Annotated in this window: 38 protein-coding genes, 1 tRNA gene and 1 pseudogene (1 of these 40 cut by a window edge); 26 read left to right on the forward strand and 14 right to left on the reverse strand. The window is 73.8% G+C overall.

The features are described 5' to 3' along the window. The 7 genes from typA to ACYVJ0_RS08970 form a co-directional block, all read left to right on the forward strand. A protein-coding gene (typA, locus tag ACYVJ0_RS08940) for a translational GTPase TypA (RefSeq protein WP_460817355.1) crosses the window boundary here: on the forward strand, positions 1-1,306 show its 3' portion. Its footprint begins 608 nt before the window's first position; only the last 1,306 of its 1,914 coding nucleotides appear in the window; its start codon lies beyond the left edge, outside the window; the stop codon is at positions 1,304-1,306. A gap of 36 nt (positions 1,307-1,342) precedes the next feature. Then, positions 1,343-2,065 carry an AzlC family ABC transporter permease gene (locus ACYVJ0_RS08945; RefSeq protein WP_460817357.1) on the forward strand — a complete coding sequence of 241 codons (723 nt, stop codon included), beginning with the start codon at positions 1,343-1,345 and terminating at the stop codon, positions 2,063-2,065. Further along, complete coding sequence (locus tag ACYVJ0_RS08950) at positions 2,062-2,376, forward strand: AzlD domain-containing protein (protein WP_460817358.1); 315 nt, start codon at positions 2,062-2,064, stop codon at positions 2,374-2,376. The genes ACYVJ0_RS08945 and ACYVJ0_RS08950 overlap by 4 nt, the downstream gene beginning before the upstream one ends. 26 nt (positions 2,377-2,402) lie before the next feature. Then, entirely contained in the window at positions 2,403-2,834 is a 432-nt protein-coding gene (locus ACYVJ0_RS08955; RefSeq protein WP_460817360.1) for a histidinol dehydrogenase, read from the forward strand. Between the two features lie 9 nt (positions 2,835-2,843). Beyond that, entirely contained in the window at positions 2,844-3,170 is a 327-nt protein-coding gene (gene fdxA / locus ACYVJ0_RS08960; RefSeq protein WP_449853386.1) for a ferredoxin, read from the forward strand. A gap of 13 nt (positions 3,171-3,183) precedes the next feature. Next, on the forward strand, positions 3,184-4,296 hold the full coding sequence (gene dapC, locus ACYVJ0_RS08965; RefSeq protein ID WP_460817362.1) for a succinyldiaminopimelate transaminase: 1,113 nt from the start codon (positions 3,184-3,186) through the stop codon (positions 4,294-4,296). An 87-nt stretch (positions 4,297-4,383) separates the two neighbouring features. After that, entirely contained in the window at positions 4,384-5,682 is a 1,299-nt protein-coding gene (locus ACYVJ0_RS08970) for a citrate synthase (RefSeq protein WP_449853384.1), read from the forward strand. 61 nt (positions 5,683-5,743) lie between these two features. Here ACYVJ0_RS08970 and dapD read toward each other — a convergent pair whose 3' ends face one another. Then, the gene (gene dapD / locus ACYVJ0_RS08975) at positions 5,744-6,667 is read right to left on the reverse strand and encodes a 2,3,4,5-tetrahydropyridine-2,6-dicarboxylate N-succinyltransferase (RefSeq protein ID WP_460817364.1); all 924 of its coding nucleotides are present in this window, start codon (positions 6,665-6,667) and stop codon (positions 5,744-5,746) included. A 57-nt stretch (positions 6,668-6,724) separates the two neighbouring features. Here dapD and dapE point away from each other — a divergent pair, with 57 nt between their 5' ends. The 3 genes from dapE (at position 6,725) to ACYVJ0_RS08990 (ending at position 9,289) form a co-directional block, all read left to right on the forward strand. Beyond that, positions 6,725-7,801 carry a succinyl-diaminopimelate desuccinylase gene (gene dapE / locus ACYVJ0_RS08980; RefSeq protein WP_460817365.1) on the forward strand — a complete coding sequence of 359 codons (1,077 nt, stop codon included), beginning with the start codon at positions 6,725-6,727 and terminating at the stop codon, positions 7,799-7,801. Positions 7,802-7,826: 25 nt separating this feature from the next. Next, positions 7,827-9,020, forward strand: a complete 1,194-nt coding sequence (locus tag ACYVJ0_RS08985) for a mannosyltransferase family protein (RefSeq protein WP_460817367.1) — start codon at positions 7,827-7,829, stop codon at positions 9,018-9,020. 95 nt (positions 9,021-9,115) lie between these two features. Next, complete coding sequence (locus tag ACYVJ0_RS08990; RefSeq protein ID WP_261164427.1) at positions 9,116-9,289, forward strand: DUF3117 domain-containing protein; 174 nt, start codon at positions 9,116-9,118, stop codon at positions 9,287-9,289. A 57-nt stretch (positions 9,290-9,346) separates the two neighbouring features. On the opposite strand, the gene ACYVJ0_RS08995 is transcribed toward ACYVJ0_RS08990, so the two are convergent. Further along, positions 9,347-9,982 (reverse strand): O-methyltransferase, encoded by a 636-nt coding sequence (locus ACYVJ0_RS08995; protein WP_449853380.1) that lies wholly within the window; start codon positions 9,980-9,982, stop codon positions 9,347-9,349. Positions 9,983-10,073: 91 nt separating this feature from the next. Between ACYVJ0_RS08995 and ACYVJ0_RS09000 the strand changes: the two genes are divergently transcribed. Beyond that, positions 10,074-10,484, forward strand: a complete 411-nt coding sequence (locus ACYVJ0_RS09000) for a twin-arginine translocase TatA/TatE family subunit (RefSeq protein ID WP_460817407.1) — start codon at positions 10,074-10,076, stop codon at positions 10,482-10,484. A 36-nt stretch (positions 10,485-10,520) separates the two neighbouring features. On the opposite strand, the gene ACYVJ0_RS09005 is transcribed toward ACYVJ0_RS09000, so the two are convergent. The 3 genes from ACYVJ0_RS09005 to ACYVJ0_RS09015 are packed head-to-tail and all read right to left on the reverse strand — an operon-like array spanning position 10,521 to position 13,500. Beyond that, positions 10,521-11,666 carry an Mrp/NBP35 family ATP-binding protein gene (locus tag ACYVJ0_RS09005; protein ID WP_460817370.1) on the reverse strand — a complete coding sequence of 382 codons (1,146 nt, stop codon included), beginning with the start codon at positions 11,664-11,666 and terminating at the stop codon, positions 10,521-10,523. Next, a complete protein-coding gene (locus tag ACYVJ0_RS09010; RefSeq protein WP_460817372.1) occupies positions 11,663-12,199 on the reverse strand; it encodes a DUF1003 domain-containing protein in 537 nt (178 codons plus the stop codon). The genes ACYVJ0_RS09005 and ACYVJ0_RS09010 overlap by 4 nt, the downstream gene beginning before the upstream one ends. After that, positions 12,199-13,500: a magnesium transporter MgtE N-terminal domain-containing protein gene (locus tag ACYVJ0_RS09015; protein WP_460817374.1), complete on the reverse strand. Its 1,302-nt coding sequence runs from the start codon at positions 13,498-13,500 to the stop codon at positions 12,199-12,201. Before ACYVJ0_RS09015 ends, ACYVJ0_RS09010 begins: the two co-directional genes overlap by 1 nt. A 119-nt stretch (positions 13,501-13,619) precedes the next feature. Between ACYVJ0_RS09015 and ACYVJ0_RS09020 the strand changes: the two genes are divergently transcribed. From ACYVJ0_RS09020 to ACYVJ0_RS09035, 4 genes are all read left to right on the forward strand, one after another. After that, positions 13,620-14,399, forward strand: a complete 780-nt coding sequence (locus ACYVJ0_RS09020; protein WP_460817375.1) for a YflT domain-containing protein — start codon at positions 13,620-13,622, stop codon at positions 14,397-14,399. Continuing rightward, complete coding sequence (locus ACYVJ0_RS09025) at positions 14,396-15,064, forward strand: alpha/beta hydrolase family protein (RefSeq protein WP_460817377.1); 669 nt, start codon at positions 14,396-14,398, stop codon at positions 15,062-15,064. Before ACYVJ0_RS09020 ends, ACYVJ0_RS09025 begins: the two co-directional genes overlap by 4 nt. Positions 15,065-15,228: 164 nt before the next feature. Beyond that, positions 15,229-16,230, forward strand: a complete 1,002-nt coding sequence (locus ACYVJ0_RS09030; RefSeq protein WP_449853373.1) for a pyridoxal-phosphate dependent enzyme — start codon at positions 15,229-15,231, stop codon at positions 16,228-16,230. Continuing rightward, positions 16,227-17,387 carry a cystathionine gamma-synthase gene (locus ACYVJ0_RS09035; RefSeq protein ID WP_449853372.1) on the forward strand — a complete coding sequence of 387 codons (1,161 nt, stop codon included), beginning with the start codon at positions 16,227-16,229 and terminating at the stop codon, positions 17,385-17,387. Before ACYVJ0_RS09030 ends, ACYVJ0_RS09035 begins: the two co-directional genes overlap by 4 nt. 88 nt (positions 17,388-17,475) lie before the next feature. On the opposite strand, the gene ACYVJ0_RS09040 is transcribed toward ACYVJ0_RS09035, so the two are convergent. The 3 genes from ACYVJ0_RS09040 to ACYVJ0_RS09050 are packed head-to-tail and all read right to left on the reverse strand — an operon-like array spanning position 17,476 to position 20,887. Continuing rightward, a complete protein-coding gene (locus tag ACYVJ0_RS09040) occupies positions 17,476-18,876 on the reverse strand; it encodes an aminopeptidase P family protein (protein WP_460817380.1) in 1,401 nt (466 codons plus the stop codon). After that, positions 18,873-19,805, reverse strand: coding sequence for a hypothetical protein (locus ACYVJ0_RS09045; RefSeq protein ID WP_460817382.1), 933 nt, complete (start codon positions 19,803-19,805; stop codon positions 18,873-18,875). Before ACYVJ0_RS09045 ends, ACYVJ0_RS09040 begins: the two co-directional genes overlap by 4 nt. A gap of 56 nt (positions 19,806-19,861) precedes the next feature. Then, positions 19,862-20,887: an endonuclease/exonuclease/phosphatase family protein gene (locus ACYVJ0_RS09050; RefSeq protein WP_460817383.1), complete on the reverse strand. Its 1,026-nt coding sequence runs from the start codon at positions 20,885-20,887 to the stop codon at positions 19,862-19,864. Between the two features lie 110 nt (positions 20,888-20,997). On the opposite strand from ACYVJ0_RS09050, the gene ACYVJ0_RS09055 reads away from it, so the two are divergent. After that, positions 20,998-21,855, forward strand: a complete 858-nt coding sequence (locus ACYVJ0_RS09055; RefSeq protein ID WP_460817385.1) for a PHP domain-containing protein — start codon at positions 20,998-21,000, stop codon at positions 21,853-21,855. Here ACYVJ0_RS09055 and ACYVJ0_RS09060 read toward each other — a convergent pair. Next, entirely contained in the window at positions 21,852-22,346 is a 495-nt protein-coding gene (locus ACYVJ0_RS09060; RefSeq protein ID WP_460817386.1) for a DUF2087 domain-containing protein, read from the reverse strand. The genes ACYVJ0_RS09055 and ACYVJ0_RS09060 overlap by 4 nt on opposite strands. Positions 22,347-22,366: 20 nt before the next feature. Then, positions 22,367-23,815, reverse strand: coding sequence for a DEAD/DEAH box helicase (locus ACYVJ0_RS09065; RefSeq protein ID WP_460817388.1), 1,449 nt, complete (start codon positions 23,813-23,815; stop codon positions 22,367-22,369). A 194-nt stretch (positions 23,816-24,009) separates the two neighbouring features. Here ACYVJ0_RS09065 and ACYVJ0_RS09070 point away from each other — a divergent pair, with 194 nt between their 5' ends. Then, positions 24,010-24,723 carry a ferritin-like fold-containing protein gene (locus ACYVJ0_RS09070; protein WP_449853365.1) on the forward strand — a complete coding sequence of 238 codons (714 nt, stop codon included), beginning with the start codon at positions 24,010-24,012 and terminating at the stop codon, positions 24,721-24,723. A gap of 101 nt (positions 24,724-24,824) precedes the next feature. Here the strand turns inward: ACYVJ0_RS09070 and ACYVJ0_RS09075 are convergent, their stop codons facing one another. Further along, positions 24,825-25,115 carry a hypothetical protein gene (locus ACYVJ0_RS09075; RefSeq protein ID WP_460817390.1) on the reverse strand — a complete coding sequence of 97 codons (291 nt, stop codon included), beginning with the start codon at positions 25,113-25,115 and terminating at the stop codon, positions 24,825-24,827. Position 25,116: 1 nt separating this feature from the next. Next, the gene (locus ACYVJ0_RS09080; protein ID WP_449853363.1) at positions 25,117-25,341 is read right to left on the reverse strand and encodes a DUF3107 domain-containing protein; all 225 of its coding nucleotides are present in this window, start codon (positions 25,339-25,341) and stop codon (positions 25,117-25,119) included. A 160-nt stretch (positions 25,342-25,501) separates the two neighbouring features. Here ACYVJ0_RS09080 and ACYVJ0_RS09085 point away from each other — a divergent pair, with 160 nt between their 5' ends. Next, positions 25,502-28,747, forward strand: a complete 3,246-nt coding sequence (locus tag ACYVJ0_RS09085) for a PD-(D/E)XK nuclease family protein (RefSeq protein ID WP_460817392.1) — start codon at positions 25,502-25,504, stop codon at positions 28,745-28,747. Next, on the forward strand, positions 28,744-32,208 hold the full coding sequence (locus ACYVJ0_RS09090) for a UvrD-helicase domain-containing protein (protein WP_460817394.1): 3,465 nt from the start codon (positions 28,744-28,746) through the stop codon (positions 32,206-32,208). The genes ACYVJ0_RS09085 and ACYVJ0_RS09090 overlap by 4 nt, the downstream gene beginning before the upstream one ends. 386 nt (positions 32,209-32,594) lie before the next feature. On the opposite strand, the pseudogene ACYVJ0_RS09095 reads toward ACYVJ0_RS09090, so the two are convergent. Further along, positions 32,595-33,539, reverse strand: a pseudogene (locus ACYVJ0_RS09095) (phosphotransferase); the annotation flags it as partial. Between ACYVJ0_RS09095 and nudC the strand changes: the two are divergent. Then, complete coding sequence (gene nudC / locus ACYVJ0_RS09100; RefSeq protein ID WP_460817395.1) at positions 33,511-34,407, forward strand: NAD(+) diphosphatase; 897 nt, start codon at positions 33,511-33,513, stop codon at positions 34,405-34,407. The pseudogene ACYVJ0_RS09095 and the gene nudC overlap by 29 nt on opposite strands. Positions 34,408-34,451: 44 nt before the next feature. Beyond that, positions 34,452-36,140 (forward strand): ATP-dependent helicase, encoded by a 1,689-nt coding sequence (locus tag ACYVJ0_RS09105; RefSeq protein WP_460817408.1) that lies wholly within the window; start codon positions 34,452-34,454, stop codon positions 36,138-36,140. Positions 36,141-37,000: 860 nt separating this feature from the next. Here the strand turns inward: ACYVJ0_RS09105 and ACYVJ0_RS09110 are convergent. Beyond that, a complete protein-coding gene (locus ACYVJ0_RS09110) occupies positions 37,001-38,506 on the reverse strand; it encodes a zinc-dependent metalloprotease (protein ID WP_460817410.1) in 1,506 nt (501 codons plus the stop codon). 201 nt (positions 38,507-38,707) lie between these two features. On the opposite strand from ACYVJ0_RS09110, the gene ACYVJ0_RS09115 reads away from it, so the two are divergent. The 5 genes from ACYVJ0_RS09115 (at position 38,708) to ACYVJ0_RS09135 (ending at position 44,444) form a co-directional block, all read left to right on the forward strand. Further along, positions 38,708-39,844: a YlbL family protein gene (locus ACYVJ0_RS09115; RefSeq protein ID WP_460817397.1), complete on the forward strand. Its 1,137-nt coding sequence runs from the start codon at positions 38,708-38,710 to the stop codon at positions 39,842-39,844. 83 nt (positions 39,845-39,927) lie between these two features. Beyond that, positions 39,928-42,828 (forward strand): UPF0182 family membrane protein, encoded by a 2,901-nt coding sequence (locus ACYVJ0_RS09120; protein ID WP_460817399.1) that lies wholly within the window; start codon positions 39,928-39,930, stop codon positions 42,826-42,828. 149 nt (positions 42,829-42,977) lie between these two features. Beyond that, a tRNA-Met gene (locus ACYVJ0_RS09125) sits at positions 42,978-43,051 on the forward strand. A 98-nt stretch (positions 43,052-43,149) separates the two neighbouring features. Further along, the gene (locus tag ACYVJ0_RS09130) at positions 43,150-43,647 is read left to right on the forward strand and encodes a DUF6328 family protein (RefSeq protein ID WP_449853356.1); all 498 of its coding nucleotides are present in this window, start codon (positions 43,150-43,152) and stop codon (positions 43,645-43,647) included. Beyond that, complete coding sequence (locus ACYVJ0_RS09135) at positions 43,644-44,444, forward strand: carbon-nitrogen hydrolase family protein (RefSeq protein WP_460817401.1); 801 nt, start codon at positions 43,644-43,646, stop codon at positions 44,442-44,444. Before ACYVJ0_RS09130 ends, ACYVJ0_RS09135 begins: the two co-directional genes overlap by 4 nt. Positions 44,445-44,558: the final 114 nt, after the last annotated feature.

Consider the following 44,558-nt stretch of genomic DNA (forward strand, 5'->3'; position numbering starts at 1 on the left):
CGACAACGACGACCTCGAGCCGCTGTTCGAGGCGATCCTCAAGCACGTGCCCGCGCCGGAATACGACGACGAGGCCCCGCTGCAGGCGTGGGTCACCAACCTCGACTCGAGCGCGTTCCTCGGCCGCCTCGCGCTGCTGCGCATCTTCAACGGCGAGCTGAAGAAGGGCCAGACCGTGGCGTGGGTGCGTCAGGACGGCACGATGCAGAGCGCCCGGATCACCGAGCTGCTCATGACGAAGGCGCTCGACCGCTACCCGGCCGAGAAGGCCGGCCCCGGCGACATCGCCGTGATCGCGGGCTTCGAGGACATCATGATCGGCGAGACGATCGCCGACCCGGAGGACATCCGCCCGCTCCCGCAGATCACGGTCGACGAGCCGTCGATCTCGATGACGATCGGCACGAACACCTCGCCGCTGGTGGGCAAGGTCAAGGGCCACAAGCTCACGGCGCGCATGGTCAAGGACCGCCTTGACCGCGAGCTCATCGGCAACGTCTCCATCCGCGTGAAGGACATCGGCCGCCCCGACGCGTGGGAGGTGCAGGGCCGCGGCGAGCTGCAGCTCGCGATCCTCGTCGAGAACATGCGCCGCGAGGGCTTCGAGCTCACCGTCGGCAAGCCGCAGGTCGTCACCCGCAAGGGCCCCGACGGCAAGGTCCAGGAGCCGTACGAGCACCTCACGATCGACGTGCCCGAGGAGCACCTCGGCGCCGTGACGCAACTCATGGCGGCGCGCAAGGGCCGCATGGACAACATGATCAACAACGGCACGGGCTGGATCCGCATGGAGTTCATCGTGCCGTCGCGCGGTCTCATCGGCTTCCGCACGCAGTTCCTCTCGATCACGCGCGGCACCGGCATCGCCAACGCCATCTCGCACGGTTACGACGACTGGGCCGGTCAGATCGTCTCGCGCCAGAACGGATCGATCGTCGCCGACCGCGCGGGCGTCGCCACCCCGTTCGCGATGATCGCGCTGCAGGAGCGCATGTCGTTCTTCGTGAACCCGACCGACGAGGTCTACGAGGGCATGGTCGTGGGCGAGAACTCGCGCGCCGACGACATGGACGTGAACATCACCAAGGAGAAGAAGCTCACCAACATGCGCTCCTCCACGGCCGACACGTTCGAGTCGATGACGCCGCCGCGCATCCTCTCGCTCGAGGAGTCGCTCGAGTTCGCCGCCGAGGACGAGTGCGTCGAGGTCACGCCGGAGGCCGTGCGCATCCGCAAGGTGATCCTCGACGCCACGACCCGCGGCCGCGAGGCCTCGCGCCGCAAGCGCCAGGACGCGAACGCCTGACTCCTTGCCGGAACGGGCTCCACTAAGCTCGATCCGGTGAGCACCAGCCCGTCCGCCGAGCGCCGCGGCGCGTGGCGGCAGGGCCTCGCCGTCGCGCTGCCGACGAGCGCGTACGGCGTCTCGTTCGGCGCGCTGGCCACGGCGTCGGGCCTGGACGTGTGGCAGACATGCGTGCTGAGCCTGCTCATGTTCTCGGGCGGATCGCAGTTCGCCTTCATCGGCGTGCTCGGATCGGGCGGCGGGGGACCGGCGGCGATCGCGTCGGCCGCGCTGCTCGGCGTGCGCAACGCCGTGTACGCCGCGCGGATGAACCCGATCGTCGGCCGCACGTGGCCGCGGCGCCTCGCGGCCGCGCAGTTCACGATCGACGAGTCCACGGCCGTCGCGCTCGCGCACGAGGATCCCGCCGCGCGCCGCATCGGGTTCTGGGTGACGGGCGTCGGCATCTTCATCGGCTGGAACCTCACCACGCTCGCCGGCGCGCTGCTGGGCGACGTGCTGGGCGACGTGCGCGCCTACGGCCTCGACGCCGCCGCCGCGGCGGCGTTCCTCGCCCTGCTGTGGCCCCGGCTGCGCTCGCGCCAGGCCGTGGCCGTAGGCGCCGCGGCTGCCGTCGTCGCCGCCGTCGCCACGCCGTGGCTCGCGCCGGGCGTGCCCGTGCTGCTCGCCGCGGTCGTGGCGGTCGTGGTCGGCTGGACGAACTGGCTGGGCCGGCGGGCGGCGGCGCCGGCGGGCAACGGATCGGGGGCCGCGCGATGAGCGCGTGGACCGCGATCCTGCTGGCGGGCATCGCCGTGGTCGGCCTCAAGCTCGTCGGCTACCTCGTGCCGGAGGAGTGGCTGGAGCGCCCGCGCCCGGCGCGCATCACCGATCTGCTCACCGTCGCGCTGCTGTCGGCGCTCGTCGCCGTCCAGGCGCTCGGCGACGGCATGGCGATCGGCGTGGACGCCCGCCTGCCCGCCATCGCGGTGGCGGCGCTGCTGCTGTGGCGCGGCGCGTCGTTCCTCGTCGTCGTCGTGGCCGCCGCCGCGACCGCCGCGCTGCTGCGGCTGGTGGGCTGGGCGGCCTGACAGCCGCCGCCGCGTACGCTGATCGCATGCGCTCCGTGTGGCCCATCCGCCTGTTCACGTGGGCCGGCGCCTTCGTCGCCGGCGCGGTCTACGGCATCGTCGGCACCGTCATGCACTCCGCCGCCGTCGTCCCCACGGGCCTGGCGGGGCTCGTCGTGCCGTTCGGGACCATCCTGGCCGCGGTGGGGCTGCTGGCCCTGCTGATCGCCGTGCGATGCCTCTCCGAGGACCGCGTCACGGTGCTCGCCGCCGGGCTCGGCGCGCTCGCCATGGTCATGCTGTTCTCCGGCGAGGGACCGGGCGGATCGATCGTCGTCCCGCAGTCCGCGCCGGGCGAGGCGCCCCTCGGCGTGATCTGGTCGTGGGTCGTCGCGGCGGTCGTGATCGTCGTCGTCGCCTGGCCCGATCTGCGGGGCATCCGCACCGGTTCGGGGAAGGGTCAGCAAGGCGGCGCGTAGAATCGTCACGTGACTTACGTGATCGCCCTTCCGTGCGTGGACGTCAAGGACCGCGCCTGCATCGATGAGTGCCCGGTCGACTGCATCTACGAGGGTGAGCGCAGCCTCTACATCCACCCCGACGAGTGCGTGGACTGCGGTGCCTGCGAGCCCGTGTGCCCCGTGGAGGCGATCTACTACGAGGACGACCTGCCCGAGGAGTGGTCCGACTACTACAAGGCGAACGTCGAGTTCTTCGACGAGATCGGCTCGCCCGGCGGCGCCGCCAAGGTGGGCGTGATCCCGAAGGACCACCCGGTCATCGCCGCGCTGCCTCCGCAGGCCGGCGCGCACTGATCCGGCCGCTCCGATGGGCATCCGCGACCTCGACGACTACCCCTGGGACGCCGTCGCCCCGCTCGCCGAGCGCGCCGCGGCGCACCCGGACGGGCTGTGCGACCTGTCGATCGGCTCTCCCGTCGACCCCACGCCGCAGGTCGTGCGCGACGCCCTCGTCGCCGCGACCGACGCGCACGCGTACCCGCAGACGGTGGGCACGCCCGCGCTGCGCGAGGCCATCGTCGCCTGGTACGCGCGCCGGCGCGGCGTGACCGATCTCGCGCCGCGCAACGTGCTGCCGACGATCGGATCGAAGGAGCTCGTCGCGCTCCTGCCCACGCTGCTGGGCCTGAGCGCGGGAGACATCGTCGTGCATCCGCGCGCGGCGTACCCCACCTACGCGGTGGGCGCGGCCGTCGCCGACGCCACCGCCGTCGCGGCGGACGATCCGGACGAGTGGCCGGAGGGCGCGAAGCTCATCTGGATCAACTCCCCGGGCAACCCCGACGGCCGCGTGTGGGGCGTCGACGAGCTGCGCCGCGCCGTGGCGCGCGCCCGCGAGCTCGGCGCCGTGCTGGCGAGCGACGAGTGCTACGCCGAGCTCGGCTGGGAGGGCGAGTGGGCGGCCGGCCCCGTGCCGAGCGTGCTCGATCCCCGCGTCACCGGCGGCAGCCGCGCGGGCCTGCTGAGCGTGTACTCCCTCAGCAAGCAGTCCAACCTCGCCGGCTACCGGGCGGCGTTCGTGGCCGGCTGCGCCGAGGTCGTCGGCGAGCTGCTGAAGAACCGCAAGCACCTGGGGCTCATGCTGCCGGCGCCCGTGCAGCACGCCATGGCGGCGGCCCTCGGCGACGACGTCCACGTGGCCGCGCAGCGCGAGCGCTACCGCGCGCGCCGCGACGTGCTGAAGCCGGCGCTCGAGGCCGCGGGGTTCCGGATCGACCGCAGCGAGGCGGGCCTGTACCTGTGGGCCACCGAGGGGCGCGACGCGTGGGAGACGATGGGCCGGCTCGCCGGGCTCGGCATCCTCGCCGGCCCCGGCGTCTTCTACGGCCCGTACCACCCGCAGCACGTGCGCTTCTCGCTCACCGCGAGCGACGAGCGCATCAGGATGGCCGCCGATCGCCTGCGGTCATCGGCACTCTGATCAGCGGCTAGGGTGGATGACGGCCGCGCGCGGATCCGCTCGGCCCATTCGAGCGAGTATCAGCATCCCGATTCGCAAGGAGGCGCCGTGAGCGACGCAGGAAGCCTGCCCGAGAAGGCCGTACTGACGGTCGGCGACAAGACCGCGGAGTTCCCCGTCCTGCCCGCCACCGACGGTAAGTCCGCCATCGACGTCTCGACGTTCACGAAGCAGACCGGCTTCACTGCGCTCGACTACGGCTTCGTCAACACCGCCTCCACGATGTCGGACATCACCTACATCGACGGCGACCAGGGCATCCTACGCTACCGCGGCTACCCGATCGAGCAGCTGGTGAACGGCGACGCGAGCTTCCTCGAGATCGCCTGGCTGCTCATCTACGGCGAGCTGCCCACGGCCGATCAGCTCGGCCAGTTCGACGACAGCATCCGCCACCACACGCTGCTGCACGAGGACCTCAAGAACTTCTTCACGGCGATGCCCGCCGGCGCGCACCCTATGGCGGTGCTCTCGTCGGCGGTGGCCGCCCTGTCGACCTACTACGAGAACGACTCCGATCCGGACAACCCCGAGCACGTCGACCTCACCACGGTGCGCCTGCTCGCCAAGCTCCCCGTGATCGCGGCGTACGCGCACAAGAAGTCGATCGGCCAGGCGTTCCTGTACCCCGACAACTCGCTCAGCTACGTCGAGAACTTCCTGCGTCTGAACTTCGGCAACATGGCCGAGCCGTACGAGATCGACCCCGTCATGGCGAAGGCGCTCGAGCGCCTGCTCATCCTGCACGAGGACCACGAGCAGAACGCCTCGACCTCGACCGTGCGCCTCGTCGGATCCACCGGCGCGGATCAGTTCGCGTCGATCGCCGCGGGCATCCAGGCGCTCTCGGGCCCGCTGCACGGCGGCGCCAACGAGGCGGTGCTGAACATGCTCGGCCAGATCCAGGAGTCCGGCCAGGGCGTCAAGCGCTTCGTCGAGAAGGTGAAGAACAAGGAAGAGGGCGTGAAGCTGATGGGCTTCGGGCACCGGGTCTACAAGAACTACGACCCGCGCGCCAAGCTCGTCAAGGAGTCGGCCGACGAGGTGCTGGCCGCGCTCGGCGTGCACGACCCGCTGCTCGACCTCGCCAAGGAGCTCGAGGAGATCGCGCTCGAGGACGACTACTTCAAGGAGCGCAAGCTCTACCCGAACGTCGACTTCTACACGGGCGTCATCTACAAGGCGATGGGCTTCCCGACCCGCGTCTTCACCGTGCTGTTCGCGATCGGCCGCCTGCCCGGCTGGCTGGCGCACTGGCGCGAGGCCAACCTCGACGCGCGCGGCAAGATCGGGCGCCCCCAGCAGCTCTACACGGGCTCCCCGGCCCGCGAGTACCGCGGACGGTAGGGGTTCTCACACGAACGGCCGCCACTCCCTCGGGAGGGCGGCCGTTCTCGTGTCGGCCGGGTCAGGCGTGGAGGGCGGCGTTGAGGACCACGCCGACGCCCTCGCGGCGCACGGCCTCCACGGCGCCGTCGAGCGAGTTGCGGCGCAGCAGCAGGCCGCTGGAGCCCGAGAGCTCGCCGCCCTTGACGACCGAGCCGTCCTCCAGGCGGATCTTCGTGCCGGCCGTCACGTACAGGCCGGCCTCGACGACGCAGTCGTCGCCGAGCGAGATCCCGATCCCCGCGTTCGCGCCGAGCAATGTGCGCGCGCCGATCGAGACGCGGTGGGTGCCGCCGCCCGAGAGGGTGCCCATGATCGAGGCGCCGCCGCCGATGTCCGATCCGTCGCCCACGACCACGCCCTGCGAGATGCGGCCCTCGACCATCGAGGCGCCCAGCGTGCCGGCGTTGAAGTTCACGAAGCCCTCGTGCATCACGACCGTGCCGGGGGAGAGGTGCGCGCCCAGGCGCACGCGCGAGGTGTCGGCGATCCGCACGCCCTCCGGGGCGACGTAGTCGGTCAGGCGCGGGAACTTGTCGAGCGAGACCACCTGGATGCCGTCGCGCTGCAGGTAGGGCCGCAGGCGCACCGCGTCGGCGGGCAGCATGGGGCCGGCGTTCGTCCACGCCACGGTCGGCAGGTGCGCGAACAGCCCGTCGAGGTTGAGCTCGTTGGGGCGGACGAGGCGGTGGGAAAGCGCGTGCAGGCGCAGGTACGCGTCGGAGGTCGAGGTCGGCGCGGCATCGAGATCGATCTCGAGCGTGACGACCTCGACGGTGACGTCGCGCTTCTCGTCGGGCGCGGCCAGGCGGTCGAGCGACTCCACCTCGTCGGTCGCGTCATCGGCGCGGCCGGCGCGCGGGGCGGGGTACCAGGTGTCCAGGACGGTGCCGTCGGCCGCGATCGTCGCGAGCCCGACACCGGAAATCCAGCGCTCATCCGTCATGCCTCAATCCTACGGATCGGCGGATGGCGACTCGCCGGGCGCCCGTAGGCTGGAGGCATGCCGACGCTCGATCTCACCGCCTCGTCCGCCGATCTCACCCGCGCGATCTGCGACATCCCGAGCGTCTCGGACGACGAGACGACGCTCGCCGACGCGATCCACGCGGCGGTGTCTGCCCTGCCGCACCTCGAGGTCGTGCGCCTCGGCGACACGATCGTCGCGCGCACCGACCTGGGCCGCGCGCAGCGGGTGGCGATCGCCGGCCACATCGATACCGTGCCGATCAACGCCAACCTCCCCACGCGCGACATCGAGGAGGACGGCGAGGCCGTCATCTGGGGCCGCGGCACCGTCGACATGAAGGCCGGCGTCGCGGTGCAGCTGAAGCTCGCGGCGGAGCTGACCGACCCGGCCGTCGACATCACGTGGATCTGGTACGACCACGAGGAGGTCGAGGCGTCGCGCAACGGCCTGGGCCGCATCGAGCGCGAGCGGCCCGAGCTGCTGGCGGCGGACTTCGCCGTGCTGGGGGAGCCAACCGCCGGCGAGGTGGAGGGCGGCTGCAACGGCACGCTGCGCGCCGTCGTGCGCACGCGCGGCGCCCGGGCCCACAGCGCCCGCTGGTGGATGGGCGAGAACGCCATCCACGCCGCCGCGCCGCTGCTCATGCGCCTGGCCGAGTACCGCCCAAGGACGATCGAGGTCGACGGCCTCGCCTACCGGGAGGGCCTCAACGCCGTGCGGATCGACGGCGGCGTGGCCGGCAACGTGATCCCCGATCTGTGCGAGGTCGAGGTGAACTTCCGCTTCGCGCCGAGCCGCACGATCGAGCAGGCGATCGCGCACGTGCGGACGGTGTTCGAGGGGTACGAGGTCGAGATCACCGACAGCGCCGCCGCGGCCCGGCCGGGCCTGGATGCGCCCCTCGCGCGGGACTTCCTGCGCGCCGTCGGCGGCAGCGCCCGCCCGAAGTACGGCTGGACCGACGTGGCGCGGTTCTCGGCGCTCGGCGTGCCGGCCGTGAACTACGGTCCGGGCGACGCGTCGCTGGCACACCACGACGAGGAGCGCGTGCCCGTCTCGCAGATCGAGCGGGTCGAGCGCGGCCTGCGGGCGTGGCTGAGCGGGTCCTGACCCGGTCGCGGGCGGAGGGCGGCACGTGAGAGCGGCCTGGCGGGGGCTCCCCGCGGCGCTGCGGATCGCGGCCGTCTACGCGGCCGCGCGTCTGGTCACGATCGGCTTCATCCTGCTCGCCGCGGCGCTCGCCTCTCCGGAGACGCGGCTGCCCTCCGGCAGCCCGCTGTCGGATTTCGCCCTCGCGTGGGACGCGCAGTGGTACTGGACGGTCCCCTACGACGGCTATCCCTCCGAGCTGCCGCGGGACGCGGACGGGCACGTGACGGAGAACGCCTGGGCGTTCATGCCCGTCTACGCATACCTGGCCCAGGCGGTCGCCGTCGCGCTCGGGGCGGCGTGGGGCGTCGGCGGCTTCCTCGTGTCGTTCGTGTCGGGCTATCTCGCGTGCCTGGCGCTGCACCGCCTGCTGCGGGTGCGGCAGGGCGAGGGCGAGGCGATGTGGGCGGTCGTGCTGTTCGCGTGCGGGCCGCTCGCGGGGCTCTTCCACGCCGGCTACGCCGAGTCGCTGTTCCTGCTGCTGCTGTTCCTCGCGCTGCTGTGCGTCGTGCGGCGGCGGTGGTGGTGGCTCTACCTGCTCGTGCCCGTCATGGGATTCACGCGCCCCGGCGTGCTCGCGTTCGCCCTCCTGCTGGGGCTGTACGGCATCCACCGCTGGCTCGCGCGCCGCGACGACCCGCTGCCGGCGCGTGAGATCGCGCACATCGTCGCGCTCGGCGCGCTGGCGACCGCCGTGGGCTTCGCCTGGCAGGTCATCGCCGCGGTCGTCACGGGGGAGCCCGGCGCCTATCTCGACACCGAGCTCGCGTGGCGCCGCTCGTGGGTGGGCACCGAGCACTTCCTGCCGCTGGAGGGCTGGTTCCAGGGCGCGGACGTGTGGTTCGGCGTGTGGGGTCTGCCCGCGTGGCTCGCGCCCGTCGCGGTCGTCGCGCTCATGCTCGCGGCGGCGGCGCTGCTGATCCTGCCGCGCGCGGTGCGACGCGTCGGCCCGGAGCTGCGCCTGTGGGCGGGGAGCTACCTCGTGTACCTCTTCCTCGTCTTCTTCCCGCAGTCCAGCGTGTTCCGGCTGCTCGCGCCGCTGTCGCCGCTGTGGGGCGCGTTCGCCGCGGTGCGCTCGCGGGGCGTGCGGATCGCGGTGCTGGCGCTCGGGCTGCTCGGCCAGTGGTGGTGGATCTGGAATATGTACGGACAGGGCAGCAGCTACTGGCAGGTGCCGTGAGCGGCATCGGCACCAGTTCTTAACCGTTCGCGAATGGACCAGACCCGGCCGACCGATAAACTAAGCACGCAGACACCTAGGAAAGGGAGCCCGCCATGGCAGCCATGAAGCCCAGAACCGGTGACGGACCGATGGAGGCCGTGAAGGAGGGGCGTCTCATCATCGTTCGCGTGCCGCTGGAAGGCGGCGGCCGGCTGGTCGTCTCGGTCAACGACGACGAGGCGAAGGAGCTCTACGGCGTCCTCGGCGAGGTCGTGAACGCGGCCTGATCGCTTCAGACAAAGGGCCCCGAGCGCATGCTCGGGGCCTTTTCGTGTCCGCGCGCCTCAGGTGGCCCGGACCGTGGTGAGCTGCAGCAGCCCCTCGCCCACGGGGGCGAGGGCCGCGACGACCGCGGCCGACTCCTGCGTCTCGCGCAGCAGCGTGCGGTACGTGGTGGTGAGGTCGTCGCGCTGCACCGGATCGGCCACCTTGCCGCCCGCCAGCACGCGCGGCACGAGCACCGTGCCGCCGGGGCGCGCGAGCCGCAGCCCGTGCGCGACGTAGTCGATGACGTGCTCGGGGTCGGCGTCGACGAGCACGAGGTCGTATGCCGCCTCGTTCATCCGCGGCAGCACCTCGGCCGCGCGCCCGGTGATCCAGCGCACCCTGGTCGATGGCACCCGGGCGGCCTGGAAGGACTCGCGGGCCGCGGCGAGGTGCTCGGGCTCGCTGTCGATCGTCGTGAGCGTCGCCTCCGGGGCCCCGTGGAGCAGCCAGAGGCCCGAGACGCCGGCGCCCGTGCCGACCTCGATGATCGTGCGCGCGGCGGTGGCGGCGGCCAGGAAGGCGAGCTGCGCGCCGACGGCGGCGCTCACCGGCGCCGCTCCCAGCTCGCGCGCGTGCTGCCGCGCGCGGGCGATGTGCTCCGGCTCGGTCACGCTCTCTCGGACGAATCGGGCGATCGCATCGTGCTCGCTCATGTCAGAAGCCTACGGCGCGGCGGGGCCGAGCGTGTCGCGCGTCGCCGCGGCGAACGGGAACGGCCCGCCCGCCACGGGTACGATGAACCCCGTGGAGTTCGGCCTGTCGTTCGAGAAGATCATCCTGATCGGCGTCGTGGCCGCGCTCCTGATCGGCCCGGAGCGACTGCCCCGCTACGCCGAGATGCTCGGACAGTTCGTGCGCCGCGCGCGCGACTGGATGCAGGGGGCCCAGGAGCGCGTGAAGCGCGAGATGGGCGAGGACTTCGAGGACGTCGACTGGCGCCGGCTCGATCCCCGGCAGTACGACCCGCGCCGCATCATCCGCGAGGCGCTGCTCGAGGAGCCCGCCGTCTCGGCCACCGCCGTGGCGCCGCGACGGCCGTCGGCCGGTGCCGGCGCGGCGGGCGCCGGCGCGACCGCGATCGCCCCGGCCCGGCCCGCCGCGCGCCGTCACTTCAGCGCCGCCGAGCCGCCCCCGTACGACCCCGAGGCCACCTGACCGCGGCGCGTCTTCGCCGGTCGAGGCGACCGGGGGTCAGGACGGCGAGAAGGGCAGGCGGCGACCGGTGAGGCCGCGCGGCTGGGCCGCGATCGTCGCCGCGAGGCCGGTGATCGCGCGGGCCGCCGGATCTTCCGGGTGCGCGACGACGACGGGATCGCCCGCATCGGCCGAGGCGCGCAGCGCGGGGCTGAGCGGGATCGACGCGAGCACGGGCACGGCGGCGTCCTGGTCCTCGGACAGGGCGCGGGCGACCTCGTCGCCGCCGCCCGAGCCGAACAGGTCGAGCGTCGTGCCGTCGGGCAGGGTCATCGCCGCCATGTTCTCGACCACGCCGGCCACGCGCTGCCCGGTCTGGCGCGCCACGAGCCCGCTGCGCACCGCCACGTCCGAGGCGGCGGCTTGCGGCGTGGTGACGACGAGCACCTCGGCGTGGGGGAGCAGCTGGCCGACCGAGATCGCCACGTCGCCCGTGCCCGGCGGCATGTCCAGCAGCAGCACGTCGAGGTCGCCGAAGTACACGTCGGTAAGGAACTGCTGCACGGTGCGGTGCAGCATCGGCCCGCGCCAGGCGACGGCGCCGAGCCGCCCGTCCTGGCCGCGCTGCAGGAACATGCCGATCGAGATGGCCTTCACGCCGTGCGCGACGGGCGGCAGCATGAGGTCGTCGAGCTGCGTCGGCTGCGCGATCTCGCCGCCGCGCGCCAGGCCGAGCAGGGCGGGGATCGAGAAGCCGTGCACGTCGGCATCGACGAGCCCCACCTTGAGGCCGCGCGCGGCGAGGGCGACGGCGAGGTTGGCCGTGACGGTCGACTTGCCGACGCCGCCCTTGCCGCTCGTGACGGCGATCACGCGGGTGAGCGAGTCGGGACCGAAGGGCATGACGCGCGCCGGTCCGCCGCGCAGCCGGTCGGTGAGCGCCTGCCGTTCGGCCGGGGTCATCACGCCGATCTCGAGCGCGACCTCGCCCACGCCGGGCACGCCCTCCGCCGCGCGGCGCACGTCGGCCTCGATGCGGTCGGCGGCGGGGCAGCCGACGATCGTCAGGGCGATCTCGACGCGCACGGCGTCGCCGGCGGCCGTGACGCCGCGCACCATGTCGAGCTCGGACAGCGGGCGGCGCAACTCCGGATCGGAGACGCGGCCGACCGCCTCGCGCACCCGCTCGGCGAGGTCCGTCACGCCCGATCCCTCCGGCGCCGCTCGCCCGGGGGCGCGGGGGAGCCGTCGTCGCCCAGCTCGGCCAGCAGCGCGCGCAGCTCGTCGCGCAGCGCCTCGCGCGTGACCTGCTGCTCGCGCAGCTCGTCGATCGTCATCCGCAGCGCCACGATCTCGCGCGCCATGTACTCGGTGTCGGCGAGGTTGCGCTCGGCGCGCTGGCGATCCTGCTCCATCGAGACGCGGTCGCGGTCGTCCTGCCGGTTCTGGGCGAGCAGGATGAGCGGGGCCGCGTACGAGGCCTGCAGCGACAGCATCAGCGTGAGCGCGGTGAAGCCGAGCGCGGCGGAGTCGAACCGCCACGCCGCCGGGGCGAGCGTGTTCCACGCCATCCACACCGCGCAGAAGAGCGTGAGCCCGAGCAGGAACCACGGCGTGCCCATGGCGCGCGCGATCCATTCGGTCGCCTGACCGAACCGGTCGCTGCCCTTGGGCTGCGTCTCCACGAAGCGCGGGGTGCGGCCCCGCGGCGTCTCGAGGTCGCGGGCGCGCGCCATCACCGCGCACCTCCCGGCGGCAGCGCGATCGTGCCCGTCTCGGGCGGCGCGGTGATGCGCTCGTCATCGGCGTCCTGGGATCGCCAGTCGTCGGGCAGCAGGTAGTCGAGCACGTCGTCGACCGTGACCGCGCCGACGAGGCGGTGGGCCTGGTCGACCACGGGCATGGAGACGAGGTCGTAGCTCGCCAGGCGGCGCGCGGCCTCGGCCGCCGGGGCCGTCACGAGCAGCGGCTCGAGCGTGTCGTCGAGGATCGCGCCGACGCGCTCGTGCGGGGGATAGCGCAGCATCCGCTGGAAGTGCACGGCCCCCAGGAAGCGGCCCGTCGGCGTCTCGTACGGCGGCAGCGTCACGAACACGCTCGCGGCGAGGGCGGGGTGCAGCTCGTGCCGCCGGATGAGGGCGAGCGCCTCGGCGATCGTCGCGTCGGCGGGCAGGGTGATGGGCTCGCTCGTCATGAGTCCGCCGGCGGTGTCGGGGCCGTAGCGCAGCAGCATGCGCACGTCCTCGGCCTCGTCGGGCTCCATGAGCTCGAGCAGCTCCTCGAGGCGCTGCTGCGGCAGCTCGGCGAGCACGTCCGCGGCGTCGTCCGGATCCATCGAGTCGAGGATGTCGGCGGCGCGCTCGTCGCCGAGGCGCTCGAGGATGCGCACCTGGTCCTCTTCGGGCATCTCCTCGAGCGCGTCGGCGAGGCGCTCGTCCGAGAGCTCCTCGGCCACCTCGATGAGGCGCGCCTCCGGCAGATCCAGCAGGGTGTTGGCGAGGTCGGCGGGCTTGAGGTCGGCGAACGTCTGGGCCAGCCGCTCGGCCGACTGCGCCTCGCCGGGCCGGCGCTGCTCGCGCACCTCGCTCCACGTGGCGGACGTCGTGGGGCCCTTCGCGAACGGCGAGGCGCTCGTCTTGGGCTTGCGCAGGAACAGCTGCCCGATCGACCACTCGCCGAGCCGGTTCGGCTCGATCGCGACGTCCTCGATGACGGCGGTGCCCGTGCCGTCGACGAACTCGACCCGGCGGCCGATCATCTCGGCCATGACGCGCAGCTCGCCTGCGCGGGGCTGGAAGCGGCGCACGTTGATGAGGCCGGTGGTGATCACCTGGCCGGTCGAGATCGAGGTGATCCGACCGATCGAGAGGAACACCTGGCGGCGGCCGGGGATCTCGCACACGAGGCCGATCACGCGCGGCGAGCCGGAACTTCGGTACACGACGACGACGTCCCGGACCCGCCCGAGACGGTCGCCGGAGGGGTCGAAGACCGGGCATCCCGCCAGGCGCGCCACGAAGACCCTCTGCGTACTCACGCCTCCCAGCGTAGACCGCGGTGCCCGGGCGGGACGGGGGCGCGCCTGGAGCCGCGCGGCACAGGGCATCCATAGCCGGCGCAAAGGCGCGCGCGGGCGGCGCGTGGGATGATCGAGGCATGAGCATGCTGGGTGGGACGGGCCGGACGCCGCAGAACGTCGGCGAGACCGTGGCGCGATACGGCGACTACGAGGCCGCGCAGAAGGCGGTCTCCAAGCTCATCGAGGCCGAGGTCCCCGCGCGCGAGATCAGCATCGTGTGGGCGGGGCTGAAGGCGGTCGAGATGGTGACCGGCCGCATGGGCTACGCCCGCGCGGCCTGGTCGGGGGCGCTGAACGGCGCGTTCCTCGGGCTCATGTTCGGCGCCATCTTCACGCTGCTGTCGCCGACCCTGTCGATCCAGGTGCTGCTGGGCTGCCTGCTCGTGGGTGTCGCGATCGGCATGATGATGCAGATCCTGACCTACTCGCTGACGCGCCGCCGCCGGGACTACACGAGCATCACGGCGCCCATCGCCGAGCACTACGAGATCGCCGTGTCGGGACCGCACGTGTCCAGCGCGCGCGACGTGCTGGGCGGCGGCGACCGCCCGGGCAGGGTCGCGCCGTCCGCTCGCGCCGCCGCGCCGACGCCGCCGGCGCCCCTCGAGCCTCCGCGCTACGGCATCCGCATCGACGACCGCCCGGCCTCCGCGCCGCAGGCGCCGACGATCCCGCCCGTGCCGCCGCTCCCGCCGCAGGCCGCTCCCGTGCCGCCCGCACCCGGGGATGCGCCCCAGGCCGAGCCGGCGGAGCCGCGCGCCGACGAGCCGCGGTCGGACGAGCCCCACTCGGACGAGCCGCGCGCCGACGAGTCCGAGTCCGAGGGCCCGACCGGGCGCGACGCCGACCGCGCGTGACGGCCGAGGCCCGCATCCGCGTCGCCGCCGCGCTGCCGGCGGGCCCGGTCGAGGTCGGGGCCGCCTGGAGCGGGCCCGCCGACGCGGCCGACACCGTCGTGATCGCGCACGGCGCGGGCGCCGGCATGGACCACCCGTTCCTCACGGGGTTCGCGGCGGGGCTCAACGACCTCGGCATCCGCACGCTGCGCTTCGAGTTCCCCTACGTCGCCGCGGGCCGCCGCATGCCCGGCCCCGCCGCGCACGCGATCCTCGCCTGGCGCGCCGTGCTCGCCGAGGCGCGCACGCGGGCCGAGCGCGTGTGGGCGTGCGGCAAGTCGTACGGCGGGCGGATGGCGTCGATGGCGGCCGCCGAGGGCGACTTCCCCGTCGAGGGGCTCATCTACCTCGGCTATCCGCTGCACCAGCCGGGGCGGCCCGAGAAGCCGCGAGCCGAGCATCTGCCGCGCGTGACGGTGCCGCAGCTGTTCGTCGAGGGCGAGAACGATCCGTTCGTTCAGCCGCGCGAGCAGCTCGAGGCCGCGGTCGCCGACTGCCGCGACGCGCGGATCGCGTGGATCGCGGGCGCCAATCACTCGTTCGAGGTGAAGGGCGCGCGGCGCCCGGCGGACGGGATCGGCCGCGGTCTCGCGCCGCTCGTGGCGGAGTTCGTGCGCGGCGCGTAGGACGCGGACGCAATGTTCCGTCACACTTCGCCGGCCGGGCCGCGGAGCGGGCAGGATGGCCACGTGATCCTCACCTGTCGCTGTTGTCGCTGAGCGCATTCGCGCGCCCGCAGACAGCCGTCGACAGCGCCCGCGCCCCGCGCGGCACCGAGAGGAACAATCCCATGCGCTACGCGCGCAGCATCGCCGAGCTCGTCGGCAACACCCCGCTCGTCCGTCTGAACCGCGTCACCGAGGGCATCGCCGCCACGGTGCTGGCGAAGGTCGAGTACCTCAACCCCGGCGGCTCCGCCAAGGACCGCATCGCGGCGCGCATCATCGACGCCGCCGAGCGCGACGGGCTCCTGCGGCCCGGCGGCACGATCGTGGAGCCGACCAGCGGCAACACCGGCGTCGGGCTCGCGCTCGTCGCCCAGCAGCGGAACTACCGCACGGTCTTCGTCGTGCCCGACAAGGTCTCCGAGGACAAGCGGGCCGTCCTGCGCGCGTACGGCGCCGAGGTGGTCGTGACGCCCACGGACGTCGCGCCGGAGGATCCGCGTTCGTACTACAGCGTCTCAGACCGGATCGTCGCCGAGACTCCGGGGGCGTACAAGCCCAACCAGTACGACAACCCGCAGGGCCCGCTCAGCCACTACGAGACGACCGGGCCGGAGATCTGGCGCGACACCGACGGCACCGTGACGCACTTCGTCGCGGGCGTGGGCACGGGCGGCACGATCACGGGGACCGGGCGGTACCTGCGCGAGGTGTCGGATGGCCGGGTGCGCATCGTCGGGGCCGATCCCGTGGGATCCATCTACTCCGGCGGCCCCGTGCACGGCTACGCCGTGGAGGGCGTGGGCGAGGACTTCTGGCCGGGCACCTTCGATCCGACCGTCGTCGACGCCTACGAGCGCGTGTCCGATGCCGAGTCGTTCGCCATGACGCGCCGCCTCGCGCGCGAGGAGGGGCTGCTCGTCGGCGGATCCAGCGGGCTCGCCGTCGTCGCGGCCCTGCGCGTGGCCCGCGACCTGCCCGCCGACGCCGTCGTGGTCGTGCTGCTGCCGGACCACGGCCGCGGCTACCTCGGCAAGGTGTTCGACGACGACTGGCTGCGCGCGCACGGCCTCGGCGACGCGGCCCCCGAGCCCATCGATTCCCCGTCTGAGAGGACCACCCCATGACCGCATCCCCGCACGACCGCCCGCACGGCTTCGCCACCGCCGCGGTGCACGCCGGCCAGGACGCCGACGCCGCGACCGGCGCGGTGATCCCGCCCGTGCACTTCTCGTCCACGTACGTGCAGGACGGGATCGGCGGGCTGCGCGACGGCTACGAGTACGGCCGCGCGGCCAACCCCACGCGCACGGCGCTGCAGCGGCAGCTCGCCGCGCTCGAGGGCGGCCGCCACGGGCTGTCGTTCGCCTCGGGCCTGGCCGCCGAGGACGCGCTGCTGCGCGCCCTGCTGCAGCCGGGCGACACAGTGCTGCTGGGAGACGACGTCTACGGCGGCACGTATCGGCTGCTCACCCGCATCCTCGGACCGTGGGGCGTGACCGTGAGCGTGGTCGACCTCGGCGACGCCGACGCGGTGGGTGAGGCGCTGCGGCGCGAGAGCCCGCGCGTGGTGTGGCTCGAGACGCCGAGCAACCCGCTGCTGAGGATCGTCGACATCGCCGCGCTCGCGGACGCCGCGCACGCCCACGGCGCGACCGTCGTCGTCGACAACACGTTCGCGTCGCCGGCCCTGCAGCGCCCGCTCGCGCTGGGCGCCGACGCGGTCGTGCACTCGACGACGAAGTACCTCGGCGGCCACTCCGACGTCGTCGGCGGCGCCGTGGTGCTCGACGACGACGGGCTCGCGGAGCGCGTCGGCTTCCTGCAGTTCGCCGCGGGCGCGGTCTCGGGCCCGCTCGACGCCTGGCTCACGACGCGCGGCATCAAGACGCTCGGCCTGCGGATGGAGCGCCACAGCGCCAACGCGCAGCGCGTGGCCGAGTTCCTCGACGCGCACGACCGCGTGGCCCGCGTGTACTACCCGGGCCTTCCGTCGCATCCGGGCCACGACATCGCCGCGCGGCAGATGTCGGGCTTCGGCGGCATGGTCTCGCTCGCCCTCGAGGACGCCGCCGCGGCGCGGCGCTTCGCCGAGGGCACGCGCCTGTTCCAGCTCGCCGAGTCGCTCGGCGGGGTGGAGTCGCTCGTGAACTACCCCGACGCCATGACGCACGCCTCGGTCCGTGGCACCGCGCTCGCCGTGCCGCCGGAGGTCGTGCGCCTGTCGGTCGGCATCGAGGACGTCGACGACCTGCTGCAGGACCTCGACGACGCGCTGCGCTGAGCCACCGCGGCGAGCCCGGCGGCCTCAGCTCGAATCGCCGCGGGACGGGGTCAGCGCGGCTCCGCGCGGATCGGTCAGGGCGACGGCGTCAGCGCGCGAGGCGTGCGATCCAGGCCTCGACCTCGTCGGCCGTGCGCGGGATGCCGGCCGAGAGGTTCACGGGGCCGTCGGCCGTCATGAGGATGTCGTCCTCGATGCGCACGCCGATCCCGCGGTACTCCTCGGGAACGGTGAGGTCGTCGATCTGGAAGTACAGGCCGGGCTCGATCGTGAAGACCATGCCGGGCTCGAGGATGCCGTCGTAGTACATCTCGCGGCGGGCGGCGGCGCAGTCGTGCACGTCGATGCCCAGGTGGTGGCTCGTGCCGTGCACCATGTAGCGGCGATGCTGGCCGCCGCGGTCGGCGTCGAGCGCCTCCTCGGCGGTGACGGGCAGCAGGCCCCACTCCGCGGTGCGCGCGGCGATGACCTCCATGGCGGTCTCGTGCACGGTGCGGAACGTCACGCCGGGGCGGGCGGCGGCGAAGGCCGCGTCGGCCGCCTCGCGCACGGCCTCGTAGACGCGGCGCTGCACGGGGCTGAACGTGCCGTTCACGGGCAGCGTGCGGGTGATGTCGGCGGTGTAGAGGCTGTCGACCTCCACGCCGGCGTCGATGAGCACCAGATCGCCCGACACGACGCGGCCGTCGTTGCGCGTCCAGTGCAGGTAGCACGCGTGGGGGCCGGCCGCCGCGATGGTGTCGTAGCCCTCCCAGTTGCCGTCGCTGCGGGCGCGCTGGTGGAAGACGCCCTCGATGATCCGCTCGCCGCGGGGGTGCTCGATCACGCGCGGCAGCTCGCGCACGATGTCGTCGAAGCCGCGCGCCGTGACGTCCACGGCCACGCGCAGCTGCTCCTGCTCGTACTCGTCCTTCACGAGGCGCAGCTCGGAGACGAAGCGGCTGAGCTCGGCGTCCTCGTCGAGCACGACGTCGCCCTCGCGCGCCTCGAACGCGTCGATGTGCGCGGTGGCCACGCCCAGGTCGGCCGCGACGCCGTCGAGGGACGGGCGCGGGCCGATCCAGAACTCGCCCACCGACGCGTCCGAGTAGAACTCGGCCGTCGTGCGGTCGGCGCGCTCGCGGAAGTAGAGGGTGACGTCGTGGCCCTCGTCGGTCGGGTCGAACACGAGCACCGAGTCGGGCTCGGCGTCGCTGCCCCATCCGGTCAGGTGCGCGAACGCGGAGTGCGCGCGGAACGGGTAGTCGGTGTCGTTGCTGCGCTGCTTGAGCGAGCCGGCCGGGATCACGAGGCGCTTGCCGGGGAATGCCGCCGACACCGCCTCGCGGCGCCCCGCCGCGAACGGCGCCTGCTCGCGCGCGGGCGCGACGGGCTCGGCCTTCTCGGCCCAGCCCTCGCCGATCGTGTCGAGGAATCCCTGCGGGAACGGCTGCTTGCGGTTGGAGGTCGCCTCTGCCTGCTGCTGCTCCGCGGTCGTCGTGTCGCTCATGCCTCCAGTGTCTCACCCGCGCCCGGCACAGGGGTGCCGCGGCGGCGCCGCAGGGCGAGGGCGACGGACCCGGCGAGCCCGATCGCCGCCGCGAGGAGCACCGGCCAGGCGCCGTCGACGAGCCGCATCCGCAGCATCGTCACCCCCGACTCGAGCATCGGCCCCCACGACCCGAGGTTGACGCGCGACGCGACGGCGCCGAGCAGGCCCCACAGCAGCGCGGGCGCGAGCCACAGCAGCGCGAGCGAGCCGATCCACGCGCCGGGGCGCCGGCCGGTCCACGCGAGGATCGCGCCGACGAGGATCGCCGGAAGCCAGTGCGAGCCCCACACGAGCGCGGCCGGCGGATCGAGCGAGAACGGGCCGGCGACGTCGAACCACGCCCGCAGCCAGAACCCGGCCGCCACGGCGCCGGCCGCGAGTCCCAGGGCGGCGCCGGTCACCGGCGCGCGGGTCGCGAGGTGCAGCGCGAGCACGCCGATCGCCGCCGAGACGACGCAGAACACGACGATCGCGGTGACGTAGAGCGCGGCGGCCGTGGAGATCGAGCGCACGTCGGTCGCGAAGGTCGGCGAGCCCGCCTGGCGCATGCCGCCCGCGGTGACGATCCCCGTCTGCGCGATCGCGACCGCCTGTACGATCGCGATGCCGCCCGTCGCGAGCCAGCGGCCCCGCGCGGCCACGCGATCGCGCAGCGCGAGCCCCGCGAGCGCGCCCGGGAGCGCGAGCAGGCCGAACAGCGACGGCAGCGTGTACTGGCTGAACGGCAGCAGCGCGAAGGGCATGTGGGCGGGCAGGGTCGGGGTCGCCCACCGGTTCTGCAGGGGCAGGCGCATGCCCGTGGCGATCCACGGCAGCAGGGCGAGGAGGGCGGCGATGACGCCGACGAGGACGGCCGCGACGGCCGGGATCCGTTTCGGGGAGCTCACGCCGTGAGCGTGCCGGCGCCCCGTGACAGATCGCTGGGAGACGCCGGCGGGGTGCGTCAGCCGGCCGGCTCGAGCTGCACGACGAGGGGGCGGTGGTCGCTGCCCGCCTTGTCGAGGTTCGTCAGCACGATGGAGCCGGTGGGGCGCCACGCGTCGGAGTGCAGCACGTGGTCGATCGGGGTGCCCAGCAGCGAGGGGATGCTCGTCGGCCAGGTGCCGACCGCGCCGTTGCCCGTCTCGGCGGCGGCATCGGAGCAGTAGCCGAGGTCGTGCCCGTCCACCCCGAAGCGCTGCATGTGATCGATCGTCGCGTTGAAGTCGCCGGCGATGATCACGTTGCCGTCGGCACACTGATCCGCGATCCAGCGCAGATCGTCCCGCCACGCGTCCATGTACGCGGGGCGGGGCGCCACCGCGTGCACGGCGACGACGATGGGGCCCGTGCCGTCGACCGGCATCGCCACGGCGCTCGGCAGCACCGTGGTGTTGCTGGAGCCGTCGCTGGAGGACTCGATGACCGAGTAGTCGCCCAGCTCGGGTGAGATGAGGATCGTCGTCTCCCAGGCCTGCGGCGTCGGCGCGTCCTGGTCGTTGTACGCCACGTGGTGCACCCACATGGGGCGCCCGAGCTCGCGCATCTCGACGGCGACCTGCTCGCCCACCGACTGCGCCGTCTCGGGCAGGGCGATGATGTCGGCGTCCATCGCGATCGCCGTCTGCGCCACCCGGAACGCGCCCGTGGCGTCGCCCGCCGTGTTCCAGGTCATGACCCGCACGCTCGTGTCGGTCGCGGCCGGCAGCGTGTCGTCGCCGTAGCCGCGCATGCCGAGCGCGACGCCGCCCAGGATCGCGCCGACCGCGGCGACCATCGCCATCGACAGCGCGAAGCCGCGCGCCGCGCGCGAGGCGGCGACGAGCAGGAAGAACAGCGCGATGCCGGCGAAGCACACCACCAGCAGACCGCGCACCGCGATGATCTGCGCGATGGGGAACATGTGCTCCACGCGGAAGAAGCGGGGGAACGAGAGCACCGCGGTGGCGCATGCGAACAGCACCGTGAAGAGGAACCCGAGCACACGCACGAGGCGAGCCTACGGTCGTCACCTGGGCGTATGGCGGATGTCGACCGTGTGCCGCGTGGCCGCGCGCCATCGGATCGGCGGCCCGCGCCGCCCGCATTACCATCGGGGGAATGGGCGATGAACGAGCGGCCGGGCCCGCGGATCTGCACCTGCACTCGGCCTGCTCGGACGGCACGGAGCCGCCCGCCGCGGTGTGCGTCGCGGCGCACGCGGCGGGGATGCGCACGATCGCGCTGACCGACCACGACACGACGATCGGGTGGGACGAGGCCGCCGACGCCGCCGCGTCGCTCGGCATGACGCTGCTGCCGGGGGCCGAGGTCTCGGCGAAGCACCGCGGGCGCAGCGTGCACGTGCTCGCCTACCTGTTCGATCCGGCGGCCCCCGAGCTGGCGGCGATGATGCAGCGGGTGCGGGAGGACCGGATCGGGCGCGCCGAGCGCCTCGTCGGCAACCTGGCGCGCGACTACGACATCGCGTGGGACGACGTGCTCGCGCAGCGCGTGGGCGATGCCACCGTGGGCCGCCCCCACATCGCCGACGCGCTCATCGCGAAGGGCATCGTGCCGAGCCGCGAGGAGGCGTTCGCCGACATGCTCCACCCCGCGAGCCCGTACTACGTCGCCCACTATGCGCCCTCGCCGCTCGATGCCGTGCGGGCGATCGCACGGGCCGGGGGAGTGTCGGTGATCGCGCACCCCGCCGGCCGTGGCATGCTCCCGATCCCCGTGCTGGAGGAGCTGATCGGCGCGGGCCTGGGGGGACTCGAGATCGATCACCGCGAGAACACCGCGGCGGGCCGCGAGACGCTGCGCGAGCTCGCCGCCGCGCACGATCTCATCGTCACGGGATCGAGCGACTACCACGGCGCCGGCAAACCGAACCGCATCGGCGAGAACACGACATCGCCCGAGGCGGTGGCGCGCATCATCGACGGGGCGACGGGGATCGAACCCGTCACGCCCTAGGTCGACGGGCGCGCGTACTCCGAGCCGGTGGCGGTGCGCTCGAGCAGTCCGTAGTCGACGAGATAGCGCCGCAGCACGGCGACGTCGTCGGTGAAGGACGCGAGCCGCTCGTTGATCTCGCGCTCCGCCACGACCTCGCCCTGGCGCAGCGCCCGCTCGGCGATGAGGGCGAGCAGCTCGCCGCGGACCGTCTTGTTCGCCGGATACTGGGCGATGCGGCCGTCCGCGTCGAGGAAGCGCTCGGGGCCCGTCGCGCGCGGGGGCGCGGGCGCCGCGCGCAGGGCGGCGCGGAACACCTCGCCGTCCGCGATCCAGCGCCCGTCCGCCTCGGTGACGAGGCCGGCGCCCACGAGCGTGTCGGCCACGTGGCGGCGGCGCGACGGGCTCAGCCTCTCGAACGCGGCGTCGGCGTCGCCCGCGACGATCCGGGCGTACGCCACCCGGGCGGCGTCGTTCGCCAGCGCCGCGACGATCGCCCGCCAGGTCTCCACGCGCGCTCCGTGCGTGCGGGTCAGGCGCCCTGCGCGGCCTGACCGGACGAGCGGCGGCGGCGACGACGGCGGCGCGCCGCGGCGGGCTTGCCGTCGTGGTGCTCCTTGCCCGAGCCGTCGTGCGTGCCCGCGCCCTCGGGCTTCTCGCCCTCGGCGGTCGCGGCCGCGCCGCCCTCGCCCGATCCGGCATCGTCCGTGCGGCGGCGCCGGCGGCGCGACGATCCCTCGCCCTCGCCCGCGCGCTGCGCGGACGGCTGGCGCCGGGGACGCTCGGCCTTCGGGGCGGAGGCGATTCGCCCCTTCGTGCCCTCGGGGATGTTCAGATCCGTGAACAGGTGGGGGCTCGACGAGTAGGTCTCGGTGGGCTCGGGCTGGCCGAACTCGAGGGCGCGGTTGATGAGCGCCCACTTGTGCAGGTCGTCCCAGTCCACGAACGTCACGGCGATGCCCGTCTTGCCGGCGCGGCCGGTGCGGCCCGCGCGGTGCAGGTACGTCTTGTCGTCGTCGGGGATCGTGTGGTTGATCACGTGCGTGATGTCGTCCACGTCGATGCCGCGTGCGGCGACGTCGGTGGCCACGAGCACGTCGACCTTGCCCGCCTTGAACGCGGCCATCGAGCGCTCGCGCTGCTCCTGGCCCATGTCGCCGTGCACGCCGCCCACGTTGAAGCCGCGGTCGTTCAGCTCGTCGACCAGGCGCTGGGCCGCGCGCTTCGTGCGCGTGAAGATCACGACCTTGCCGACGCCCTCGGCCTGCAGGATGCGGCCGATGATCTCGTCCTTGTCGAGCGAGTGGGCGCGGTAGACGATGTGCTTGATGTTCGCCTGGGTGAGGCCCTCGTCCGGATCCGTGGCGCGGATGTGGATGGGGTTCGACATGAAGCGGCGCGCGAGCGTGAGGATCGGGCCGGGCATGGTCGCGCTGAACAGCTGCGTGTGCCGCTTGGCGGGCAGGCGCGTGAAGATCTTCTCGATGTCGGGCAGGAAGCCGAGGTCGAGCATCTTGTCGGCCTCGTCGAGCACGACCTCGGTTGCGTTCGACAGGTCGAGGAGGCGCTGGTTGGCGAGGTCGATGAGGCGGCCGGGCGTGCCGACCACGATCTGCGCGCCCGCCTTGAGCTGGTCGATCTGCCCCTCGTACGCCTTGCCGCCGTAGATGGCGACGACGCTCGTCGAGCGGTTGGAGGTGAGCAGGTCCATGTCCTCGTACACCTGCACCGCGAGCTCGCGGGTGGGCACGACGACGAGCGCCTTCACGCCGGGCTCGGGGTCGAGGCCCAGGCGCTGCACCACGGGGATGCCGAAGCCGAAGGTCTTGCCGGTTCCCGTCTTGGCCTGGCCGATGACGTCCTGTCCGGGCATCGACAGCGGGATCGTCTGCTCCTGGATCGGGAAGGCGTCGGCGATGCCCTTGGCGGTGAGTGCGTCGATGATGTCCTGATCGACACCGAGGTCGGCGAATGCGGTCACTGTGAATCAAGCCTGTCCGGCGGCGCGCGCCGCCCGTACGAAGGGTCCACGCCGTTCTCGATTCCCAGGCGCGGCGCCCCGCGTCCGTCGGCGGGGCCGTGAACCAGCCTAGGGGATCGGTGCGGGGAAGCCCCTGAGCGGCGCGTGGCGCGCGCATCCGCGTGGCGCGGGCGCCGCCGCGTAGGATCGCCTCCGTGGTGAACTGGTTCTGGCGGCGCCGGCCGCCCGCGCGCATCCTCAAGCTGCGCTCGCGCGGCGACCTCGGCGACGCGCGGCGCGTGGACTTCGCCGAGCTGGCACCGGACGTCGCCACGTTCCTCGGCCAGGCCGCGTACCTGCAGCTGGGCTACTTCGAGACCCTCACGCGCCTCATCCGCGCCACGCCGGAGCTGGCCGAGAAGGAGGCGCTCTCGCTCGCCGCCGGCCGCGCGCTGCGCAAGCACCGCCAGATCGTGCGGCTCATCGCCGACCGCGTGGGCGATCCGACCGAGGTGATGCTGCCGTTCCGCGAGCAGCTCGACGCGTTCCGCGGCGCGACGATCGGCGCGCGTCCGCGCGAGACCATGCTGTCGGTGTACATCACGGCGGGCATGCTCGACGACTTCTACCTGGCGCTGGCCTCGAGCTACGGATCGACCGGGCGGCGGGTGTCGGAGATCCTCGGCGAGGCGAGCGACCGCGATCAGCTCGAGCAGCTGCTGCGCGCCACGATCGAGGGCGACGACGAGATGCGATCGCTGCTGTCGATGTGGGCGCGCCGCCTCGTGGGCGACACGCTGCTCGTGGCCCGCGCGGCGCTCGCGCCCGAGCGGTTGGGCCTCGACGACGAGAAGCGCGTCGAGCCGGTCTTCACGGCGCTCATGGCCGCCCACGCGCGCCGCATGGACGCGCTCGGCCTCGCCGCCTGATCCCGGCTTCCTCAGCGAGACAGCATCTGCGCGCCGAGACAGTGGCGTGTGCACGCTGTCTCGGCGCGGGAATGCTGTCTCGCGGGAACCAGGGGGCCGGATCAGGCGATGCGGAGGCGGCGGCGCTCGGCGTCGTCGCGGCGGGTGCGGGCGATGCCGAGGGTGAGCGCGACGGCGGCGGAGACGACGATCGCGGCGGCGAGCGTCGCGACCCACTGCCACGGATTCGCCTCGCCCCAGCCGATCCACGTCAGCGCGGCGTAGACGGCGGCGGCGACGAGGGCCGCCACACCCGGGGTCAGCACGATGCCGCGCGTCTCGCGGTGGGGGAGCGCGTAGTGCAGGCCGATGCCCAGCGCGATGGCCCCGATCAGCGCCAGCAGGATGTACATGTCAGGAGACGAAGCCGACGGGGCGCTTGCCCTCGGACCCGATCTCGACGTACGCGAGGTTCGCGACGGGGACGAGGTAGGTCGTGCCCTTCGCGTCGACGAGCTCGATGTGCATGGTGCCCTCCTTGAGGGCCGCGGCGATGGTCTTCTTGACGGTCTCGGCCGACTCGGCGGACTCGAAGCTGAGCTCGCGGCCGGTGTTGGTGATGCCGATGCGGATCTCCACGGATGACTGCCTTTCGTCGCGCGCGCCACGGCCGGTGCCGGGCTGGTGTCAGCCTATGCGATCGGCCGTGGGCGGGGCGGCGCGCACGCTGACGGCGAACAGGGGCGGCGGCCCCGCGATGCGGCCGCGCGATGTCGGCGGTGCTGGCTACCGTGGAGTCGTGCCCCTCGAGACCCCCGACCTCGCGCAGCGCGCTGTCATCGACCTGCCCGCCGACGCGTCCGGCACCGTGATCGGCGCGCCGGGCACGGGCAAGACCACGGCGCTCGTCGAGCGCGTGTCGCGGCTGCTCGCGTCCGCCGCCCTCGGCCCGGAGGCCGTCGTGGTGCTCACGCCCACGCGGCCGTCGGCCACGCGGCTGCGCGACGAGCTCGGCGTGCGGGTCGCCGTGGCGACCCCCGGCCCGCTCGCGCGCTCGATCGGGTCGCTCGCCTTCCAGATCGTGCGGGCCGATACCGTGCGGCGCGGCGAGGACCCGCCCCAGCTGCTCACGGGGGCCGATCAGGACCGGATCATCGCCGAGCTCCTGGAGGGCGACGAGCTGGACGAGGCTGCGGGCCGCTCCCGCTGGCCCGCGCACCTCGGCCCCACCGTCCGCCGCTCGGCCGGCTTCCGCTCGGAGCTGCGCGCCTTCCTCTCGGAGCTCACCGAGCTGGGCGTCGCGCCGGCGGAGCTGGAGGCGCTCGGATCGGAGACGTGGACGGCGGTGGCGGGATTCGTGCGCGACTACCGCAACGTGCTCTCGGGCATGCGCGCCGCGCACCGCGACAGCGCCGAGCTGTACCGCGAGGCGGCCGAGGTGCTCGCGAGCGGCCAGCCGCTGGGCGAGCTGGATCGGCTGCGCGCGGTGCTCATCGACGACGCGCAGGAGCTGACGCGCGGCGGGATCGACCTGGTGGCGGCCCTGCGTGCCCGCGGCGTCGCGGTGCTCGCCTTCGGCGACCCCGACATCGGATCGGGCGCCTTCCGCGGAGTGACGCCCGAGCTGTTCGCGCGGCTGGCGGGCGTGCTCGGCCCCGTGCACGTGCTCGACGCGGACCATCGCGGACACGCGGCGATCGCGCGGCTGGCGCGCGCCGTGACGCAGCAGATCGGCGCGGGCGGACGAGTGGAGCACCGCCGCGCGCCCGGGCCAGAGGTCGAGGCGCCCGGCGTCGTCGAGGCGCGCATCGCGTCGTCGCCGTACGAGGAGGCCGACCGCATCGCGTGGGCGCTGCGGTCCTGGCATCTCGACGACGGGGTGCCGTGGGAGCGCATGGCGGTGATCGCGCACGACACGCGGCAGATCACGGCCCTGGAGACCGAGCTCGCCGCGCGCGAGGTGCCCACGCGGGCGGCGGGCGTGCAGCGCCCCCTCGGCAGCGAGCGCGCCGTTCGTCAGCTCGTGGAGCTCGTGCGGCTGGGGCTCGCGGAACCCGAGGAGCGCGAGGGCGAGGCGCTGCTCGAGGCCCTGCGCTCGCCGTTCGGCGGGCTCGACGGCGTGGGGGCGCGCCGGCTGCGCGCGCGGCTGCGACACCGCGAGCTCGAGGCCGGCGGCACGCGGCCCGCGCGCGAGCTGCTGCGCGAGGCGCTGAACGATTCCGTGCACCTGACGTTCATCGACACCGCCGAGGCGCGCTCCGCGCACCGCCTCGCCGAGACGCTGCGCCGGCTGCACGAGCTCGGTCGCGCCGGCGCGACGATCCACGAGCTGCTGTGGGAGGCGTGGGATCGCGCCCGCACGCCCGACGGGCGGCGGCTGTCGCGCGCGTGGCACGAGGTCGCGGTCTCCGCGCAGCCCCTCGCGGCCGAGACGGGGCGCGCGCTCGACGGCCTCGTGGCGCTGTTCGACGCGGCCAAGCGCTACAACGAGCGCTCACCCGGGGAGGGCCCGGAGCCGTTCATCCACGACATCCTCGACAGCGACGTGCCCGAGGACGCGCTCACCGCCCCCGAGCGCCCCGGCACCGTCACCCTGCTGACGCCGGCGATGGCGCTGGGAACGGAGTTCGACGCCGTCGTGATCGCGGGCGTGCAGGACGGCGTGTGGCCCAACGTGCGGCTGCGCGGCGGCCTGCTCGACTCCTGGCGGCTGGCCGACGCGGTCGCCGCCGCGCGATCCGGCACCGCCGCCCCCGAGCCGGCTGGCGTGCTCGACCGCCGCAGGGCGGCGCTGCACGACGAGCTGCGGCTGTTCGTGCGGGCCGTGTCGCGGGCGCGCTCGCGGCTGCTCGTGACGGCCGTGGACGACGACGACGCCACCCCGAGCCCGCTGCTCACCCTGCTGCCCGAGCCTCCGGAGGACGAGGCGGCCGAGCCGATCGAGCATCCGCTCACGCTGCGCGGGCTCGTCGCGCGGCACCGCCGCACGCTCACGTCGGCCGCCCCCGACGCCGCGAAGGAGCACGCCGCCGCGCAGCTCGCGGTGCTGGCCGGCGAGGGCGCGCCCGGCGCCGACCCGGCGCAGTGGTACGGCGTGCGCGGCCCCTCCACGACCGCCCCCCTCGTCGATCCGGACGCGCGGCCGGTGCGCGTCTCGCCGTCGCGCATGGAGACGTTCGAGGCGTGCGGGCTCGACTGGGCGATCCGCGCGCTCGGCGGCGACACCGCCGGCGCGCCGTCGGCGGGCATCGGCACGATCCTGCACGCGGCGCTCGAGGCGGCGCCCGACGGCGACCTCGGCACGATGCGCGGCGTGCTCGACGCGCGCTGGGGCGAGCTGGAGTTCGAGGCCGGCTGGATCGAGCGCAAGGAGCGCCGGCGCGCCGAGGAGTACGTCGAGCGCCTGCATCGCTACCTGCGGCACGTGCACCACGAGGGCGGCCGGCCCGTCGCGGCGGAGGCGCGCTTCCGCCTCGCCGTCACGCTCGACGACGAGCCGCGCGTCGTCGGCATCCCCGAGGGAGAGCAGGCGCCCGACCTCGGCCCGCACGCGCTGCTGAGCGGCATCATCGACCGCGTCGAGGCGTACCCCGCCGGCGGCGGCGAGCACGCCGACGCGCGCGGCCGCGGATGGGTCGCCACGCGCCCGGCGGACGGCGCGGCCGCGGAGGCCGTGGTGATCGCGGATCTGAAGACGGGCAAGTACGAGGACCGCACCTCCGACGCGAAGGTCGTCGAGGACGCGCAGCTGGCCTCCTATCAGCTCGCCGTCGAGGCGGGCCTCGTGCCCGGAGCCCCACCCGGCTCGCTCGCGGGGGCGCGGCTCGTGGTCGTCTCGCAGAAGACCGCGAAGTCGGCGTACCGCGTGGCGCACCAGCCCGCGCTCGGTCCCGAGGCGCGCGCCGCCTTCCTGCGCCGCGTCACCGAGGCCGCGCGCGGCATGTCGGCCGCCGGCTTCACCGCCAACGTCGACGTGCACTGCCGGGGCTCGCACCGGCCCACGCTGTGCCGCCCGCACACCGTCAAGGCGGTGAGCGCCTCGTGACCGCGCCCGCGATCGCCGCCGCGGCGCCGGCGTGGACCGGCCCGCTCGCGCTGTCGGCCGACGTGATCGCCGCCGCGCTGGGGCAGCCGACGCCCACCGCCGCGCAGCGCGAGGTCATCGAGGCGCCCGCGGGTCCGGCGCTCGTCGTCGCCGGTGCCGGCAGCGGCAAGACCGAGACGATGGCCGGGCGCGTGGTGTGGCTCGTCGCCAACGGCCACGTCGAGGCCTCGCAGATCCTCGGCCTCACCTTCACGCGCAAGGCGGCGGGCGAGCTGGCCGAGCGGATCGGCGCGCGCCTGCAGCGGATCGGCGAGTTCGACGAGCGCGGCCTGCTGCCGCACCTGCCCGAGATCGTCGCCTCCGGCGCGCTCGAGCGCATCGCCGCCGCGGCGCCCGAGGCGCAGCGCGCCGTGCGCCGGGCCGTGCTCGACGAACTCGCCGGCGCCTACGGCACCGGCTGGGATCCGTCGCGCGCCTCGGGCGTGGCCGGCCTGCTCGAGCGGCCGCGCGTGGCGACCTACAACGCCTTCGCCGACGCGATCGTGCGCGAGCACGTGGCGCGGATCGGCCGCGATCCCGAGGCCGCGCTGCTGTCGCAGTCGGCGTCGTGGCTGCTCAGCCGCGCCGTCGTGATGCGGGCCGACGAGGCGGGGCTCGATGAGATCGATCCGGCCCTGTCCACCATCGTCGAGGCCGTGCAGCGGCTGGCCGGCGACGCGCTCGACCACCGCGCCGACCTCGACGCGGTGGCGCGGCACGCGGCCGAGCTCGCCGAGCGCATGGAGCCGTTCGCGAACCGGCAGCGCGCCACCAAGGGCGACATCGAGAAGGCGTGCGACAACCTGCGCGCGCTGCCGCGGCTGCTCGAGCTCGTGCGCGAGTACGGCGCCGAGAAGGACCGGCGCGGCGTGCTCGACTTCGCCGACCAGGTCACGGGCGCGCTCGAGATCATCGAGGGGGCGCCGCAGGTGGGCCGCGAGCTGCGCGAGCAGTACCGCGTGGTGCTGCTGGACGAGTACCAGGACACCTCCGTCATCCAGACCCGGCTGCTGTCGACCGTCTTCCGCGACGCGCCCGTGATGGCCGTGGGCGACCCCAACCAGTCGATCTACGGGTGGCGCGGCGCGAGCGCCGACAACCTGCACGCGTTCGCCGCGGCGTTCGCGGCCGAGGTGCCGGCGGCGCGCTACGACCTCATGATCAGCTGGCGCAACGACAGCGCCGTGCTGCGCGCGGCCAACCGCCTGCTCGAACCGCTGCGGCGGCCGGGCCGGCTGCCCGTCGAGCCGCTGCGCGACCGGCCGGGCGTGGGGGAGGGTCGCGTGGAGCACCGCTTCACCGGCACCGTCGACGAGGAGGCCGACGCCGTCGCGGAGTGGTTCGCGCAGGTGCGCGCGGCCCATGCGGGCGAGAGGCCGCACACGGGCGCGATCCTGTTCCGCGCCAAGAAGCACATGCAGACGTTCGCCGACGCGCTGGACCGCCGCGGCATCCCGCACCGCATCCTCGGGCTCGGCGGCCTGCTCGCCACCCCCGAGGTCACCGACGTCGTCGCGGCCCTGCGCGTGGTGCACGACCCCACGCAGGGCTCGTCGCTCATCCGGCTGCTCGTCGGCCCCCGCTTCGGTGTGGGCGTGGCCGACATGGCGGCCCTGTACGACCTCGCCACCACGCTGTCGCGCCGCGACGGCGCGCTCGTGCCGCTGTCGGACGAGCTGCTCGAGCGCATCCGGGCGTCGTCGGGAGCCGATGAGCAGGTCTCGATCATCGACGCCCTCGAGTTCGTGCGCTCGGTGCCGGACGACTACCGCCTGCTGGAGGCGATCACGCCCGAGGGCAGGGCGCGCCTGCGCGAGGCTGCCGGCGTGTTCGAGCGGCTGCGCCGGGCCGCCGGGCAGCCGATCCCCGAGCTGATCCGCCTCATCGAGCTCGAGCTGCGGCTCGATGTCGAGCTCGCGTCGAACGAGTCGCGCGGCCCGGCCCGCGTGGCCGCCACGCAGCTGCGCGCCTTCGCCGACGAGGTGCGCGCCTTCCTCGACGCGGACGAGCGCGGCACGATCGGCAGCCTGCTGGCCTGGCTGGCGCACGCGGAGGAGACGGACGAGCTCATGCCGCGGGCCGAGCCGCCGGAGCCGGGCGTCGTGCAGCTGCTCACGATCCACGGCTCGAAGGGCCTGGAGTGGGACGCCGTGGCGGTGGTGCGCATGGTCAAGGACGAGCTGCCCAAGAGCCCGCCCACGACCTTCGGCTGGCTCGGCTTCGGCCAGCTGCCCTACGCCTTCCGCGGCGATCGCGACGCGCTGCCGCACCTGGACTGGCACCCCGGGCCCGAGAGCACGGCCAAGGAGCTGGCCGCGGCCATCGCGGCGTTCAAGGCGGCCAGCCGCGAGCATCAGCTCGAGGAGGAGCGCCGCCTCGCCTACGTCGCGGTCACCCGCGCGCGCTCACGGCTGCTGCTGACGGGCTCGTCGTGGGCCGGGCAGTCCAAGCCGCGCGACCCCAGCACGTACCTGATCGAGGTGATCGACGAGCTCGGCCTGCCGCCCATCGAGCCGCCGGACGCCGACGAGAACCCCTACGAGGGCGAGGGCGGCACGCTGCAGTGGCCGCTCGACCCGCTCGGCGCCCGGCGCGCACCCGTCGAGGGGGCCGCGGCGCGCGCCCGCGCGGCCCAGGCGGGCGAGCCCGCCGAGCCGACGCCGCAGCTGCGCCGGCTGCTGGACGAGCGCCGCCGCCGCGAGAGCGCGCCGGCGCTGCGCCCGCCCACGCGCGTTCCCGCGTCGCGCTTCAAGGACTACGTGACCGACTTCGCCGGCACGGTCTCGCAGATCGCCCGGCCGATGCCGGAGCGTCCCTATCGCCAGACGCGGCTCGGCACGCTCTTCCACCAGTGGGTGGAGCAGCGCTCGGGCCTCGTTGGTCGTGGGCCGTCTCCCGACGACGCCCTGTGGGAGAGCGACGACGAGCTCTTCGGTGCCGAGGCGGCCGATCCCGGCCAGGGCGCGGGCGAGGCGATGTCGGCGGCCGACGAGGCCGAGCTGGCCCGGCTGCGGGCGATCTTCGAGCGCAGCGAGTGGGCGCCGCTGCGCCCCCTCGAGGTGGAGACCGAGATCGACTTCGCCCTGCCGGGGCGCGACGGCGAGCCGCCGCACATCGTCATCTGCAAGCTCGACGCCGTCTACCGCCGCGGCGACCGCATCGAGATCGTCGACTGGAAGACGGGCGCCGCGCCGCGCACGGCCGCCGAGAAGCGCGACCGCCTGCTGCAGCTGGCCCTCTACCGGCTCGCGTACCACCGCAGGCACGGCGTGCCGCTGGAGCGGATCGACGTGGCGCTGTTCTACGTGTCGGACGAGCTCGTGCTGCGCGGCGACGACGTCTGGTCGGAGGAGGAGCTCGTCGAGCGGTGGAGGTCCGCGACGTCGATCGGCTCGGTGGCGCCCGGCTCGACCGGCTCCTGAGCCCGGGCATCCCGCGCATCCGCACTCGGGTCCGCCGCACCGCCGTCCGGATCGTCCCACGACAGATCGCCCGTGAGCGACAGCTCGGCGGGGTCGTACGCGTCGGTCTCCATGGCGGTGCCGCCCGCTCCCGCGGCGCGCTCGGCGCTCTCGGGCACGCGGCCCAGCACCGCGATGGCGTCGTCCATGCCGGTCTCGCCGTCGCGGCGCAGGCCCGCGAGCAGGTTGTTGTCGCGCACGCCGTCGGCGAGGGATTCCAGCAGCCCCGCGGCGTCGTCCACGACGTCGGAGCGGTGCGTCTCGAGGCCGTGCAGGAGCCAGCGGGCGAACTCGAGCTCGGCGTGCAGGCGGGCGCGCACCTCGAGCGCGTCGTCGGGCGCGCGGTGGGCCGCGGCTCCGTAGGCCGAGAACACGTGCGGCGCGGCATCGGGCGCCGACGCCACCCACTGCAGGTCGATGGCGGGGTCGTCGATCGACAGGCCGTGCCAGTCGAGCACGCCGGTCACGACGGGCGCGTCGCGCTCGTCGTCTCCGAACAGGAACGACGTCGCCTGCGTGCCGCCCAGGCCGACCGCCGACTCGAAGGCCCACAGCCTGTCGTCGTCGGCCGCCGTGCGCCAGCGCACCGTGAGGCGCACCGGCACCCGGCCGCTGGCCGCGGCGGCGTCGATCACGCGCGAGACGTCGGCGCGCGACTCCTCGGGCGAGCGCTCGGGAAGCCCCGCCGAGCGGACCACCGACGGCGGCAGGGCGTGGATCGCGGCGATCGTGCGGCCGATGGACGTCGCGGCGCCCTCGCCCGGCGGGATCTCGGCGGCCTCGATCTGGTAGCCGGGCAGCATCGTCATGGCGGTGGCGCGGCCCTGCCGCAGCACGGCCGATCCGAGGTACTCCGGCACCGACACCGGCAGCAGCTCGCGCACGCCGGGGGTGAGCGCCCGCAGCGCGACGGCCTCGGCGGCCAGCTCGCTCTCGGCCGATTCGTCGACGGGGGTGCGGATGACGACCTCTCTGCCGTCGGCCAGCGTGGCGACGGCGGCGTCGTATCGCCCCGCCCCTTCCGCCGTCAGCGGCCGGGTCGCGACGACCTCGGCGCCGGGCACGGCCGCCGTGACCGCCGCCGCTAGAGTGAAGGGAGAGCGTGCCATGCGTTTCAGGGTATGCGGGCGGAGCGCCCGCCACCCGCGCCACGCCCGCGAGCACGCCACCGCGCACGGCGCCCCGGGCGTGTGGCGATAATGGATGGCCGTCGCACAGCAGGCGAGGAATCCAAGCACGCCCGTGACGCGAGAGAGGTCCCGCATGCCCCGCCCCGCCCCCTCCGGAGCCATCGAGCGCAGCGCCGCGGAACGCGATCGCCCGGGGCTCCTCGAGGAGCTGCGCGGCGACGCCGACGCGCGCGTGCTCGTCGTGCGCGGGGACGCGGCGCCGCGCGCCGAGGGCGACGCGCCCGCGCTGGGCTGGGCGGCGCCCGACGAGGTCGCCGCCGGCGCCGAGTGGGCCTTCCTCGGCCGGGACGAGCGCGGCGCGCCCGTGCTGCTGGCCGCGTGGCACGGCGAGGGGGAACCCGTGGCGGCGCCGGCCGGGTGGGCCCCGCTGCGCGAGGTCGGGGCGGAGCTGCCGGCCGCGGAGTCCGAGGCCTTCGTCGTGGGGGTGAGCCTCGGGCGGTTCCTCGGCGAGGGCTTCTGCCCCGCCTGCGGCTCGCCCGCGCCGGTGACGCTGGCCGGGTGGGCGCGGCGCTGCACGGGCTGCGGCCGCGAGCTGTTCCCGCGCACCGACCCCGCCGTGATCGTGGCGGTCGAGAGCGAGGACGGGCAGCGGCTGCTGCTGGGCGCCAATGCGGCGTGGGGCGGGCGCATGCACTCGTGCTTCGCGGGCTTCGTGGAGGCGGGCGAATCGCTCGAATCGGCGATCCACCGCGAGATCGCGGAGGAGGCCGGCGTGCGCCTGCGCGACGTGCGCTACGCGGGATCCCAGGGCTGGCCGTACCCGCGCTCGCTCATGCTCGGCTTCCACGCCCGCGCGGTCGCGGACGGCGAGGCCCGCGCCGACGGCAGCGAGATCGTGAACGTGCGCTGGTTCACGCGAGACGAGATCCGCGAGGGGCTCGCGGGCCGCGGCGTGGGGCTCCCCGGCCGCGTCTCGATCGCGCACCGCCTGATCCGAGAGTGGGTCGAGCGCGCCGGGAGCGCGGCGTGAGCGCCCTCGACGCGCTCGACGAGCGCCAGCGCGAGGCCGCCGAGATGCTCCGGGGGCCGGTGGCCGTGCTCGCCGGCGCCGGCGCCGGCAAGACCCGCGTCATCACGCATCGCATCGCGTACGGCGTGGAGACGGGGGAGTACTCGCCCCCGCGCGTGATGGCCCTCACCTTCACGACGAAGGCCGCGGGCGAGCTGCGCGGCCGCCTGCGCGCGCTCGGCGTCGACGGCGTCGCGGCGCGCACGTTCCACTCGGCCGCGCTGGCGCAGCTGAACTTCTTCTGGCCCACCGTGGCCGGCGACGTGGCGCCGAAGATCATCGACAACAAGGTGCGGCTGCTCGCCCACGCGGCCGACGGCGTGGGGCTGAAGCCCGACACCGCCACCCTGCGCGACGTGGCCTCGCAGATCGAGTGGCGCAAGATCACGATGCGCTCGATCGATCAGTACGCGCGGCTGGAGCGCCGGGTCGGATCGATCGGTCCCGACGCGCTCGTCGCGCTGATGCGCTCGTACGAGGCGCTGAAGGACGAGCGCCGCCAGCTCGACTTCGAGGACGTGCTGCTGGCGTGCGCCGGCATGCTCGAGGCGGAGCCCCGCGTGGCCGCAGCGGTGCGCGAGCAGTACCGGCACTTCACGGTCGACGAGTACCAGGACGTCTCGCCGCTGCAGAACCGGCTGCTCGAGCTGTGGCTGGGCGAGCGCCGCGACCTGTGCGTCGTGGGCGACGCGAGCCAGACGATCTACTCCTTCGCCGGTGCCGATGCCCGCTTCCTCCTCGACTTCGAGCGGCGCCACCCGGGGGCCACCGTCGTGCGACTGGAGCGGAACTACCGCTCGGACCGCTCGGTCATCGACGCGGCCAACGCGCTCATGCGCGGCCGGCCGGGGGCCCTCACGCTCGTGCCCGCGCGCGACGAGTCGCTCTCGCCCACGCCGACGGTGACGGCCTACGCGGACGAGACGGCGGAGGCGGCGGGCGTCGCGGCCGCCATCGAGCGGCAGCTGCAGCGGGCGCGGCCCGACGAGATCGCCGTGCTGTACCGCTCGCACGCCCAGTCCGGCGTGCTGCAGCAGGCGCTCGCGGCCCGTGGCATCGCCACGACGGTGCTCGGCGGCACCCGGTTCTTCGACCTGCCCGAGGTGCGTCAGGCGGTGCTCGCGCTGCGCGGCGCCGCGGTCGCCCCGCAGCAGCACGACGACTTCGTCGACACCGTGCGCGATGTGCTGCGCAGCCTGGGGCACTCCGACGAGCCGCCGGCGGCCGGCGGCTCCCTCCGCAACGCGTGGGAGGCCCGCCAGGCGGTCGTGCGCCTGGCCGAGGAGGCACGCCCCGGCACGACGCTGCGCACCTTCGCCGACGGGCTGCTCGCGCGGGCCAAGGACCACCACGAGCCGTCGCTGCGCACCGTCACGCTCGCGACGATCCACGCCGCCAAGGGCCTGGAGTGGCCGCACGTGCACCTCGCGGGCCTCTCGGAGGGGCTGCTGCCGATCTCGTACGCGACCGGGATCGAGCAGATCGACGAGGAGCGGCGCCTGGCGTACGTCGGCATCACGCGGGCCGCGCGAACGCTGTCGCTGTCGTGGTCGCGGGGTTCGGGACGGGTGGCGCGCCAGCCGTCGCGCTTCCTGACCGAGATCGCGGGGCCTCGCTGGGCAGAAGGCGGCACAGGCATCCTGCGTGCGGTCGATGCGAGCGCCACAGCCGCCGCAGCCCCGCGTCGATCCTGACGGAGCGGGACCGGCCGTCCTCGGCCGCATCCGACACGGGCTCGTCGAGCAGACGTGCGGCGAGCGCGGCCGCCTCGATCGCCAGCGGCAGCGCGACGTCGGGCGGGCGGCGGGCGACGAGCTGGGTGACGAGCGCCGGCCACGCGGGGTCGCGGTCGCGTTCGTGCGCGGCGAGGCAGCCGAGGCAGGCGGTGCGGCCCGGCACGACGAGGGGGCCGACGTCGGCCCTGCCGCCCGCGAAGACGAGCGGCAGGTGCGGCGCGTCGGCGCGCTGCAGCGGCGCCCACTGGTGCGGCGCGACCGCGTGCGCGGCCAGCAGGACGACCGGGATCGGCTCGATCCGGCCGTCCCGCACCGCGACGGGCGGCTCGCCCGGAGCCACCCACGACGGCTCCCAGCCGCTGCCCTCGAGGCCGTCGAGCACGTCGCCCACGGCGCGCTCCGGGAAGCGGTCGGCCGCGATCACGGCCACGCGCCGCGGGTCGCCCGAGCGGCGCAGCACGGGCGAGAGGCGGTCGAGCAGGGCGTCGAGCGCCTCCCGCGGCACGCGCAGGGCCGCGGCCAGGCGCTCGAGGTGGGCGCGCTCGGTGCCGCGCTCGAGCTCGGCCACGATGCGCTCCTGCCACGGGGCCGGGTCGCGCAGCACCACGGTGCCCTCGCGGCCGAGCTGCAGCGTCGACGCGTCGCGCCAGAGGGGCACGTGAGCCGGATCGAGTCGCAGCGGGGTCATGCCGCGATTCTGTCGCCGTCACGGGGCCCGCGGGGCGTTATCCACAGAGCGGATCGCGGACGGCCCCGATCCGTGCGCCTGGGAGCGAGCCGCGCGCCGCGCGCGTCCGCGCCGGCCCGCGGTTCGCACCTCAGACCGCGCGCGGCCCCTCGGGCCCCTCGCCGTCGGGCCCCTGGCCGCGGTCGCCACCGTCACCCGAGCCGTCGTCACCCGAGCCCCCGTCACCCGAGCCGCCGTCGCCCGAGCCCTCGTTACGCGAGCCGTCGTCACCCGAGCCCCGGTCGCCCGAGCCCTCTGCCCGCGGCTCCGCCGATCCCGGTTCGCCGCGCTCGGCGTCGGCCAGCAGCTGCGCGAGCGCGGCGTCCATCTCGTCGGGCTCCGGCTCGTCGCCGCGCGCCTTCGCCTCGAGCCGCGCGATGAGCCCCGACGGGTCGTCGATGTCCTCCGCCTGCGGCATGAGGTCGGGGTAGTCCCACAGCGCGTCGCGCGCCGAGACGCCGACCGCCTCGGTGACGGCGCGCCACATGGCGGCGGCCTCGCGCAGGCGGCGCGGGCGCAGCTGCAGGCCGACGAGCGCGGCGAGCGCGTCCTCGGCCGGACCGCCGGCCGCGCGGCGCCGGCGGATCGTCTCCGCGATCCGCTCCAGATCGGGCATGCGGCTCGTCGCGTCGGCCGTGACGACGTCCACCCACCCCTCGATGAGGGCGAGCAGGTTCTCGAGCCGGGTGAGCGCGAGGCGCTGCGCCTCGGACTGCTGCGGCAGCAGCGCGCCGCTCTGCAGCGCGTCGCGCAGCTCGCCGGGGTCCTGCGGGTCGAAGCGCGAGGCGAGCTCCTCGAGCCGCTCCACGTCGATGTCCACGCCGCGGGCGTACTCGGTCACCTGCGCGATCACCTGCAGGCGCAGCCACTTGGCGTGGCGGAACAGGCGGGCGTGCGCGAGCTCGCGCGCCGCGACGTAGATCGCGAGCTGGTCGTCGGGGATCTCGAGCCCGCGGCCCAGGTCGGCGAAGTTCTGCGGCAGGATCACGGCGCTGCCGGCCGGCATGACGGGCACGCCCACGTCGCCGCCCGAGATCACCTCGAGCGAGAGGCGGCCGATGACCTGGCCGAACTGCGCGGCGAAGAGCTGGCCGCCGATGCCGCGGATGAGCCGTCCCGCACCCTCGAGCAGGGGCCGCATCTCCTCGGGCGACTGCGTGCGCAGCGCCTCGATGAGTGCGTCGGCGATGCTCGTGGCCACGGGCTCGGCGAGCTCCTGCCACACGGGCAGCGTGAGCTCCACCCAGTCGCCGCGGGTGATGGCGTGCGGGGTCTCCGTGAGCTCCGAGATCGCCGTCGCCTCGCCGAGCCACAGGTTCGCGAGCGCGAAGGCCTGGTCCAGGTCGGTGCGCTGCCCGTCGGTCACGCCCCTGCCGTCCTGGTTCGCGATGTGCAGCGCGCTGCGCCTCGTCGCGTCCCACGAGATGCCGTCGCCCGCCGAGGCGAACGCGCGCTGCATCTGCTGCATCATCTGCTGCAGCATGGCGGGGTCGAACGGCATGCCGCCCGCGCCGTCGCCCATCGCCTCCGAGAGCCGCCGCAGCTGCTCGGGATCGAGGGAGCCGCCGGGAAGGCCGCCGGGCATTCCCTCGAACATCCGCCGCAGGAACTCGGGCAGGTCGTCATCCGGTCGGGGATCGTCCTGGGACACGTCAGCCGCCTCTCGTGTGCGCCGTATCAGCCGGCCAGAAGGTATGCGTTCTACGCTAGTCGCGCCGTCGTCGCCCGGCACGTCGGGCGGATCATCCGCCTTACGCCCGGCGCGAACGGCCACGAACCACAGGGAGATGGCACGCGCGTGAGCCTGTTCGACGAGCCGGGGGAGCAGCCCCGACCCACCCCGCTGTCGGCACTCAGGCGGATGCCGCGACGCACCGCGATCGGAGCCGTGTCGCTCGCGATCGCGCTCGTCGTGCTCTTCGCGCTGACCCTGATGCCGTCGGCGTACGTGATCCAGCAGCCGGGGCCGGTCTACAACACGATCGGCACGGCGCAGAATGCCGAGGGCGAGGACGTGCCGCTCATCGAGGTGGACGGCGCCGAGACCTACGAGACCGGCGGCAGCCTCGACCTCACCACCGTGCAGGTCGTCGGCAACCGCGAGTGGACGCCCCGCTGGATCCAGCTCGCCGCGGCCTGGCTCGACCCGTCGAAGGCCGTCGTGCCGCTCGACTCGGTCTTCCCGCAGGGCACGACGAGCGAGCAGCGCACCGAGCAGAACGCCATGCTCATGGTCGACTCCCAGGCCGACGCCACGGCGGCCGCGCTGCGCCAGCTCGGCTACGACATCGGCTCCCGCATCCAGGTCGTCTCGCTCACCGACGAATCGCCCGCGCGCGGCGCGCTGCGCGAGGGCGACGTGATCACGACCGCCGACGGCGAGGACGTGACCGACGTCACCCGGCTGCGCGAGCTGATCCAGGCGAGCGAGGGCGAGCCGATCGAGATCGGCTACCTGCGCGACGACGAGCCGGGCGCGGCCGAGATCACGCCGACCCGGGCGGTCATCGACGGCGCGGAGGCATGGGCGATCGGCGTGAGTCTGACGACCGACTACGACGACTTCCCCGTCGACGTGCACATCCAGCTCGACAACGTGGGCGGCCCGAGCGCCGGCACGATGTTCGCGCTGGGGATCATCGACGTGCTGACGCCGGGGGAAGCCACGGGCGGCGAGGACATCGCGGGCACCGGGACGATCGACGGCGCGGGCGAGGTCGGGCCGATCGGCGGCATCCGCCAGAAGCTGCACGGTGCGCGCGCCGCGGGCGCCGAGTGGTTCCTCGCCCCGCGCGACAACTGCGACCAGGTCGTGGGGCACGAGCCGGACGGGCTGACCGTCGTGTCGATCGCGACGCTCGACGAGGCCGTCGACGCGGTCGAGGCGATCGCGGACGGCGACGCGGACGGGCTTCCGTCCTGCACCGCCGGCTGATCCGCCCTGGGGGAATCCCCCGTATCCGCGTCGGGGTGCCCGGCTCGTGCCCCCGGCCGTTTCGGCCCGCCTAGGATGACAGGGTGACCTCGACCTCAGCGCCGACGCCGGCCACAGCTCCCAGTCCCTTCCGACGCGTGGTGACGATCTCGCTCGTCGTGATCGCCGCGCTCGTCGGAGCGTTCTTCGTCTTCGCGACGCTCTACGCCGACTTCCTCTGGTACGAGCAGCTGGGATTCGACTCCGTGCTGCTGACGCAGTGGACGGGGCGGGCGCTGATGTTCGTGATCGGCTTCGTCGGCATGGCCGCGCCGATCTGGGCGTCGATCTTCCTCGCCTACCGGATGCGGCCCGTGTACGCGCGCCTCAGCTCGCAGCTGGACCGCTACCAGGAGGTCGTCGAGCCGCTGCGTCGCCTCGCGATGTGGGGCATCCCCGTGTTCTTCGGCTTCTTCGCCGCCTCGGCGCAGTGGGAGTCGGCGGCGCTGTGGCTCAACGGCGTGTCGACGGGCGAGGTCGACCCCGAGTTCGGCATCGACACGGGCTTCTACATGTTCGCCATGCCGTTCTACACCGGCGTGGTGGCGTTCGCCTCCGCCGCCGTGCTGCTCAGCTTCGTGATGACGGCGATCGTGTCGTACCTGTACGGCTCCGTCCGCATCGGCCAGGGCGAGCTGCGCATCTCGAAGCCGGCGCGCATCCAGATCGCGGTCACGGCCGCGGTCTACATCCTGCTCCAGGCCGTGAGCCTGTTCCTCGACCGCTTCAACACCCTCGTGGCGCCGAACGACCGCATCACCGGTCCCGGCTACACGGGCGTGAACGCGCAGATCCCCGGTCTGACGATCCTCTCCATCGCCGCGATCGTCGTGGCCGCCCTCTTCATCGTCACCGCGATCATCGGCCGCTGGCGCCTGCCGCTGGCCGGCACGGCGCTGCTGCTGGTCACCGCGCTCGTGGTGAGCGTCGGCTACCCGTGGGTGGTCAACACCATCCAGGTGCAGCCGAACCAGCTGTCGATGGAGCGCGAGTACTACCAGCGCAACGTCGACATGACGCGCGAGGCCTACGGCATCGACGACATCAGCACGACGGAGTACCGGGCCGAGACGACGACCGAGGCCGGCCAGCTGCGCGACGACGCGGAGACGACCGCCTCGCTGCGCCTGATGGATCCGAATGTCGTGAGCCCCACGGTGCGCCAGCTCGAGCAGCGCTTCCCGTACTACTCCTTCCAGCCCAACCTCGATGTGGACCGCTACGAGATCGACGGCGAGTCCCAGGACACCGTCGTGGCGGTCCGCGAGCTGAACCAGGGTCAGCTCGAGAGCCAGACGTGGGAGAACATCGCCACGGTCTACACCCACGGCTACGGGCTCGTGGCCATGAAGGGCAACGAGCGCACGGCCGACGGCGGTCCCGTCTTCCTCGAGAACGGCATCCCGTCGACGGGCGTGTTCAGCGAGATGGAGTACGAGCCGCGCATCTACTTCGGCGAGAGCTCGCCCGAGTACTCGATCGTGGGCGCGCCGGAGGGCGCGGAGCCGCGCGAGCTCGACTACGCGCGCGGGGACGAGTCGAACCAGACCCGCACGACGTTCGAGGGGGACGGCGGGCCGAGCGTCGGCAATCTGCTGAACAAGATCGTCTACGCGCTGAAGTTCCAGTCGGAGGAGATCTTCCTCTCGCAGTACGTGAACGAGGAGTCGCAGATCCTCTACGACCGCGATCCCGCCACGCGCGTGCAGAAGGCGGCGCCGTACCTCACGATCGACAGCGACCCGTACCCGAGCGTCGTCGACGGCCGCGTCGTGTGGATCGTCGACGCGTACACGACGAGCGCCTCGTACCCGTACTCGTCGACCATGAGCCTGTCGGACGCCATCAGCGACTCGAACGTGCCCCAGCCGCAGCTGCTGATCGACGAGATCAACTACATCCGCAACTCGGTCAAGGCGACCGTCGACGCGTACGACGGATCGGTCACGCTCTACGCGTGGGAGGAGGAGGACCCGGTCCTCCAGGCGTGGCAGAAGGTGTACCCCGCCACGGTGGAGCCGCTCGACGCGATGAGCAGCGAGCTCATGAGCCACGTGCGCTACCCGACCGACCTGTTCAAGGTGCAGCGCGCCATGCTCGGCACCTACCACGTGGAGGACGCGGCCAGCTTCTACAACCGCGACAACATCTGGGCCACGCCCGCCGATCCTCAGGACGACGCGGTCAAGCAGCCGCCGTACTACCTGACGATGCGGATGCCGGATCAGGACGAGCCGTCGTACTCGCTGTTCACGTCGTTCATCCCGCCGGGGACGGGCGAGAACAGCCGCAACGTGCTGCTCGGCTATCTCTCCGTCGACGCGGATGCCGGCTCCGAGCCGGGCGCGAAGCGCGAGGGCTACGGCGAGCTGCGGCTCCTCGAGGTCTCGAGCGACACGACCGTGGCCGGACCCGGCCAGATGCAGAACAACTTCAACGCCGACCCGGCCAGCGCCGACGAGCGCAACCAGCTGCAGATCGGCGACTCGGAGCTCGTGCTCGGGAACCTGCTGACCCTCCCGGTCGGCGGCGGCTTCCTGTACGTGGAGCCGGTGTACGTGCAGTCGAAGACCGGCACGTCGTTCCCGCGCCTGCAGAAGGTGTTCGTGGCGTTCGGCGACGAGATCGCCTTCGAGAACACCCTGGCCGAAGCGCTGGACGCGATATTCGGGGGAGACTCCGGATCCGAGACGGGCGACGAGGACATCGATCCCGTCGATCCGACCGAGGGCGCGACGGATCCCGATCAGGGCGGCACGGCCGACCCGACCGAGGCGGAGGCCCGCGAGGCCGCCCTCGCGGACGCCGCGGAGGCACTGGAGGCGAAGAACGCCGCGCTGGAGGAGGGCGACATGGTCGCGTATGCCGAGGCCGACGAGCGCCTCATGGACGCCCTGCAGCGCCTGTTCGACCTCGAGGCGGCCCCGGAGGGCACCGAGGAATAACCCTCGTCCGACCCTCCGCGAAACAGCATCTGCGCGCCGAGACAGTGGCTTCTGACCACCGTCTCGGCGCGCAGTTGCTGTCTCACCGGGTGGGGGATCGGGCCCGATTGGCGCACTCCGAAAACCCGTGCTAGGCTTGTCTCTTGTGCCGCGGGGTGGAGCAGTTCGGTAGCTCGCCGGGCTCATAACCCGGAGGCCGCAGGTTCAAATCCTGCCCCCGCAACAAAGAAGGCCCGGATCCGCTTGGATCCGGGCCTTCTGCTTTGCCTGGCGGCGGCCCGCGCGGGGCCGCCGTGGGCCTTCGCGTGCGAGGATGGGCGCATGTCCAGCCCGGCCGAGCAGAGCGCGCCGCACCGCAACGAGACGCCCGCGGAGCGCGATGACCGCAACTGGATCGAGGCGCTGCAGGAGCTGCGCGTGCTGCAGACCGGCACGCAGATCCTCACGGGCTTCCTGCTCGCTCTGGCGTTCCAGCCGGCGTTCGCCGAGCTGAACCCCGGGCAGCGCGTGTTCTACCTCGTGCTCATCGTGCTGGCGGGCCTGAGCGCCGTCATCGCCCTCGCGCCGGTGGCGCTGCACCGCATCGCCTTCCGCGGCGGCATGAAGCGCACCGTGGTCTCCTACGGGCACGCGGCGCTGCTGACGGCCCTGCTCATCGTCTCGGCGCTGCTCGTGGGCGTCGTGGGATTCGTGTTCGAGGTGGTCCTCGGCGACACCGCCGCCTGGATCGCCGGATCGGTGCTGGCCGCGTTCGTCGTGGTGCTGTGGTTCGTCGCGCCGCTGCTGCTGCGGGCGCGCCGGACGGGAGGGGAGTCATGAGCGGATCGGTGGGCGTGGCGGCGGGCCAGTTCGCGCCCGGCGCCGACAAGGCGGCCAACCTCGCCGAGATCGAGCGGCTCGCGCGCGAGGCGCGGGAGCGCGGTGCGCGCGTGGCGCTGTTCCCCGAGTACTCGAGCTACTTCGTGAACCCGATGGATCCGACCCTCGCGCGCCACGCCGAGCCGGTCGACGGGCCCTTCACGGCGCGGCTGGCGGCGCTGGCGGGCGAGCTCGGCATGACGCTCGTGGCGGGGCTCATCGAGCAGGCCGGCGACGGCCGGGTGCGCAACACCGCCGTGGCCGTGGACGGCTCCGGCGTCGTGGCGCTGTACCGCAAGCAGCACCTGTACGACGCGTTCGGGCAGCGCGAGTCGGAGTGGGTGGAGCCCGGCGCGCCGCACGAGCCGCAGACGTTCGCGATCGACGGCCTGACCTTCGGGCTCATGACCTGCTACGACCTGCGCTTCCCGGAGATCTCGCGCACGATCGTCGACGCGGGCGCCGATGTGCTGCTCGTGCCGGCGGAGTGGGTGCGCGGCCCGCTCAAGGAGCACCACTGGACGACGCTGCTCGCGGCGCGCGCGATCGAGAACACGATCTTCGTGGTCGCGGCCGACCATCCGGCCCCGATCGGCGTCGGCCGCTCGGCCTTGCTCGATCCGCAGGGCGTGACGCTCGCCGGCCTCGGGGCCGAGCCCGGGCTGGCGATGGCGTGGCTGGACCCCGAGGCGATCGTCCGCACCCGCCGGGTCAACCCGGCCCTCGAGCTGCGCCGCTACCGCGTCGAGCCGCGCTGACCCGTTACTTTCTTCGTGACCGTCTGGCGGAGGATGCTAGGCGGTGACGGCCTGCCGGGCCCGGCATGATTGCTGCCCCCTGTCTTTGATGATCCGGGGGGTGTTGTCACCGGG

Source organism: Microbacterium petrolearium, assembly GCF_054782875.1.

Excerpts from the sequence above, each read along its gene's own strand:
- ACYVJ0_RS08995 (WP_449853380.1), bottom strand. The coding sequence starts at position 9,982 with ATGAGCGAGCACGATGCGATCGCCCGATTCGTCCGAGAGAGCGTGACC.
- ACYVJ0_RS09105 (WP_460817408.1), top strand. The coding sequence starts at position 34,452 with ATGCTCCGGGGGCCGGTGGCCGTGCTCGCCGGCGCCGGCGCCGGCAAG.
- nudC (WP_460817395.1), top strand. The coding sequence starts at position 33,511 with ATGCCCCGCCCCGCCCCCTCCGGAGCCATCGAGCGCAGCGCCGCGGAA.
- ACYVJ0_RS08950 (WP_460817358.1), top strand. The coding sequence starts at position 2,062 with ATGAGCGCGTGGACCGCGATCCTGCTGGCGGGCATCGCCGTGGTCGGC.
- dapD (WP_460817364.1), bottom strand. The coding sequence starts at position 6,667 with ATGACGGATGAGCGCTGGATTTCCGGTGTCGGGCTCGCGACGATCGCG.
- dapC (WP_460817362.1), top strand. The coding sequence starts at position 3,184 with ATGGGCATCCGCGACCTCGACGACTACCCCTGGGACGCCGTCGCCCCG.
- ACYVJ0_RS08955 (WP_460817360.1), top strand. The coding sequence starts at position 2,403 with ATGCGCTCCGTGTGGCCCATCCGCCTGTTCACGTGGGCCGGCGCCTTC.
- ACYVJ0_RS08990 (WP_261164427.1), top strand. The coding sequence starts at position 9,116 with ATGGCAGCCATGAAGCCCAGAACCGGTGACGGACCGATGGAGGCCGTG.
- ACYVJ0_RS09020 (WP_460817375.1), top strand. The coding sequence starts at position 13,620 with ATGAGCATGCTGGGTGGGACGGGCCGGACGCCGCAGAACGTCGGCGAG.
- ACYVJ0_RS09055 (WP_460817385.1), top strand. The coding sequence starts at position 20,998 with ATGGGCGATGAACGAGCGGCCGGGCCCGCGGATCTGCACCTGCACTCG.
- ACYVJ0_RS09130 (WP_449853356.1), top strand. The coding sequence starts at position 43,150 with ATGTCCAGCCCGGCCGAGCAGAGCGCGCCGCACCGCAACGAGACGCCC.
- ACYVJ0_RS09040 (WP_460817380.1), bottom strand. The coding sequence starts at position 18,876 with ATGAGCGACACGACGACCGCGGAGCAGCAGCAGGCAGAGGCGACCTCC.
- ACYVJ0_RS09110 (WP_460817410.1), bottom strand. The coding sequence starts at position 38,506 with ATGTTCGAGGGAATGCCCGGCGGCCTTCCCGGCGGCTCCCTCGATCCC.
- ACYVJ0_RS09135 (WP_460817401.1), top strand. The coding sequence starts at position 43,644 with ATGAGCGGATCGGTGGGCGTGGCGGCGGGCCAGTTCGCGCCCGGCGCC.
- ACYVJ0_RS09010 (WP_460817372.1), bottom strand. The coding sequence starts at position 12,199 with ATGGCGCGCGCCCGCGACCTCGAGACGCCGCGGGGCCGCACCCCGCGC.
- dapE (WP_460817365.1), top strand. The coding sequence starts at position 6,725 with ATGCCGACGCTCGATCTCACCGCCTCGTCCGCCGATCTCACCCGCGCG.
- ACYVJ0_RS09030 (WP_449853373.1), top strand. The coding sequence starts at position 15,229 with ATGCGCTACGCGCGCAGCATCGCCGAGCTCGTCGGCAACACCCCGCTC.
- ACYVJ0_RS09035 (WP_449853372.1), top strand. The coding sequence starts at position 16,227 with ATGACCGCATCCCCGCACGACCGCCCGCACGGCTTCGCCACCGCCGCG.
- ACYVJ0_RS09075 (WP_460817390.1), bottom strand. The coding sequence starts at position 25,115 with ATGTACATCCTGCTGGCGCTGATCGGGGCCATCGCGCTGGGCATCGGC.